Origin of the sequence: uncultured Azohydromonas sp. (genome assembly GCF_937926365.1) — a bacterium.
GTDB lineage: Bacteria > Pseudomonadota > Gammaproteobacteria > Burkholderiales > Burkholderiaceae_C > Azohydromonas.
The window spans coordinates 1-52,241 of sequence record NZ_CALAOH010000215.1; the positions used below are offsets into that span (position 1 = coordinate 1).

The 52,241-nt window shown below is 66.5% G+C and carries 47 protein-coding genes and 4 pseudogenes; 21 read left to right on the plus strand and 30 right to left on the minus strand.

What is annotated here, in order from left to right; genetic code table 11:
• Nucleotides 1-825, minus strand: an 825-nt coding sequence (locus tag Q0741_RS23505; RefSeq protein ID WP_367184169.1) for a transposase, incomplete at its 3' end; no start/stop codon positions are given.
• A gap of 189 nt (nt 826-1,014) precedes the next feature.
• Here Q0741_RS23505 and Q0741_RS23510 point away from each other — a divergent pair.
• The 9 genes and pseudogenes from Q0741_RS23510 to istB (Q0741_RS23550) all read left to right on the plus strand — a co-directional run.
• The gene (locus tag Q0741_RS23510; protein ID WP_298235623.1) at nt 1,015-1,317 is read left to right on the plus strand and encodes a hypothetical protein; all 303 of its coding nucleotides are present in this window, start codon (nt 1,015-1,017) and stop codon (nt 1,315-1,317) included.
• A 35-nt stretch (nt 1,318-1,352) separates the two neighbouring features.
• Nucleotides 1,353-1,790: a transposase gene (locus Q0741_RS23515; protein WP_298235624.1), complete on the plus strand. Its 438-nt coding sequence runs from the start codon at nt 1,353-1,355 to the stop codon at nt 1,788-1,790.
• Nucleotides 1,766-2,116 carry an IS66 family insertion sequence element accessory protein TnpB gene (gene tnpB / locus Q0741_RS23520; protein WP_298235625.1) on the plus strand — a complete coding sequence of 117 codons (351 nt, stop codon included), beginning with the start codon at nt 1,766-1,768 and terminating at the stop codon, nt 2,114-2,116. Before Q0741_RS23515 ends, tnpB begins: the two co-directional genes overlap by 25 nt.
• 112 nt (nt 2,117-2,228) lie before the next feature.
• Nucleotides 2,229-3,836, plus strand: coding sequence for an IS66 family transposase (locus tag Q0741_RS23525; protein ID WP_298235626.1), 1,608 nt, complete (start codon nt 2,229-2,231; stop codon nt 3,834-3,836).
• A gap of 71 nt (nt 3,837-3,907) precedes the next feature.
• Nucleotides 3,908-5,194: pseudogene (gene istA, locus Q0741_RS23530) on the plus strand (IS21 family transposase); the annotation flags it as partial.
• Between the two features lie 23 nt (nt 5,195-5,217).
• Nucleotides 5,218-5,364: pseudogene (locus tag Q0741_RS23535) on the plus strand (ATP-binding protein); the annotation flags it as partial.
• A 222-nt stretch (nt 5,365-5,586) separates the two neighbouring features.
• Nucleotides 5,587-7,068 carry an IS21 family transposase gene (gene istA / locus Q0741_RS23540; RefSeq protein WP_298235667.1) on the plus strand — a complete coding sequence of 494 codons (1,482 nt, stop codon included), beginning with the start codon at nt 5,587-5,589 and terminating at the stop codon, nt 7,066-7,068.
• Entirely contained in the window at nt 7,065-7,901 is an 837-nt protein-coding gene (gene istB / locus Q0741_RS23545; RefSeq protein WP_298235627.1) for an IS21-like element helper ATPase IstB, read from the plus strand. Before istA (Q0741_RS23540) ends, istB (Q0741_RS23545) begins: the two co-directional genes overlap by 4 nt.
• Before the next feature lie 98 nt (nt 7,902-7,999).
• Nucleotides 8,000-8,605: pseudogene (gene istB, locus Q0741_RS23550) on the plus strand (IS21-like element helper ATPase IstB); the annotation flags it as partial.
• 135 nt (nt 8,606-8,740) lie between these two features.
• Here the strand turns inward: istB (Q0741_RS23550) and Q0741_RS23555 are convergent.
• The 4 genes from Q0741_RS23555 to Q0741_RS23570 form a co-directional block, all read right to left on the minus strand.
• Complete coding sequence (locus tag Q0741_RS23555; RefSeq protein ID WP_298235628.1) at nt 8,741-9,073, minus strand: hypothetical protein; 333 nt, start codon at nt 9,071-9,073, stop codon at nt 8,741-8,743.
• 661 nt (nt 9,074-9,734) lie between these two features.
• Nucleotides 9,735-10,277: a hypothetical protein gene (locus Q0741_RS23560; protein WP_298235629.1), complete on the minus strand. Its 543-nt coding sequence runs from the start codon at nt 10,275-10,277 to the stop codon at nt 9,735-9,737.
• 69 nt (nt 10,278-10,346) lie between these two features.
• A complete protein-coding gene (locus tag Q0741_RS23565) occupies nt 10,347-10,724 on the minus strand; it encodes a hypothetical protein (protein ID WP_298235630.1) in 378 nt (125 codons plus the stop codon).
• 71 nt (nt 10,725-10,795) lie between these two features.
• A complete protein-coding gene (locus Q0741_RS23570; RefSeq protein ID WP_298235631.1) occupies nt 10,796-11,512 on the minus strand; it encodes a hypothetical protein in 717 nt (238 codons plus the stop codon).
• A gap of 266 nt (nt 11,513-11,778) precedes the next feature.
• Here Q0741_RS23570 and Q0741_RS23575 point away from each other — a divergent pair, with 266 nt between their 5' ends.
• Complete coding sequence (locus Q0741_RS23575) at nt 11,779-12,051, plus strand: hypothetical protein (protein ID WP_298235632.1); 273 nt, start codon at nt 11,779-11,781, stop codon at nt 12,049-12,051.
• Nucleotides 12,052-12,097: 46 nt separating this feature from the next.
• Here Q0741_RS23575 and Q0741_RS23580 read toward each other — a convergent pair whose 3' ends face one another.
• The 10 genes and pseudogenes from Q0741_RS23580 to Q0741_RS23625 all read right to left on the minus strand — a co-directional run bounded on the left by Q0741_RS23580 (nt 12,098) and on the right by Q0741_RS23625 (nt 27,301).
• Complete coding sequence (locus tag Q0741_RS23580) at nt 12,098-14,467, minus strand: DNA polymerase II (protein ID WP_298235633.1); 2,370 nt, start codon at nt 14,465-14,467, stop codon at nt 12,098-12,100.
• A 94-nt stretch (nt 14,468-14,561) separates the two neighbouring features.
• Nucleotides 14,562-14,786 (minus strand): annotated as a pseudogene (locus Q0741_RS23585) (M20 peptidase family dipeptidase); the annotation flags it as partial.
• A gap of 127 nt (nt 14,787-14,913) precedes the next feature.
• Nucleotides 14,914-15,144, minus strand: a complete 231-nt coding sequence (locus tag Q0741_RS23590) for a hypothetical protein (protein WP_298235634.1) — start codon at nt 15,142-15,144, stop codon at nt 14,914-14,916.
• Nucleotides 15,145-15,343: 199 nt separating this feature from the next.
• Complete coding sequence (locus Q0741_RS23595) at nt 15,344-16,708, minus strand: ISNCY family transposase (protein WP_298235635.1); 1,365 nt, start codon at nt 16,706-16,708, stop codon at nt 15,344-15,346.
• A 461-nt stretch (nt 16,709-17,169) separates the two neighbouring features.
• Nucleotides 17,170-21,192 (minus strand): hypothetical protein, encoded by a 4,023-nt coding sequence (locus Q0741_RS23600; RefSeq protein WP_298235636.1) that lies wholly within the window; start codon nt 21,190-21,192, stop codon nt 17,170-17,172.
• Between the two features lie 552 nt (nt 21,193-21,744).
• Nucleotides 21,745-22,668, minus strand: a complete 924-nt coding sequence (locus Q0741_RS23605) for an HNH endonuclease (RefSeq protein ID WP_298235637.1) — start codon at nt 22,666-22,668, stop codon at nt 21,745-21,747.
• Nucleotides 22,665-24,383 (minus strand): class I SAM-dependent methyltransferase, encoded by a 1,719-nt coding sequence (locus Q0741_RS23610; protein ID WP_298235638.1) that lies wholly within the window; start codon nt 24,381-24,383, stop codon nt 22,665-22,667. Before Q0741_RS23610 ends, Q0741_RS23605 begins: the two co-directional genes overlap by 4 nt.
• Before the next feature lie 397 nt (nt 24,384-24,780).
• Nucleotides 24,781-25,122: a hypothetical protein gene (locus Q0741_RS23615; RefSeq protein WP_298235639.1), complete on the minus strand. Its 342-nt coding sequence runs from the start codon at nt 25,120-25,122 to the stop codon at nt 24,781-24,783.
• A gap of 283 nt (nt 25,123-25,405) precedes the next feature.
• Complete coding sequence (locus Q0741_RS23620; protein ID WP_298235640.1) at nt 25,406-26,581, minus strand: ATP-binding protein; 1,176 nt, start codon at nt 26,579-26,581, stop codon at nt 25,406-25,408.
• 54 nt (nt 26,582-26,635) lie between these two features.
• Entirely contained in the window at nt 26,636-27,301 is a 666-nt protein-coding gene (locus Q0741_RS23625; protein WP_298235641.1) for a hypothetical protein, read from the minus strand.
• Between the two features lie 48 nt (nt 27,302-27,349).
• On the opposite strand from Q0741_RS23625, the gene Q0741_RS23630 reads away from it, so the two are divergent.
• Nucleotides 27,350-27,850, plus strand: a complete 501-nt coding sequence (locus Q0741_RS23630; RefSeq protein ID WP_298235642.1) for a hypothetical protein — start codon at nt 27,350-27,352, stop codon at nt 27,848-27,850.
• Nucleotides 27,851-28,144: 294 nt separating this feature from the next.
• Nucleotides 28,145-29,368 (plus strand): NRAMP family divalent metal transporter, encoded by a 1,224-nt coding sequence (locus Q0741_RS23635; RefSeq protein WP_298235668.1) that lies wholly within the window; start codon nt 28,145-28,147, stop codon nt 29,366-29,368.
• A gap of 207 nt (nt 29,369-29,575) precedes the next feature.
• On the opposite strand, the gene Q0741_RS23640 is transcribed toward Q0741_RS23635, so the two are convergent.
• The 6 genes from Q0741_RS23640 to Q0741_RS23665 all read right to left on the minus strand — a co-directional run bounded on the left by Q0741_RS23640 (nt 29,576) and on the right by Q0741_RS23665 (nt 34,097).
• Nucleotides 29,576-30,043, minus strand: coding sequence for a hypothetical protein (locus tag Q0741_RS23640; RefSeq protein ID WP_298235643.1), 468 nt, complete (start codon nt 30,041-30,043; stop codon nt 29,576-29,578).
• Between the two features lie 30 nt (nt 30,044-30,073).
• The gene (locus Q0741_RS23645; RefSeq protein WP_298235644.1) at nt 30,074-30,952 is read right to left on the minus strand and encodes a ChbG/HpnK family deacetylase; all 879 of its coding nucleotides are present in this window, start codon (nt 30,950-30,952) and stop codon (nt 30,074-30,076) included.
• Nucleotides 30,949-32,427 (minus strand): glycosyltransferase family 39 protein, encoded by a 1,479-nt coding sequence (locus tag Q0741_RS23650; protein WP_298235645.1) that lies wholly within the window; start codon nt 32,425-32,427, stop codon nt 30,949-30,951. Before Q0741_RS23650 ends, Q0741_RS23645 begins: the two co-directional genes overlap by 4 nt.
• The gene (locus Q0741_RS23655) at nt 32,424-33,434 is read right to left on the minus strand and encodes a glycosyltransferase family 2 protein (RefSeq protein WP_298235646.1); all 1,011 of its coding nucleotides are present in this window, start codon (nt 33,432-33,434) and stop codon (nt 32,424-32,426) included. The genes Q0741_RS23650 and Q0741_RS23655 overlap by 4 nt, the downstream gene beginning before the upstream one ends.
• The gene (locus tag Q0741_RS23660; protein WP_298235647.1) at nt 33,431-33,796 is read right to left on the minus strand and encodes a GtrA family protein; all 366 of its coding nucleotides are present in this window, start codon (nt 33,794-33,796) and stop codon (nt 33,431-33,433) included. Before Q0741_RS23660 ends, Q0741_RS23655 begins: the two co-directional genes overlap by 4 nt.
• 85 nt (nt 33,797-33,881) lie before the next feature.
• Nucleotides 33,882-34,097 (minus strand): hypothetical protein, encoded by a 216-nt coding sequence (locus Q0741_RS23665; RefSeq protein ID WP_298235648.1) that lies wholly within the window; start codon nt 34,095-34,097, stop codon nt 33,882-33,884.
• Between the two features lie 137 nt (nt 34,098-34,234).
• On the opposite strand from Q0741_RS23665, the gene Q0741_RS23670 reads away from it, so the two are divergent.
• Together Q0741_RS23670 and Q0741_RS23675 are read left to right on the plus strand one after the other, a co-directional pair.
• On the plus strand, nt 34,235-35,881 hold the full coding sequence (locus tag Q0741_RS23670; protein ID WP_298235649.1) for a phosphoethanolamine transferase: 1,647 nt from the start codon (nt 34,235-34,237) through the stop codon (nt 35,879-35,881).
• 32 nt (nt 35,882-35,913) lie between these two features.
• On the plus strand, nt 35,914-36,582 hold the full coding sequence (locus Q0741_RS23675; RefSeq protein ID WP_298235650.1) for a phosphatase PAP2 family protein: 669 nt from the start codon (nt 35,914-35,916) through the stop codon (nt 36,580-36,582).
• Nucleotides 36,583-36,607: 25 nt separating this feature from the next.
• On the opposite strand, the gene Q0741_RS23680 is transcribed toward Q0741_RS23675, so the two are convergent.
• Entirely contained in the window at nt 36,608-37,051 is a 444-nt protein-coding gene (locus Q0741_RS23680; protein ID WP_298235651.1) for a universal stress protein, read from the minus strand.
• Between the two features lie 151 nt (nt 37,052-37,202).
• On the opposite strand from Q0741_RS23680, the gene Q0741_RS23685 reads away from it, so the two are divergent.
• The gene (locus tag Q0741_RS23685) at nt 37,203-37,367 is read left to right on the plus strand and encodes a hypothetical protein (protein WP_298235652.1); all 165 of its coding nucleotides are present in this window, start codon (nt 37,203-37,205) and stop codon (nt 37,365-37,367) included.
• 40 nt (nt 37,368-37,407) lie between these two features.
• Here Q0741_RS23685 and Q0741_RS23690 read toward each other — a convergent pair whose 3' ends face one another.
• From Q0741_RS23690 to Q0741_RS23710, 5 genes are all read right to left on the minus strand, one after another.
• Nucleotides 37,408-39,933 (minus strand): cation-translocating P-type ATPase, encoded by a 2,526-nt coding sequence (locus Q0741_RS23690; protein ID WP_298235653.1) that lies wholly within the window; start codon nt 39,931-39,933, stop codon nt 37,408-37,410.
• A 93-nt stretch (nt 39,934-40,026) separates the two neighbouring features.
• Nucleotides 40,027-40,191 (minus strand): rubredoxin, encoded by a 165-nt coding sequence (locus Q0741_RS23695; protein ID WP_298235654.1) that lies wholly within the window; start codon nt 40,189-40,191, stop codon nt 40,027-40,029.
• Between the two features lie 35 nt (nt 40,192-40,226).
• Nucleotides 40,227-40,964: a cytochrome b/b6 domain-containing protein gene (locus tag Q0741_RS23700; protein WP_298235655.1), complete on the minus strand. Its 738-nt coding sequence runs from the start codon at nt 40,962-40,964 to the stop codon at nt 40,227-40,229.
• A 20-nt stretch (nt 40,965-40,984) separates the two neighbouring features.
• The gene (locus Q0741_RS23705) at nt 40,985-41,518 is read right to left on the minus strand and encodes a diheme cytochrome c (RefSeq protein ID WP_298235656.1); all 534 of its coding nucleotides are present in this window, start codon (nt 41,516-41,518) and stop codon (nt 40,985-40,987) included.
• 29 nt (nt 41,519-41,547) lie between these two features.
• Nucleotides 41,548-41,928 (minus strand): DUF1924 domain-containing protein, encoded by a 381-nt coding sequence (locus Q0741_RS23710; RefSeq protein WP_298235669.1) that lies wholly within the window; start codon nt 41,926-41,928, stop codon nt 41,548-41,550.
• Nucleotides 41,929-42,177: 249 nt separating this feature from the next.
• Here Q0741_RS23710 and Q0741_RS23715 point away from each other — a divergent pair, with 249 nt between their 5' ends.
• Genes Q0741_RS23715 through Q0741_RS23725 form a run of 3 tightly spaced genes read left to right on the plus strand, consistent with a single transcriptional unit; the run spans nt 42,178 to nt 44,681 of the window.
• Nucleotides 42,178-42,498, plus strand: coding sequence for a PepSY domain-containing protein (locus tag Q0741_RS23715; RefSeq protein ID WP_298235657.1), 321 nt, complete (start codon nt 42,178-42,180; stop codon nt 42,496-42,498).
• A gap of 27 nt (nt 42,499-42,525) precedes the next feature.
• Complete coding sequence (locus Q0741_RS23720; RefSeq protein WP_298235658.1) at nt 42,526-43,188, plus strand: response regulator transcription factor; 663 nt, start codon at nt 42,526-42,528, stop codon at nt 43,186-43,188.
• A gap of 8 nt (nt 43,189-43,196) precedes the next feature.
• On the plus strand, nt 43,197-44,681 hold the full coding sequence (locus Q0741_RS23725; RefSeq protein WP_298235659.1) for a sensor histidine kinase: 1,485 nt from the start codon (nt 43,197-43,199) through the stop codon (nt 44,679-44,681).
• 54 nt (nt 44,682-44,735) lie between these two features.
• On the opposite strand, the gene Q0741_RS23730 is transcribed toward Q0741_RS23725, so the two are convergent.
• From Q0741_RS23730 to Q0741_RS23740, 3 genes are all read right to left on the minus strand, one after another.
• Nucleotides 44,736-45,014, minus strand: coding sequence for a glutaredoxin domain-containing protein (locus tag Q0741_RS23730; protein ID WP_298235660.1), 279 nt, complete (start codon nt 45,012-45,014; stop codon nt 44,736-44,738).
• A 1,287-nt stretch (nt 45,015-46,301) separates the two neighbouring features.
• Nucleotides 46,302-47,189, minus strand: coding sequence for a plasmid replication initiator TrfA (gene trfA / locus Q0741_RS23735; RefSeq protein ID WP_298235661.1), 888 nt, complete (start codon nt 47,187-47,189; stop codon nt 46,302-46,304).
• A gap of 744 nt (nt 47,190-47,933) precedes the next feature.
• Nucleotides 47,934-48,113: a hypothetical protein gene (locus Q0741_RS23740; protein WP_298235662.1), complete on the minus strand. Its 180-nt coding sequence runs from the start codon at nt 48,111-48,113 to the stop codon at nt 47,934-47,936.
• A gap of 319 nt (nt 48,114-48,432) precedes the next feature.
• Between Q0741_RS23740 and Q0741_RS23745 the strand changes: the two genes are divergently transcribed.
• From Q0741_RS23745 to Q0741_RS23755, 3 genes are all read left to right on the plus strand, one after another.
• A complete protein-coding gene (locus Q0741_RS23745) occupies nt 48,433-49,098 on the plus strand; it encodes a glutathione S-transferase family protein (protein WP_298235663.1) in 666 nt (221 codons plus the stop codon).
• Between the two features lie 711 nt (nt 49,099-49,809).
• Entirely contained in the window at nt 49,810-50,871 is a 1,062-nt protein-coding gene (locus Q0741_RS23750; protein ID WP_298235664.1) for a hypothetical protein, read from the plus strand.
• A 425-nt stretch (nt 50,872-51,296) separates the two neighbouring features.
• Nucleotides 51,297-52,091, plus strand: a complete 795-nt coding sequence (locus Q0741_RS23755) for a hypothetical protein (protein ID WP_298235665.1) — start codon at nt 51,297-51,299, stop codon at nt 52,089-52,091.
• The last annotated feature ends 150 nt before the right edge of the window (nt 52,092-52,241 follow it).

Below are 52,241 nucleotides of genomic sequence, written 5' to 3' on the forward strand. Positions count from 1 at the left end.
CCCACGAACCTGGCGGCATTGACTCTTACAGAGGTTGTATGACTGGCAGATATCGCAGTCCGCCCTGTCCCGGTACAGGGCCGCGATGGACTCCAGGGGGTACTCCACGTCCGTAACCAGCACCGTGTACTCCCAGAGCTTGTCGGGCCCCAGCACGGCCGCGTCGGCGAACGCCAGGCGCAGTTGGCCGCGATCGTTGACGCGCTCGCGCACCAGCCCTTGGCGGATGAGCTGGCGCACGATGACCACGCGGCGCTTGCGGCTCCAGCCCACCAGTTGCAACTCGTCCTCCACCATCTGGCAGCCCTGGCTGTCCGCACGGCTCCAGTCGCCGCGTGCGAACTGCCGCGCCACCAGGCGCTGCACGTTCTTGGTCTGGCGCAAGCGCAGCAAATAGGGCTGGTTTCGGCTTTCCAGCTCGGTGAGGATGCCCTCGTTGCCGTAGCCGCAATCGCCTCTCACGAGCACCGGACGCCGCTGCCCCAACTCGTCGAGCAGGCAACCCAGCCGGCCCTTGGCGTGCACGCTGGTGTGCTGCTTGCCCGAGGTCACCAGCACGTCCAGCACCAAGCGCAGGTTGCCCACCCAGTACGTGTGCAGCACGTGGCTCGGGCGCGCGGGCTTGTGCGGGTTGTAGCCCAACTCGGCTCCTTCCTGGCGCCCGTACAGCGGTTTGATGCTGGCGTCGATGTCCAGCACCCAGGGCTTGTCCAATGCCTCCTGCACCGAGTGCAGCAGTGCGCTGCGCATCCACGCCGCGCCGGCGTCCTCGTTGATGCGCTGCAGCCCGCGGCGCAGTGCGTCTTCGCTGACTGCGTATTTCAGAGCATCGTGGACGGCGTTTCAGGCTGATGGTGGACGGGATTTCAGCGTGATCGTGGACGGCGTTTCAAGTTGATCGTGAACGCTGTTTCAGCGTCATCGTGGACGATGGGGACGCGCGGGTGACCTTCTGACCGGCGTCATGCTCGCCGCCTTTTGCGGTCCGAGCTGATGCCCACCAAGAGAGTCCCGATGCGACGAATAAGAGAAGCGCTACGCCTGCACCTGCAGGCCAAGCTGAGTTACACCGAGGTCGCCCGAGCGCTGCAGATCTCCAAGAGCGGGGTTGGCAAGTTCGTGTCGCTGGCCCGCGTGGCTGGCCTGGACTGGGAGGCCGTGCAGGCGCTCACCGACGAGGAGTTGGAGGCGCGGCTGTACCGCCCGCCGCTACCGCGCAGCAGCCACCAGCTCGAACCCGACTTCGGCCTGGTGCACCAGGAGCTCAAGCGTATGCGATCAATCAACGACGCCCTTGAAATCGGCAGCGGCTGTTGAGAAGGTACGTGCCCACGTAGGCAGATGGGCACGTAATGTCAGACAGTCATCTTTCCGAGTTGGCGCAGCGGCTGGTGATCGGCCACAAGCGTGACGGGCGCAGCATCTACGACGAGGGTGCCAAGCACGAGCTGGTCATGGCGTGCCTTGAGCCGGGCGCGTCGCTGGCCAAGATCGCCCGCGCATGCAGCGTCAATGCCAACCAACTCGCCAGCTGGGTACGGCAGCACGAACGCTCAGTGGCACAGAGCACCTCGCCCGGCGGCGAGATCGTGGAAGCTGCCCAGGCATCGGACTTTGTGCCAGTACGCATCGAGCCCGCTGAACCGGCCGCGGCCGAGCCCGTGGTGAACCTGCAGGCGCGGCTGCCCAACGGCGTCGTGCTGGACCTGCGCGGCTGCGACCTGGGCCAGGCGTGCAGCGTGATCGAGGCCTTGGGGAGGGTGCGGTGTTCCGCTTCAACGAAGGGCTGAAGGTCTACCTGCACCGCCCGGCGGTCGACTTCCGCATGGGCATCAACGGCCTGGCGCTGCTGGTGGAACAGTCGCTGGGGCTCAACCCGTTCGCCGAATGCGTGTACGTGTTCCGCAACCAGCGGCGCACCCGGGTAAAAATCTTGGGTTGGGACCGCAACGGGTTCTGGCTCCTTCTCAAGCGGCTTGAGGCCGACAAGTTCATCTGGCCCGACGAGGCGGCGGTGCCGACGCTGACGCTGGAGCAACTGCACTGGCTGCTGGAAGGCATCAACGTGGCCGCCGTGAGGCGGCATCCGCAGCGGTTGTACGAGCACGTCGGCTGACGCACGGCAAGCAACACGGCCGTGGCGCTGAAGCGTCACCGGCCACGGCGATGTTCTCGCACAATAGGGCGTCCCACCGGCACAGCCCAACGCCAAGAGAACAACGCCGCCGATGCAGCAGATGCCCAGCGCCGAAGAGTTCCAAGCCCTGCAGCAGGCGCTGGCCGAGGCTGCGCGCCGCAACGAGGCGCTGGCGGGCGAGCTGCGTGTCGTGCGCACCGAGCGTGACCTGCTGCAGGAGCAGCTCAACCGGTTCAAGCGGCAGCTCTTCGCTGCCAAGAGCGAGGTCCGAGGCACCGAGCAGAAGGACCTGTTCTTCAACGAGGCCGAGGAGCTCGGCGCCGGCGCCGCCCCGGCCGCTGAAGAGGCTACGGCCGAAGACGGCGACAGCGTCGACGTGCCGGCGCACAAGCGCGCCAAGCGCGGTCGCAAGCCGCTGGACCCCGCACTGCCGCGCGAGGTCGTGCGCCACGAGCTGCCCGAGTCCGAACGCGTGTGCCCGCATGACGGCGCCGCGCTGCAGGAGATCGGCGTGGAGGCCAGCGAGCAGCTCGACATCATCCCGCAGCAGGTGCGCGTCATCCGCCACGAGCGGGTGAAGTACGCCTGCCCGTGCTGCGACGGCGGACTGCGCTTGGCGCCCAAGCCCGCGCAGGTCATCCCCAAGGGGCTGTTCACCGACGGGCTGCTGTCCTGGGTCATCACCTCCAAGTACCTCGACGGGCTGCCGCTGTACCGCCAGGCGGCGCTGCTGGGGCGCTTCGGCGGCAGCGACCTGTCGCGCAACACGATGGCCGCCGGCGTCGTGCGTGTCGGCCGGGAGGTGCAGCCTGTCATCAACCTCATGCGCGACCGGCTGCTGGAGGCGCCGCTGATCTACGGCGACGAGACCGTGGTCCAGGTGCTCAAGGAGCCCGGACGCAAGGCACAGACCAAGAGCTACATGTGGGTGCAGATGACCGAGGGCTCGGGAGCCGACGGCACCGGGCCGCCGATCCGGCTCTTCGCCTACTCGCCGTCACGCAGCGCGCAGACGGCGCTGGACCTGTACGCCGGCGTGCAGGCGGGCAGCGTGCTGATGAGCGACGGGTATGACCCATACGACAACGTCGCCGTGGGCAACAAGCTCGTGCACTTGGCATGCTGGGCGCACTGCCGACGACGGTTCCATGAGGCAGTGCAGGCGCTGGCCAAGGACAAGCGCGGCCCCGACCAGGTGGCCGTGCAGTTCATGGACCTCATCGGTCGGCTGTACCACGTCGAGTCGGTGGCCAGGAAGGAAAAGCTCAGTGCCAGCGCACTGAAGGAGCGGCGTCAGCAGCAGAGCGTTCCGATCCTCGACGAGATCGAGCGGCTGCTGCTGGTCAAGCTCCACACAGTGATGCCCAAGTCGCTGCTGGGCAAGGCGCTGCACTATGCCCATGGGCAGTGGTCCAAGCTCAGGCGCTACGTTGACGATGGCAACTACCCCATAGACAACAACGTGTGTGAGAACGCCATCCGTCCGTTCGTGGTCGGAAGAAAAGCATGGCTCTTCAACGACACAGTGGCCGGCGCCAATGCCAGCGCGAACCTGTACTCGCTGCTGCAGACCTGCATCGCCAACGGCATCGACGGCTACTGGTACCTGCGCCGGCTGCTGACCGAGTTGCCCAAGGCCAAGACCGTGGACGACTACGAGGCGCTGCTGCCCTGGAACCTCGGACCGGCGGCGAGCTGACCGCCACTGCCGTCAGGCAGTGAGCACATCCTGCCGCCGTCCGCCAGGACGGGTAGGAAAGACCGCTTACGCTCAAGCGCCCGGGCGTGACGCTGCAGCTACTGTGGGAGGAGTACACCCGGACCATGGCCGATGCCGGGCAGCCGGCGTACAAGTACACGAGCTTCTGTGTCAAGTACCGGGCCTTCGCCCAGAGGCAGAAGCGCTCGATGCGCCAGGTGCACCTCGGCGGCGAGAAGCTGTTCGTGGACTACGCCGGCTCGACCGTCCCGATCGTGGATCCGCTCACCGGCGAGATCAGCGCCGCGCAGATCTTCGTGGCCACGCTGGGCGCGTCGAGCTACACCTTCGCCTGCGCGACGCCGCGGCAGACCACGGCCGACTGGATCGGCGCGCAGGTACGCGCGCTGGAGTATTTCGGCGGCGTGCCCAAGCTGATCGTGCCGGACCAGACCCGGTCGTTGATCAAGCATCCCGACCGCTACGACCCGGTGCCCAACCGGCTCTACGAGGAGTTCGCCCAGCACTACAGCACGGCAATTTTGGCTGCCCGCCCAGCTCACCCGAAGGACAAGCCGAAGGTCGAGGCCGCGGTGCTCCTGGTCCAGCGCTGGATCTTGGCGCGGCTGCGCAACCGGCGTTTCTTCAGTATGGGCGAGCTCAACCAGGCCATTGCCGTGCTGCTGGAGGAGCTGAACCGGCGCCCGTTCAAGAAGCTGCCGGGCTGCCGCCGCAGTGCCTTCGAGCAGCTCGACGCCCCGTTGCTGCAGCCGCTGCCGCCGCGGCGCTTCGTCATCAGCCGCTGGAAGCAGGTCAAGGTCAACATCGACTACCACGTCGAGTTCGAGGGCCACTACTACAGCGTCCCCCACCGCTTTGTCGGCCAGCGGCTGGAGCTGCGCGCCACCGACGCGCTGCTGGAGTGCTTCGCCGCCAACCAGCGCGTGGCCTGCCACACCGTCACCTCGGTGCGCGGCGGCTTCACGACGGTGGCCGAGCACATGCCCGCGTCGCACCGGGCACACCGCGAGTGGACGCCGGCCAAGCTCGTCGCCTGGGGCCGGCGCATCGGCGTGAGCACCGCCGCGGTGGTGTCCTGGCAGCTCAAGCACCGCCCGCACCCCGAGCAGGGCTACCGCGCCTGCCTGGGGTTGCTGGCCCTGGCGCGCCGCTACACGGACGAGCGGCTGGAGGCGGCCTGCGAGCGCGCCATGGCCATCCGCGCCCCGACGCTGCGCAGCGTCACCAACATCCTCAAGAGCGGCCTGGACCGCCAGGGCGCATTGCTCACCGCCACAGCTACCGACCACCCCGTCATCGAGCACGAGAACGTGCGCGGCCCCGACTACTACCACTGACCCAACGAAGGAGAACCCTGCCCATGCTCGCCGAACACACCCTGGATCAACTGCGCACCCTGCGCCTGGACGGCATGCTGCGCGCCATCGAGGAGCAGTCCACCAGCACGGCCGCCGCCGAGCTCTCGTTCGAGGACCGGTTCACGCTGCTCGTGCAGCGTGAGATCGCCTTGCCGCGCGTCAATCTGGATGAGAGCAGCGCGTCAATCTGGATGAGAAGAGTCGCGGGGCCTGGCGGGTGAAGGGCGAGCCCGGAACCCGCCAGGCCCCGCGCGCGCCGGTGTTGGCCTCCCGTAGGCCTTGTCGGTGGTCGCGGTGGGGTCCGGTATGAGGCAGGAATCTCGATTCCCGAGAGCCTGACCTTGACCGGACGACACATCCACGACCACCAGATGAGGCTTTACATGAAGCTCAGACTGACCGAAGGGCTGCCCACGGCAGCCGCGCGCGCTGGCATCAGCGTGGCCACGGCCTACCGCATCGAGCAGGATCCGCGGCTACCGTCCCAGAAGCAGGCACCTCGGCAGAGGCGCCGGCCAGATCCGCTGGCCGAGATCTTCGACAGCGAGGTGGTGCCGCTGCTCAAGGCCGCGCCCGGCGTGCGGCCGATCGCGGTGCTCGAAGAGATGATGCGCCGCCACCCGGAACTCACCCGCAGCGTGCGCCGTACCCTGGAGCGGCGCATCCGTACCTGGCGCGCCCAGCATGGCCAGGAGCACGACGTCGTCTTCCGCCAGGTGCACGAACCCGGGCGCATGGGGCTGTCCGACTTCACCGAGATGCACAGCCTGGGCGTGACGGTCGGCGGCGTGCTGCTGGACCACCGGCTCTACCACTTCCGGCTGGCCTGCTCGGGCTTCGAGCACGCGCACGTCATCCTTGGCGGCGAGAGCTACGTCGCGCTGGCCGAAGGGCTCCAGAACGCGCTGTGGGCCCTGGGCGGCGTGCCACGGGAGCACCGCAGCGACAGCCTCTCGGCGGCATTCCGCAACCTGGACTCCCAGGCACGCGAGGACCTGACCTCGCGCTACGACGCGCTGTGTGCCCATTACGGCATGCAGCCCAGCCGCAACAACCGCGGCGTCGCGCACGAGAACGGCGCCATCGAGAGCTCGCACGGCCACCTCAAGAGCGCCATCCGTGACGCGCTGCTGCTGCGCGGCAGCGCCGACTTCGCCGACCTGGTGGCCTACCGGCGCTTCATCGACGAGATCGTCAGCCGCCACAACGCGCGCAACGGCAAGCGTATCGAGGCCGAGCGAGCCGTGTTGCAGCCTCTGCCGGCCACGCGCACCTGCGACTACGAGGAGACGCTGGTGTACGTGACCTCGGCGTGCGGCTTCACGCTGCGCAAGGTCTTCTACACGGTGCCGTCGCGGCTCATCGGCCACCGGCTGCGCGTACGGCTGTACGACGACAGGCTGGAGGTGTTCCTCGGCGGCACGGCGCTGATGACGCTGGCCCGTGGCCGCACCGGCGGCAACGGCCGCCACGGCCATGTCGTGGACTACCGCCACGTCATCCACGCTCTACGGCGCAAGCCCATGGCGCTGCTCAATTTGGTCTACCGCGAGCAGCTCTTCCCGCGCGAGGCCTACCGGCTGACGTTCGAGCGGCTGTGCGAGCAGCTGCCGCCGCGCGCGGCCTGCAAGACCATGGTTGAGCTGCTGAGCATGGCGCACGAGCGCACCTGCGAGGCGCAGCTGGGCCAGCTGCTGCAGCAATACCTGGCCGAGCGCCGGCTGCCCGACCTCAACGAGCTGCGGGCGCACTTCGCACCCGACCCGGCACAGTTGCCCGAGGTCTGCGTGCAGCTGACCTCGCTGAGCGACTACGAGGCCCTTCTCCACAGCCACACCGAGGTGCAAGCATGAGTGACGCCATCGATTCCACGCGGCTGACGCTGCTGCTCAACGAGTTGCGGCTGCCTGCGCTCAAGCAGATCTGGTCGTCCTTCGCCGAGCGCTCCGACAAGGAAGGCTGGCCCGCGGCGCGGCTGATCATGGCGCTGGCCGAGCACGAGCTCGCCGAGCGCGACAGGCGCCGCATCGAGCGTCATCTGGGCAAGGCCCGGCTGCTGCCGGGCAAGACGCTGGAGAACTTCGACTTCGATGCCGTGCCGATGGTCTCCAAGGCGCAGGTCGCGGCGCTGTGCGCCGGCGATGGCTGGCTGCGCCACGGTGCCAATTTGATCCTCATGGGACCGCCTGGCGGCGGCAAGTCGCACTTGTCGTCGGCCATTGGCCTGGGGCTGCTGGAGAAGGGATGGCGGGTGCTGTTCGCCCGCACCTCGGACCTGGTCCAGCGGCTGCAGGTCGCGCGTCGCGAGCTGGCCCTGGAAGCGGCAATCAGCCGGCTCGACCGCTTCGATTTGGTCATTTTGGACGACTTTGCGTACGTCACGAAGGACCAGGCCGAGACGTCGGTACTGTTCGAGCTCATCAGCGCCCGCTACGAGCGCCGCTCGCTGCTGATCACGGCCAACCAGCCATTTGGCGAGTGGGGGAAGGTCTTCCCCGATCCCGCCATGACGCTCGCAGCGGTTGACCGTTTGGTCCACCACTCAACCATCTTCGAGCTCAACGTCGAGAGCTACCGGCGGCGTACCGCACTGCAGCGCAAGCAGGAAGGCCCGGGACGTCCAGCCAGCTTCGCGACACCGAGGAATGTCAGCCGGACGCGGCGCGACAAACCAGCGGCCGAATAGCTCTTGCCCGCGTCAATCAACTCGCGCATCATCACCGCGCCGCGACAGTTTTTCTCATCTTGATTGTCGCGCGTCTCTCATCCTGATCGTCGCGCCATATCGCCTGGCGCGACAACCGCCGCGTGGCGCGGCTGCTCAAGGCCGCCAAGCTCAAGGTCAGCGCCGCGTGCATTGAGGACATCGACTGGCGCACCAGCCGCGGCCTGGACCGCGCGCTCATCACCTCGCTGGCCAGCGGCGACTGGATCCGCCACGGACGCAATCTGCTGATCACAGGTGCCACGGGTTGCGGGAAGACTTGGCTGGCGTGCGCCCTGGCGCACCAGGCCGTGCGCAGCGGCTTCTCGGCGCTGTACGTGCGCGCCGCACGGCTGTTCGACGAGCTGCAGGTCGCGCACGGCGACGGCAGCTTCTCACGGCGGCTGACCCAGTTGGCCAAGGTTGACGTCTTGGTACTGGACGACTTTGCGCTTTCCCCCATCGGCGCCGCCGAGCGCAACGACTTGCTGGAGTTGCTCGACGACCGCGTCGGCACGCGCTCGACCATCATCACCAGCCAGCTTCCCCTGCGCACCTGGCATTCGTATCTGAACGACCCAACCTTGGCCGACGCCATCCTGGATCGCGTGGCGCACTCCAGCCACAAGATCGAACTCAAGGTCAGCCGCTCCATGCGCGACACCGGCGCCGAGCCCAAGGCGTGAGAGCGGCCAGCCGCTTCGACAGCAGCGCCGCGACCGGGCATTTCAGCCTGATCGTGGACGATTGAGTACCATTCGACCTAGACCTTGCGCGCTCCCCCAGCGCGCCGCGAACGGCGCCTGATTTGCCGTCCACGATCAGCCTGAAATGGGCGTCCACGATCGCTGAAATCCGCAGCTGACCACCTTGCTCATGCCCAGCGCCTGCGCGGCCACCGCGTCGCCACGCAGCGCCGTGATGTGCGCATAGCGCCGATGTCCGGCCAGCACTCCCAGCAGCAGCGTGCCCAGCACGTCGCGCTTGTTGGGCGCGTTACCGCTGCGGTACTCCAGCGGGCACTCCTGCACCCAGCGCTCGAACACACCCGTGGCCGCCAGAAACTCGGCAAAGAACACCAACTGCCCATTGGGCGTGGCCGGCGCCGCCTCGTCCCAGCGCACATGCATGCGCCCGCCCAGCGTGTCCACCACCACCGGGTCCTAGGCACCGCCGCCGCCGTCTCTCAGGGCCAAGGCCCGCTTGCGTCTTGCTTCACCCATCGGGTGAGTCTGCCTGACCGAGCCAAGTGCTTGTCAGCATTGGCCCGCTGGCTGATTCACACGGCGGCAACCGCCGGATTTAGGTTGAGTGCCTTTTCCTGGGTTTTCCACGCCGGGCGCTGCTCAGCCCCTCCCGGTCGCAAGCGGCTGATCTTCATTGATCGCTCAACCGTTTGCACTTCAGCGGACCTTGATGGGGTGTGAGGCATAGCGCGATCAGGGGATCAGGCCAACAGGAGTGGTTCAAGTACAGCAGCCGCTGTGTCTCACGCGGCCGATTTTATGGACCCGTCAGCCATTTGACCGCCCGATGGACCGACCGTTGGGCCGTGCCAGGGCAGGGTGTCTGGTCTGCGGCCAGTTCGGCGCCAACGACGTCTACCGAGGCACACGGCTGCGAAGTCGGTCCGCCTGGAGCCCCCTGCCGCACTGCGGTGGCAGTGCCGCATGGCTGCTGAGTGGTGCAGCATGCCCGTGCCCGAAGCCATCTTCCGCGCCGTTGGAGTACCCGGCACCGCCGCTTGGCGGCCCAGCGCAGGCAAGGCAGTCCCTGGCGGCGTCCGAGCCTGTGCAGCTGTTGAAGCCGGGCATGTCAGCAGGTACGCCGGTTCCCAGCGCGGGGCAGGGCGTCGGGCATGCCAATCCAGCGCGGCGTGCCCGCTTCGTCGAGCTCGATGCGGCCTGTCAACGCCGTGGAGTGCGCCAGACTCCACACCGTGATGGAAAGGACGGTCGTTGCTGGTGCGGCATGCGGGTCGTGACCCGGCCGCAGCCGTCTGGCCAGGTACATCAGCACCAGGGTCGCATCGTGATCTTCACCAACGGCGCTTTGCGCCCTGGACTCCATCTCCACGAGCTCCTTGGCCATGTCGTGCTCTGGCAGCTCGACATCGACGACAGCGCGCTCCAGGCCGGCTGCCAGGTCCGCGGTGCGGAACACCAGCCAGCGGCCGGGAAAGTCGCGCAGGCACACGCCCGGCGCACCATAGCGGCGGGACAGTCGACCGTAGAAAGTCTGGAGCAGCGGTGACGGTTGCTGGTCGGGCATCGATGACATGGCCCGGAACTTTGCCGCGTGGTTGGCGCAGGCCTGCGCCGTTGTTGCAGTGCTGTCACACCGCACCTGCAGGCTCATGGGACAAGTTCCGATTTCCGGCCATGGCGTGATGGTCCACAAGCGCCGCTTCTCGACAGCGAGTCGGGCTCAGGCATGTCCCGGCGGGTACGAGAAGCCGCCGCCATGCTCCTCCTCGAGCCGAGCTTCTTCCATGATGTCTTCCTGCACCGGGTCCGGTGGGCCGCCGCGGCGGATGTGTGCCGCGTACCACGCCGCGATCAGCAGTCCCACGAGTGGCTCCGGGCCTTCCAGGAACTGATCAAGATCCAACGCGCTGGCTTCGCAGATCGCCTCGATGGGCGCGATCTTGAACCGGACCTGTCCCTCGCCCACGTCTCGCGACAGGCACAGGTCCGCGAACTCGATGCCGTCTGGAATGGTCACGCGCAGCTGTCTCATGCTGCCTTCCTCCATGGCCATGCCGAAATGTTCCTCCTTCGTTGCCGGCTTGAACGGCCAGTGCATGGAAGCCCCTGCGCCGGATACCGCAAGGTCGGCAAGGGCCGAGGCAGGGCGCTTCCTTCGCCGTTGCAATGTCAGGACGCGGCGGCCTCGGCGCCCGGGGTGTCGGTGGCCGGCGGCGCCTCGGGAGCTGAGGCGGATGCCCCGTCCGCAGCGCGTGCGGGCTCGTTCGAGCCGTTGGCAGCCCTCGTCCTGCGCGACACCTTCTTGCCCGCAGCTTTCTTGGCGGGCGCTTTCCTGGCTGCGGCCTTCTGGGCTGCACGCTTGGCCGTCACGGTGACGTCGACAGCGTCAGCTGCGGGGGCCTCGTCCGCCGGCGTGGCCTGGGCGCGTGTCTTCTTCGCAGCAGCCTTCTTGGCAGCCGCCTTCTTCGTGGGCGCAGGTGCTGCGGACGCCTGCGACGCGCCAGCGGTCTTCCTGGCCGCCGGCGCGGCGGTCTTGGCACCGCGCGGGGCACGACCCTCTTCCATGCCGAAGCGCTTGGCGGCCTTGGCATCGGTCGTGGCCAGGTGCGCGCCCCTGGCCGTCACGGGCTGCTCCAGCTGCACGGCGCCGCCCTCGTCCATCCTGGAGAGCGTCTGCGCCAGCTTGGCCACCGCGCGGGCGAGCTGCTTGACCGTCTTGGCGCCGACTGCGAGGTTGGCCAGGTCGATCTTCGTGCGGAACGTGGCTGCAGCCACCGGCTGCGGTACCTTCTTCGCTGCCGCCTTCTTGGCAACGGGAGCGGACTTCTTCGCAGCGGCTTTCTTGGCAGGCGCCTTGTTGGTGGCGGCGGTTTTCCTGGTCGGCATGGTCGTGTTGCTCCCTCAACGGGTGCGGTGGTGTTGCGACAGTTGAGGATTATTGCCCTGGCGTCGCGCGTGCCGCTGGCGGCTTGCCTGTGTGAACAAGCGGGCAGGGAGCCGGGACGGAAATGGCCTGAATCACTGAGCAGCAGCGTCGAGCGCGCATTCAACTTCCAGAAGCTGCGGCGCCAGTCCTTACGGCACGCACGGTACATTGGCCGCGTCGAACCTGTTCAGAGGAGGGCGCCCATGAACCGATCCAGCCCCGTGGGATGATGCTGCAGTTCGCGTTCGGCCCGCATTCCCCGAGCGCCAGGCCGGCCAGTGGTCCGCCCGCCCATGCCGGCGATGACAGCGTCCTTGAGGCGTCGCCGCAGATGCTGGCGCTGGCGGCCGCTGCGAAAGCGTGGTGGGAGACCGGCCGGCCCGAGGGCTGGTCGCTGGAGCAGCACCTGGCCGACCCGGCCGCTGGCTGCAACGCTTCGGCGCAGGAGCGGGCGTTGGCTGAAGCCGTTGCGCAATGGGTGATGAAGCAGGGCAGCTGAACAGCGCTGCGTGCCAAGGGCCAAGGTGGCCCTCTGCGGGCCTGGCTCAGAACAGGCTGGGGTTCGGATCGATCAGCTTCGAGAAGTCGTCCTGCACGAACGGCAGGATGGCGTCGGCCACGGGCTGCAGCTGGCGCTCGATGTAGTGGTGGTAGTCGATCGGCGCTCGGCGCATCTCCAGCGGCTGCGGGCCCGAAGTCGTCATCACGTAGCTGATCCGGGTGCGGCTGCTGCCCTGGTACTGCAGCGCACGCCCCAGCCGCTTGTCGTGCTCGTCGGCCATGCGCGCCGCGCGCACGTGCGGCGGCACGTTGCGGTGGTAGTCCTCCAGGTCCCGGCGAAGCCGCTTGCGGTAGACCAGCAGCTCGTCCATGTCGCCGGCCAGGGTGCGGCGCACGAAGTCGCGCACGTAGTCCTGGTACGGCTGCTTCTGGAACACGCGCAGGTAGAGCTGCTGCTGGAACTGCTGGGCCAGGGGCGTCCAGTCGGAGCGGACGGTCTCCAGTCCCTTGAAGACCAGGTGCTCGCTGCCGTCGTCGTGCCTGACCAGGCCGGCGTAGCGCTTCTTGCTGCCTTCCTGGGAGCCGCGGATGGTGGGCATCAGGAAGCGCCGGTAGTGCGTCTCGAACTGCAGCTCCAGCGCGCTTTGCAGGCCGAACTCCCGCTGCAGGTGGTCGCGCCACCACTGGTTAACGTGCTGCACCAGGTGGCGGCCGATGCGCGCCGCGTCGGCCTGCGTGTGCTCGTGCCCCAGCCAGACGAAGGTCGAGTCGGTGTCGCCGTAGATGACGCGCCAGCCCTCGGCTTCGATGAGCTCGCGCGTCCTGCGCATGATCTCGTGGCCGCGCCGCGTGATGGACGAGGTCAGGCGGGGATCGACGAAACGGCAGCCCCGGGTCCCGAGCACGCCGTAGAACGAGTTCATGATGATCTTCAGCGCCTGGGCCAGCGGCTTGTTGCCCTCGCGCTTGGCCGCCTCGCGGCCTTGCCAGACCCGTTCGACCATGGCGGGCAGGCAGTGGCGCGTGCGCGAGAAGCGCGCCCCGTCGAACCCCGGCACCGTTTCGGCTTCGTCAGCGCCGTGCAGGCCTTCGATCAGCCCGACCGGGTCGATAAGGAAGGTGCGGATGATGGCGGGGTATAGCGACTTGTAGTCCAGCACCAGCACCGAGTCGTACAGCCCGGGCTGCGAGTCCATGACGAAGCCGCCGGGGCTGCCACCCGGCCGCTCCTCGCCCAGGCTGGGCGCGACGAAGCCCAGGCGGTGCATGCGCGGCAGGTACAGGTGCGAGAAGGCGGCCACCGAGCCGCCGCTGCGGTCGGCCGGCAGCCCCGTGACGGTGGCGCGCTCCAGCAGGAAGTCCAGCACCTGCGTCCTGGCAAAGATACGGCTCACCAGCTCGCAATCCTTGAGGTTGTAGCGCGCCAGCGCGACCTTGTCCTCGCCGAACATGCGGTCGATCTCGGCCATGCGCTCGTGAGGCGTGTCGATGGCCTTGCCCTCGCCGAGCAACTCGCGCGCGACGTTCTCCAGGGCGAAGGAGGCAAAGCTCCAGGTGGCCGAGCGCAGCGCCTCGATGCCGTCGATGAGCAGCCGCCCGGCGGTGGCGGCGAAGAAGTGGCCGGTCTGCGAGCCGTGCGCGCGCCACTCCATCAATGCGCCGCCGCGGCCCAGCCGCAGGGGCACCTGCAGGCGCTGCGAGTGCTCGTGCAGGATGCGCAGGTCGAACTGCACCAGGTTCCAGCCAATGATGGCGTCCGGGTCGTGCCGTGCGAGCCAGTCGCCCAGCGCCTGCAGCAGCTGCGCCCGGGATTCGACGACGTCGAGCCGGAAGTCGACCCCTTCCTGGTCGCCGCTGAGCGGGCCCAGCACCCAGACCTGGCGCTGGCCGCAGCCCTCGATCGCGATGGAATAGAGCTCGCCGTGCTGACTTGTCTCGACATCGAGTGATGCCAGCCGCAGGCGAGGGCGGTAGTCGGGCGCGGGCTTCATGCGCGCATGGCGCACCACGCCGCGGTCGTCCGGCGTGCCAGAGAACCGGACCGGCGCCGTGATGAAGCGCTCCATCATGTACCGCTCCGGAGGGCGGATGTCGGCCTCGAAGACCGGAACGCCTGCGCGCTTGAGCAGCTTCTCGGCACGCAGCAGCTGGTGGTGCTGCCAGCAGTACAGGCCCATCACCGGGCGGTGCTGAAAGTCCTGCAGGTCGAGCGCACGCATCTCCACGTCGCGCTCGCTGCGCAACAGCGAGGCAACCTGCTCGTGCCGGTCGGCGGGAAAGAACGCGACGGACGTCTGGTGGGGCAGCCGGACCAAGCGAGGGCCTTCATCGGTTGCCAACCAGAACTCCACTTCCGTGCCTTGCGGCGTGTCTCGCCAGTGCCGGGTGAGCACGAACCCCTGTTGCTGATCCAACGATTGCGGCCTCAAGGCGAATGGTCAAGGTGCGTCGGATGCGACGGCCGCGGCATGACGATCTGCGGGCATCAGGCTCGGAGAAGGGCCGCCGCTATGGTGGGATCTCATGACCGTGCCACGCGCCGCTGCGCTGCGCTGCGATGCGTGCGCCGTCGTCGCCCAGGTCCCAGAACAGTCCCGCCATGAGCTGCAGCGCCTCGCGGGCGACGCTGCCGAGCAGGTGCTCGTCGGATGCGTGCTGCGCACAGGCCGGGTGCGAGTGCGGCACCCACAGCGTGGGCAGCTCCAGCACGTTGGCGAAGACGTCGTTGGGCAGCGGCCTGTACTGAATGTCCTCACCAAACTGGTCGCGCGCCCGGGGCGTGACACCACGCCAACGCAAGAGGCATATGCGTCCGAGAACACGACGGATCGAGCGGGGCGTAGCCTTGCAATAATAGTGCTCAGGTCTTCTTGCGGCAGTTCACCGCGCAGACCTTCTGGTTGCGGCCCAAGATTTTCCTGCTGACCAGTTCTGCGGTGCGCTTGTGGTAGCCGCACCTGAAGCACGACATCCTGGTCGAGCAGCCGCCCAGCATTACTGGACCGAAATCCGAACCGGGTATCTTGGCGGTGTACCTCAACCCGTCGTTGGATATCGTCGTCTCAGCGTCGATGTCGCGGTAATGGTCCATGGTCCTCCAGTCGGAACGAACACGGAATCATGGTACTGCGTCGGAAGGAGCGACTGGTGTACCGGCTCGACATGGTCAAGCCGCGCGCCGAGTCACTGACACCGCGTGAGTTCTTCGAGCTTGCGCGGCGATGTCAAGGCAAAGTTGAAATGTCGCATTGCCGGCCAAGTACAGATGTCGCATGGCCGGCAATGGCAGGTCAAGCCGCGGTCGTGCTGAGTTGCTCGATGGCGGAGTGCAAGTCGTCCACCGTGAAGCGCTGGGAGCGTTTGGTGCCGGGAGCGGGCTTGCTCTGGCGCACCGGTGCGCCGGCGTGGGTACGCGAAGGCGTACTGGCGGCACGACGGTCGTCGCGCTGGGCCTGCAGCAGCTGCGCCACCTGCAGGGCGTGGCTCAGGCGCTTGTGCTCGACGACGGCGCCGGCGTCGATGGTTTGCAGCCGGTCGTAGCGCTCGTAGGGGATCACATGGCCCTGAGCACGCAGCTCAATGCGGCCATCGGGGTACTCCCAGACGTCGATGTAGCGCATGGCCAGCGAGCGGGTGTCCGGGGTGTCAGGCAGCAGGTAGATGACGCTGTCGTGCTGCAGCGTGAGCGACTGGGAGACTTTGCGCTGCACACGCCAGGTGAGAATGGCATCGAGGTCCTCGTCGCTGCGCAGCGGCCGGTGCGCGTCGAAGGTGCTGCGAGGGGGCTTGGCAAAGCGCGCGTTGTAGTCGGCCATGAAATGCGGCACGAACGCGTTGGCCGCCTCGCGCGAGCAGATGCCGCGCAGGCGCAGTTCCTTGACCAGGCGGTCCTGCAGCGTGAGGTGGGCGCGCTCGACGCGGCCCTTGGCTTGGCTGGAGTTGGCGCACCAGCCCTCGATGTTGAGCTCGTAGAGCGCGCGGCCGAATTGCGTGACGCCACGGCCCGATTGGGCCGATTCGTTGGTCGGGCGGAAGATGCCCGCCTTGTCGCTGTAGAAGGCCACGGGCTTGCCGTGGCGGCGCAGGTAGCCGTGCAGCGCCTCGAAGTAGGCAAACGTCGACTCGGTGGGCACGAAGTGCAGCTGCATCAGCCGGCTGGTTGCGTCATCGACGAAAACCAGCAGCGTGCACGGCTCGGCCCGGTCCTCGAACCAGGCGTGATCGCTGCCGTCGATCTGCACCAGCTCGCCCAGGCACGCGCGGCGGCTGCGGGGCTGGTGCACCGGCCCCAGGCGCTGCTTGCGCGGCACCCACAGGCCCGCGGCGATCATGAGCTGGCGCACCGTCTCCTTGCTCAGCAGCACGCCATGGCTCTCTTGCAGCTTCTCGGCCGCCAGCGTCGGGCCGAAGTCGGCGTAGTGCTTGCGGATCAGCCCGATGGCGCGCTCGGCCAGCCCGGCGGGCAACTGGTGGTTGCTGGGCCGCCCGCGCTTGAGCGAGAGCAGCCCCGTGGCGCCTTGCGCCCTGTAGCGCAGCAGCAGCCGCTCAACTTGGCGCCGGCTCAGCCCCAGCCGCTGCGCGGCCTGACCCACCCGCAGCCCGCCATCGACCACCGCCTGGATGGTCTTGAGCCGGTCCACCTCTCTCATGCTCATCGTGATCGTCGCTCCATCCCTGGCCATGCCCTCGTTCCCGCCGACTCAAAGGGCGGGGACTGTGCGACATGTCTACTTTGCTGGAATGCGACATTACTAATTGGCGCCTACAGGCGAGGTCGTGCCAATGGAAATTATGTGAAGTTGGGTGCTGTCGCATCTACAGCGGTGGTGACCCATGCCGCCAGGACGGGGGCAACTAAGGCTTGTGCTCGGAAGTCCGCTTTGTGCCCCAAGCAGACCGTTACGCATCAAGAATGGCCGGCCGAAACCAGTTGTCCAACGAGCGCTGCGGCGTCGGGCAGCTTGGCGCGCGGATAACGTCGATGCCATCGCTGAGCTCAATCTTTCGACTTGGACAAGCGCGCACGCTAAACCCTTCAACGAATAGACGGCCGCAAAGTTGGCAAATGGTCTGCGCGTCTCGTTGTGCTGACATTCCGCGTCAGCTGCACTCTGCCTCAGAGTAGCTTGAGAGCGTCACCTGGATTTATGCCCGTGACACTGCAACCCACCACGAGCACCTCCTTTAGGCCAGCGTCGCCTGCACGAACCTGGCGTACCGTCTGCGTGATGGACGGAACGGCAACCGAGGGCATCGAGAACTGCGCGGGCAGCCGGGTCTGCTGGTTGAGCCGCTCTGCGAGGAAACGCGCGACAGGTCTGTCAATACTGTGCGCGAAGAAAAGTGTCATGCCCCATCGCACGGTAGCCGCCATCCGCAGCGACGCGACGACCAGTGTGCGGGCCTGCACGTCGTCGGAATGGCAAACGCGCACAGCTGCTCCAAAGTTTACGACTTGGTCTCGGCCGACAAACTGGATGACCTCGGCTGCGGCGGCGTTCGGCGCCATGGTGAGGCCGGCCTGAAGACGATTCAGGATAGGCAGCACGTCGACCTTGTTCGCATCGCGGGCCTCGGCGATCCAGCACTCAAGAAGTTCGCTCGGCTCGCCCGAGGCCAGAAGGAGGCCAACCGCCAGCATTCCAGGCAGCAGTTCCTCGGCCATGACGGTCGCGGTACCCGGCGCTCCACGCCGCGCATGGAGTTCGCCGGCGACGTTGGCCATGCCCATGACGTAGCGGAAGAAGCTTGGCGACGTACCGCCCACAAGCTCGCGCAGCATGAGCGATTTCGACCCGTTGAGCCGCGTGATGAGGTTATCGCTTCGCAGTAAGACGGAAACTCGGTCAAACATCGCACTTGAGGCGTCGGGCCAGTGAGCCTCAAGGAAAGCGACCTGAGTCACAAGAAGTCCGACTCGTAGGGCTTGACCAGGAGTCAACTCGTCGACGGCGAGGTCGGGCTGGCTCGCGCGGCCAAAGGCAATTTCCAAGGGCTTGCCATCGGGGAGAAGTCGGCCGGGGTTTTCGAAGAGCTGTGCCGTGGCGTTCGCGGCCTGGAGGATGGCTTCCCAGCGCTTGTCGCCTTCGGCCCACGCCTGAGGCGGCAGCAGCAGCACCACCTCGGTCAGAAGCGCGCTGCAGCGCCGAAGTTGTCCCGCTCGCAATGCGCAGTACGACGCATCGATGAGAAGGCCGACGCGGGTCGCCTCAAACCCATCGTTCTGTTGCCTGGCCCCTTGCTCGAAGAGCAGCGAGGCCCTGTCGAACTGCCCCAGCTTTGCGGCCGAGATTGCAGCCCGCCTGTAGGCGAACGGGTCGGTGACGGCCTGCGAGCCGAATCGCGCGATGGTTGCGTCCCATGCCGACAATGCCGGACCATGGTGGTTGGACTGTCCCATCAAATTGATGCGCTGCTCCTCAATAACGGCACTCGGGCCGAAGAGGTCTGTAGCCCGGTCAAGGACAGCGAATCCGCCGGGTAAGTCACCGGCGTACTCGCTCAACACAATCGACTTCGCACGTGCGATCTGTGCTCCGTACAGCGGGAACTTGAGGGATTCGCAGGTGGCAAGTGCTTGGTCGAACGCCTCGAGCCACGGGGACCAGTCGGGGCTGTCTTTGTTGGCTTCCGCGATCCACCCGGTGTGCACGAACGCGCCCAGGTCACGAACGTGAGGCCAGTCAAGCATCTCATCGAACTGGTCGGCGAGCACCTGGTTCACCGGATTGGAGAGGAACGCCAGGAGGTCGTTGAAGTCACGCAGCGTCCGCACCCCACCCGCACGCAGAGACAAGAAGAACTGAAACGTCGTGGCGCTCTGGGGAGGAGCGAACCCCGGCAGGGCCGGCATGGCCTTCATGTTCGCGATGCCGTCGGCTATGAAGGACGCCCCGGGCTCCTGCGTTTGGACTGCACTCGAGACGGCGTCGAGCATCACTTCCATCGGAAGCGCGACATGCTTGCCCAGCAGCGTCATGTCGTACATGACGCGGTTGAGCGTCCAGTGCACATCGGAAACACGCGGCCCAATTTCGTCCCGCCATGCGCGTGCAAACTCCTCTAGGCGTGATGGGTCTTCAACCTCCGCGACGAGGAACTGGAGATGCCGCAACGAAGGCATCGCGGACTTCAGCGCGACATGCACCGGGCCGTTGTCGAAGCCAAGATGCAACACCCAGGAGCAGTGCGAGAAGACCCGTCGCTGGACGTCATCATCTGCTGTCACAATGTTCTGGACGCTGAGCAATAGGCGTGGTGCGTCAAGCGCGATGAACGCATGAAAAACCAGTGCGCCAGCGTCATTCGGTGTGATGGACTTGCAGGCGGAGATGGAGTCAAAAACCTTTGAGTGGACGGCGCGATGCTGCTCCGCGGTCCACGTGACGTTGACTTCGCCGCGAAGAATCTGAGTGACGCGATAACGCCCGTCGCCGAGTTCCTCGAGCCAGCGCCCGTTCAGGGTGGTCAGCACAGCCTGCGCACCGGTGAGCTTGGGCGGCAGTCCCGCGAGATTGAGCAGCATCTCGCGGGTCGGTGCAACCACGAACTCGCCGGCCTCAAGCGCAAACTGACTTGTCTCGGCGTTCACTGACGCGTCCAGCAGCTCGCGCGCCATTTGCTTGGCTGACTGCGTGCCGGGCGAAGGAGTGACAAGCGTCGAGACGTCGAGCGCAGGCCAACCCTGGTCGCGGAGTTCGACCAGCCGGACGTGCACGAGCGCAGGGTGACCACCCGACTGGAGGGCGATGAGCTGGCCCCACGAGTTCGCAAGGTCCTGGCTGCTGCAACCGAAGTCGACGCAGTGCTCCGCAACCTCAGGCTGCGCCATGGCGGGCACAACGACAACCTCCACGCCCCATGAGGTCGCCACCTCCCGCTCGAGCGCTTCGGTGTGCCCTTGCGCCGTGAAGAGCAGCGCGATACCAGCGACGCTCGCGCGGTGCACAAGTTGCCGCAGGCTCGCGGCATAGACGCGTCGGGCGTTCGCCGACGTATCCAGGTCGTCGAGAATCAGCAGGGATGGCCCATCAGGCCGGTCAATCGTAAGTGCGAGCAGCCGCAGCGCTTCCGACGTGGCAGCTGGCGTTCGCCCTGAAAGTTCAGTCCAGCGCGCATCGAGGCCGGCGTCGCGTGCGACAACCTGCGCAATCGTGGTCTTGCCCTTGAACACCGAGCCGACGAGAAGTACTGCGTCACGCCGGATGACGCGCTCAGAAACAGCGTCCACCAGCGCTTGGCGGCGAAGCAGCGCTCGCGGAGGACTGGGGGGCGCCCCCTGCAGAAGCGCCAGATTCGCGAAGTTTGCCTGCAGCGAAGACAGCTGCGCGGCCGCCACGAGCAGCCCGCCCGCGCCTCTTAGCGGCATCTCAAGCGTGACCGTCGTTGCCTTCTCAATTTGCAGCCACAGCGAGGTCTTGTCGAGCTTGCGCGCGTCCGGTGAGGCCTTCAGTACCTGCTTCCAGCAGTAGGCCAAGAGTTCGTTCTTGACCGTCCGTGCGGCGCTCCGGGGCTGTTTGGCCAAGACGAGCGCATCGCCGATTCGCTCGAGAACAGTTTGCTCGACGACCTCCACGTCCGGCTGGCCAGTCAGCCAGGTGAATCGCTGGAACAGTCTCGTCTGCAGGTCGCGCACGGTCGCAGACGCCAGAAACGCTCGAATGGGCTGGTTGTCCTCGAGGCTCGCAAGCAATTGCTGTCTGAGGGCCTCCGCCATCACGGGATCGAACGCGGCCTTCCCCCACGCCTCGATGCCAGGCAAGCCGCCGAACCGGGCATCGCGCTCTTTCGCGATGTTCGACGTCGTCAGGTAGACGAACTTGACCTGACGGGTTGGAGAGCGTTCCGTGGTTGCCCAGAAATTCCGGATGGCGTCGCGTGCGTTCTGCGAGTTCAGAGACACGCCGTCCTCGGTTCGCTTGACCTGCACCGTCGTGGTTTCGGAAGAGCTCACCCGGTCGATGTCCTCAGCACCCTCCAGGAACAGTACCTCGTCGTCCGCCAACATCACCCAGCTTTCGATAGACCGCCAGATTTGGTAGTCATACCCACCCATCGCGCCGAGGGCCTCGCGTTGGGGCGTGCGCGGGAGCGGTTCGAGCGGGGTTTCTGCTTGCAGTTGCGGCGAAGGGGCGGCCATGGCGGCGGTCATTCCTGGCCGTGGCGCGTGTCAGGCCGGGTCGCCCATGAAGTCTCGACCGAACTCAGGGGCGAGCAGGTCGCCATTGGCGCCCCTGCACTCAATCCACGGGCCCGACAGGTGCCCCCCGCCGTCCCATGCCTCCAGCGCCGCGGCTGCCTCAGCGACGTGCTCGATGCAGTACCCCCACTCGTGACCAATCGGGTCGATGTTGACCACAACCGCCCGGGTGAAGTTGTACTGCTTCGTCGCGCAGATCCTGAAGGCCCGCAGAGACAGTAGTTCGAAGGGCTCTGAGAAGCCAGGCTTGCGATGAATTCCGGCAGGAGTTCGTTGAGGTCAGAGGTCATGATGGCTGCACGTTCTTCGGCCGTAGGGAGAGCTTGCCACGGAATTGGCAAGGGCCGTGTACATACAGAGCGTGTCTGCTATGCAGCAGCAGGCGGTTGGGCGGAGCCGCGAGGCCAGTGGCGACGGTGCTTCGTGTTACCGGAGAGCCGCCACTGGCGACCAGTTTCTCCTGGCCGAACGCGGTCACTGACGCAACCATTTTCATGCAGCGGCCTTGAATTCCCGGAACCGCCTGGCCAGCCGGTCCTGATCCGGTCGGTCATGGCTGCGCTGCGGCAAATGCAGCCGACTGCCGTGCAGCCGCTTGAGCGCTTCCAGCATCGGGCCATCGTTCTGGGCACGCAGCCGCTCGGCGACGTGCACGATGTAGTCTGGGTCGATACCGATGAGATGGGCGTCGAACGCGGCGTGGTGGATCTTGGACAGCGGAATGCCGTTGGGCACGACAGGCTGCCCCCAGTCCTCATGGCGGTCGGCAATGATGTGGGCCGCATCCAGCAGCATGGGCTCCGGCAGCCCGGAAAGCGCGCAGCGTCCCTGGTAGGCCGAGATCACGGCGTCCCTGAACGACGCCTGGTGCAGGCGCTGCTTGACCATGCGCAGTGCATAGCGGCGCTCGGCCGCCTCGCCGCCAAGGCGCTGCTCGCCCGGCAGACCGAAGGCCACGCGCGCCTTCAGGCCCTGCCGGTCCCAGCCCGCGATGAAGGCCGGCACGATGGCGTGGTAGCGGCCCGGCGAGATGCCCAGGAAGTACAGCAGCGGGATCTGCTGCTCCCAGGCCTCGCGCAGCCAGCGGTTGTCCGCTGCATCGGCATCCGTGCCCATGAAGGCGTAGTCGACGCTCTCCTCGCCCTCGTAGAGCTGCTGGTGGACCTGGCGCTGGTCGTCGTACCAGATGCGGTTGCCGGCGCGCGGGTAGACCGTGCGGATGGAGAGCAGGTGGCGCATGCTGCGCGGCTTGAAGATGCCGCGCTGCGGGTTGACGAGCGGGACGCGCTGGCCCTGCCAGATGAAGCCCGCCTTCAAGTGCTCCGAGGTCAAGGCGTCGTGACGCTCCTGCAGGGCGCGCACGTGGCCGAAGGCAGCCCGGCGCAGCACGGCGTCCTCGGTGTCCTCCAGGCTCATGCTGCAGTTCCTTCCCTGGGGCCGCGTGCCGAGGGTACCCATCGCTCCACCCCGCGCTGCAGGGCGGTGAGCTCCACGGCTTCGCGCAGACGGATGAACAGGTCTTCTTCCCATGCGACCGATCCGCCAATGCGGCGTCCGAGCAGGTGTGCCGCCTGGCGGTCGAAGGCCTGCGGCGCTTCGTCGCGCAGCAGCTGCCAGCCGTGGACGACGCGCGAGCGGCAGTCCTGCAGCAGTTGCGCCGCGGGCAGCCGATCGGACTTCTGGGTGTTGACGCGGGCGTCCACCGGCAGCAGGTTCCACAGGTCGTTGCTGCCCCAGAGCGAGAACGGGATGACATGGTCCACCGCGAAGTCGGCAGTGAGCTTGCGACCCGACCAGGTACAGCGCTCGACGCCATGACGCAGGAAGACCTGGCGAGCCAAGCCCGTGGCGCGCTGCGGCTCGGCGCGCGCCAGCAGCAGGGGCAGCACCTCGCCACTTCGAATGCCTTGCCGATGGCCAAAGCGCTCGGTGAGCTGTGCCCAGCGCAGCACCACGGCGTCGTTGATCCAGTGGCCCAGGAGGCTCAGCTCGCGCCAGAGGCTGGCATCCATCAGCACCTGATCCTGCGTCCGGTCGAACTCGAAAACGGCCCCTGTCTCGAGCGCGCCGCCGGCGAACTGCACCGGGCCGTCCCGGATGGTCTGCCCGATGACGCGCAGCGTGGTCTCCATGGCACGCTGGCGCTCAGGCGGCAGCCGGCCGCGGGCGAGGTCGAGTTGCCACGCGGCGAGCCCGCCATGCTCGCCAGCCTGTGCGTACGGGGCCATGAGTGCGGTCAGGGCCCGGCGGAACTTGACCGGTTTGCCGCCCGCACCCTCTGCCTGCGATTGCGGGATGGGGCGCTGCGACGCAAAGATGGGCCAGTAGTAGCCGAGCCACTTTTCGGCCAGGCGCCTGAGCGGCACCCCTACCCGCCCATCAGCGTTCCAGGTCGCGCAGCGCGGCTCCTGGAGCGCCAGCTCCGCCAGGGCGCGGAAGAGCGCGAGCTTGTAGGTCGCGACCTTCTTGTCGCGGTTGAGGATGCCTTCGATCTGGTCCACCGCGCGCAAGGCGGCTCCCGAGCGCAGCTCCAGCAGCAGCGTCGCCCAGCGCGTGCCGGCACGGCCCAGCACATCCTCGCTGTCCCAGCGGCCGATCTGCTGGAAGCCCAGCCGCTCGAAGAGCAGCTGCACGTACGCCGGCGCATAGGCCTTGAAGAGCCGTCCCTGCGCGTCTCGCTCCCCTGCCCCGATGTCGGTACGCGACAGGGGCAGCGACAGCAGCAGCCGGCCGTGGGGCCGCAGCAGGCTCTTCAGCGCCCAGGCGGCATCAAAGAGCTCCGCCTCGCCCACATGCATCAGCACCGCGCTGCACAGCAGGCCATCGAAGTTGCCGCCGAACGGCTCGCCCAGCGCCGGCAGCGCAGCGGCGTCCAGGCGGCCTTCCAGCTCCGGATGCCGCGCCAGCGCCTGCGCGCGCAGCTCCGCGCACGGCTCGACACCGAAGGCCTGGAACCCGCTCGCCAACAGGCCTGCCAGATCCCGGCCGCTGCCGGCGCCAACGTCCAGCACCCGGCTGCCCGCGGGAAAGGCCGAAGCAAAGTAACGGGCTACAGGGCTGGCCACCGCCTCGTAGCGTTCGGCAATCTCGCGCGCACGGCTGGCGTAGACGTCAAGGGTGAGCTGATCCATGCCGGGGAACACCAGGCGTTCATCGTGGAAGTCAAAGCCTCGGCCGCACCAGGAGCACGCATGCAGCACCGCAGGAAAGCTTCCCGGCCGGCCTGGTCAGTCCGGGCAGGCATACCCCTGCCGCCTGCCATGATATTCGACGGCGCCCACGGGTCAGGATGCAGGCGCACCCGGCAGCGACAGCCACAGCGACCCGCCAGCGCGCGTGTTGCTTCCTCCGCGACACCGCGCCGGACGCGAGCCCTGCGGGGTCGTGTGGCCGCAGGGCATCACGGCCTTGGCCAGCCACCGTGCAGTCCCGTGCGCCGTTGCGCGGCCTGGGCCATCAGGGGCACGGGGACAGACGGTGCAGCGGGCGGCGGCAGCGCCATGACCAAGGCCGTGACCGCCACGACCGTCAGCCGCGCCAGGCTGACATCAGTGCGGCCAAGGCGTCCCTGTAAAGCCGGACGCGCCAGTTCCGGCGCATGTAGCGCGGCGCCTTGCCGTGAAACGCGGGCACCTGCTGCACGCCCAGCAAGTAGCCGCGCACCTCCTCGTTGACGGTGACGGAGGCCAGGATGTGTCCGTGCTTGTCCACAGCGTGAATGATGGTTCCGCGCCAGTCGTCCTCAGCAAACCAGTGCGGTGGCAGCGCGACAGGGAGCCTGGAAGTCGTCATGCGAAGCCGCGGCCGGCGCACCGGGCCGGCTTGGTCGGCGAGCTGCGCCTGTGCAAAGCGCTCGATGCCAAAGCGCATGGTGCTGCGACGGTCGATGTGCCCGTAGCGGGGTCGCTCCCATGCGGTGCATCCAACCGTCGTGGATGCGCACGCCGCTGCGGCACAGCCGGTCCACGACCGCCTTTCATCTGGCTGGTGTCCACGGGCCTGCACGAGGTGGCGTGAACGTCACGGTCAAGCGGCTGGTTGTCACGGCACGGGAGATGGCGAGGGACTGGCAGCGCGTCGAGGATTCATCGCGCAAGCTGGCGCAGCAGGTCCGTTCAACGGACCGCCCAGCCTGCACACGCGCCGGGCCGCGTCAACCGGCGCTGGGCAATGCCTGCGCCACATCCCACACCGGCAGCACGTCCACCTTCTCGGACAGCGGGTAGCGCCGGGGCACCGGTGCCAGGACAAAGGCACGTTCGAGCTGCAGGTCATCGATGGCCTGCCAGAAGCCCCGGCTGGGCTTGGGCGCCGACGAGAACTTGATCTCCACGCCGGTGCGCCGCCCCCGGTGCTCGATCACCAGGTCGAGCTCGGCGCCTGCAGCCGTGCGGTAGAAGCCCAGTTGCGCATCCGCGGGCAACTGCGTGGCCACCTGTTCGACCACGAACCCTTCCCACGAGGCGCCGGCCACGGGGTGCCCCTGCAGGTCGCGCACCGTCGCCAGGCCCAGCAAGGCGTGCAGGATGCCGCTGTCGCGCAGGTAGACCTTGGGGGACTTCACCAGGCGCTTGCCGACGTTGGCCAGGAAGGGCTCCAGGCGCCGCACCATCAGCGTGTCCACCAGCAGGTCGAGGTAGCGCGCCACGGTGGTGTGCGCGGCGCCGCCCAGCGCCACGCCGAGCTGCGACGCATTGAAGAGCTGGCCCTGGACGTGCGCGAGCATCGTCCAGAACCGCCGCAGGGTTTCCGCGGGCACGCGCACGCCCATCCCGGGCAGGTCGCGCTGCAGGAAGGTGCGGATGAAGTCCTGGCGCCACACGTAAGCGGCCTCGTCGTCTGCGGCGAGGTGGCTCAGCGGGAAGCCGCCTCGCAGCCACAGCGACTGCAGTGCGCCCAGGTCCGGCGCAGCGGCGTCCAGCACCTCGGCCACGGCCAGCGGCGCCAGCTCCAGGTACGCGATCCGGCCCGCCAGCGATTCGCTCGTCTGCCGCAGCAACTCTCCCGACGCCGAGCCCAGCAGCAGAAACCGCCCGGGCCGCCGGTCGGCGTCGATCTCGGGACGCAGCGCCGAGAACAACTCCGGCACGAACTGCACCTCGTCGATGACCACGAACCGGTCACGGTGCGCGGCCAGGAACAGCTGCGGCTGCGCCAGCGCCGCGCGGTCCGAGGCGAGCTCCATGTCCAGCACCAGTGCACCGGGCCGGTTGGCGGCCAGCTCGCGCGCCAAGGTGGTCTTGCCCACCTGGCGGGGTCCCAGCAATGCCACGGCCGGCGACTGCTCCAGGCGCCGCTGGGCCAGTGCCTGCAATTTGCGTTTTATCATCCTTGCATTTTGAGCGACTGTCGCTCAATTTCCAAGGATGTAAGCGGCCACGATTCAGTGTGCCGGCGCACTGTCGATGATCTCGGCGAGGTCCCAGGCCTGGATCGCTTTGGGCGGAGGATGGTTGGTCACCGCAATGCCGATGCGGCTCACGCGCGTCATCACGCGCAGCTCGCCGATCCCCATGTTCAGCAGGACGTCGGCGACCAGGGCGCCGGGGAGGCCTTGGTCCATCTCGGTCACGGCCGAGCTCGGCACGAAGCACGCCACATCGAAGGTGCCGGGCACGTTGGTGCTGGGCTCGGCCATGAATCGCACCTGCTGGACCGGGATCTCCTGGCCGAGGATTTCCAGCGAGGCCAGCTCGCTCGCCATTTCCTTCGGCGCCGGCGGCGCGAACGCGCAGACCTGGATGCGAGGCGGCATTGCCGGCGCCACGGCCACGAGCGCCTGCACCGCCTCGATGCCGTCGGGATCGTGGTTGCAGCTGATGGCGATGCGCAGCACGGCGCTGTCACAGGCGGGCACCTGGTCCACCTCGACGGTCAGCAGTGGGTCGATGTCGGCGGCGGCGTCGCGCAGCGTCTGCACGACCCGGCCGATGCGCTGGAGGCCGTCCTGGAGCCCGTGCTCGGCGGGCGATGCATCCAGCAGCTCACACAGCGTTGCCGCGCCGTCCACCACGATTTGCCAAAAGTCGTGTGCCTTGTCTTGGTCCATAGCCTGTTGTCGTCAGGGATCGAGTCTGAGCAGCCGGGGAGCACGCCCATGGACGAAATGATGCCTGCCGCGGCGTGGCACTCTTGGGGCATGCCAGACGCTTTCGATCCCCGGCCGCCGCAGGAGTTGCTTGCCTTCTACGACCGTTTCTCGGCGCGGTTCCGCTCGCCCGGTGTTCGCCTGCGCGGTTACAGGCTGAGGTGGCTTGCCTTTCGCAACGAGGATCTGGACCGGGGCATCGAGCGCGCGGTGCTGGACTTGGCTTGGGGTGATGAGTCGGTCACCGCGCAAGCCGAGTTCGTCGCGCGCGCCCGCGAGGAAGTCCAGGAGGGCTGCGCGCTGACCTTTGTGGAGGTCGGGCTCAGGAGGTCTCTGCTGTGCGGAAATGGTGAGCCGCTGGCGCCGGCGACGGTGGTGCTGGCGATCTCGATGTGGCGCTCTGGCCACCCCTGTGGCCTTATCGGGCGCATTGGACTGGATGCCGAGGGCCGGCCCATGGGTTCGGCGCAGGCGCCGTTGCCGCTGGTGCGCTTGGGTGGCTGGGCCTGAAGTTCTGTGCCACTTCTGGTGGTGCCATGCCGGGTCGTCGACCAGGAGATCGAACAAGCCGCACCCGGGCTCTGCGCGCGGCGGGGGTAGCAGATTCGTCAGCCAGCAACTTCCGCTGAGTCTGCTGTACTGTCGACCTGCCTCCAGGCCGCTTGCGCGGCGAGCCCGATGTACTGATTGGATTTAGCGGCGCTCGTGAAGCGGCGCCTTGCCCCGTGTATGCGCGGGCGACGGGGGAATTCCATGAACACCAACGCCCACAACGGCTTTGCCTAGCGGCTCGGGCCTGGTCATATCACCGGCGCGGCGGACGACGACCCCAGCGGCATCGCCACGTACTCCCAGGCCGGTTCGCAGTTCGGATTCGGCTTGGTGTGGACGCTGCTGCTGACCACGCCGCTGATGATCGGCATCCAGATGCTCTCGGCGCGCATCGGCTGGGTCACTGGTCAGGGGCTGGCCGCCAACATCGCCCGCGTGTGCCCACGCTGGCTCACGCTGGCGCTCGTGAGCTTGCTGGTGGTGGCCAACACGATCAACATCGCCGCCGACATCGGCGCCATGGCCGAGGCGGTGCGGCTGCTGGTGGGCGGTCCTCACCTGGTCTACATCGTGGCCGCCGGCGCGCTGTGCATCCTGGGCCAGGTGTACTTTTCCTACGAGCGCACGGTGCGCGTGCTCAAGTGGCTGACGCTGGCGCTGTTCGCCTACGTGGCGGTCGTCATGTCGGTGCAGGTGCCCTGGCGCGAGGCGATCCAGGCGTCGCTGCGGCCCTGGGCGGTCGTGCCGGCGGGCACGACCGCCGCTGACTACGCGGGCATGGTGGTGGCCGTGCTGGGCACGACCATCAGCCCGTACCTGTTCTTCTGGCAGGCCGCGCAGGAGGTGGAGGACAACCACCGCCGTCCCGAGGCGACAAGGTTGCGGGATCACCCGGCCTACGCGGCCGAGCACTTGGCGCGTATCAAGCAGGACACCTATGTCGGCATGCTGCTGTCCAACGCGGTGGCGCTTTGCATCGTGGTGGCCACTGCGGTGACGCTGCACCAGCACGGCATCACGCGCATCCAGACCTCGGCGCAGGCGGCCGAGGCGCTGCGCCCAGTGGCCGGCGAGTTCGCCTTTGCCGTCTTCGCGCTCGGCATCATCGGCACCGGCCTGCTGGCGGTGCCCGTGCTCGCGGGCTCGGCGGCCTACGCCGTCAGCGAGCTCTTCGGGTGGAAGGCGGGCCTGTCCCGCGGCTTCCGCGAGGCGCGGGGCTTCTACGCCATCATCGTGGCGGCCACGGGCATTGGCACCGTCATGAGCGTGTTCGAGGTCGATCCGATCCGCGCGCTGGTGTGGAGCGCCATCGTCAACGGCGTCATCTCGGTCCCGATCATGGTCACGATGATGTGGATCGGGCAGTCCCGCCGTCTCATGGGCGAGCTCACGATGAGCCGGCGGCATCGCGTTTTCGGCTGGGCCGCCACGGGCGTGATGGCTGCCGCCGTGGCGGTCATGGTGCTCACGAGTTGATGCCCTGCACTGCCCTTGGATGCCACCGGTACCGGTGCGCCAAGACGCACATCGTCCAGCACAGCCAGGCCGACTACAGCGTGTGGCTGGGGAAATGCGCGCCCCGTACCAGCTGGGTCCAGCTCGTGAGGAGCCCGACGCCGAGCACAGCGCACAGCAGCCGGCGCGCACGCCGCGGCCGGTGTCCGCGCCAGAGGAAATACTGGCTCAGGAAAGCAAAGTCCGAAGCCGCGTGCGCGGAAGGGACGCAGTGGCCCGGCCCGGCGTCGCGCCCGCCCCAGGCCCAGTGCGGCACGTAGGCCACCGTACCGTGCCGCCGAACTCGGCCAGGTCCCAGGGACAACTGGCATGGCTCAGCCGTCTGAGGCCCAGCACCAGCAGCATGGCCGCCAGGCTCACGCCCAGCCAATACAGGCGCTCGCCTCGGGAAGGGCCTTCTTTCCTGGAACGCACAGCGCCGGTGGCCAGCAGTGCGAAGGCTGGCCATGCCAGGTTGCGTCCGCCCTCGTGCAGCACGATGCTGGTCGTCCAGGCATCCCGCAGCGCGAAGCCGGCGCTGCTTCCATAGTGGCGCGCCACGGGAAGGTCCCAGCCGCCGGTGTCCCAGGCCACCAGCAGCCCCAGGGCCATCAGCGCCACCGCGGCGTCCTGCCGGAAGAAGCTCGAGCGATCCATGTCGTCCTGGCGAACCTGTAACCGAATCCGTCAGGTCGTTGCCGGCCGGGCCGGCATGCGGCTGCCGTCCAGTACGTGCGACAGGCGCTCCACGCGCAACCCGTGCTGCAGCAGCAGTGCGCCAAAGCGTTCGCCGCCCAGCACGCCGTACTCCTGGTGCCGGGCCGCGCCGATCGGGTCTGTTGCCGGCGCGGCGACGGCCGGGTGGCACATCAGCAAATCCCCATGGCGCGCCTGCGCGCACCAGGCCGCCAAGCGCTGGGCATAGGCCTCGGCCGTGCCGCTGAAGCCGTAGACGCCCAGCAGGTGGACGTTCATCGGCAGTCCCACCGAGCGTGCGAGCCCGCGCAGCCGCCGCGCGCCCAGCGTGGCGATCAGTCGCTGCTTGCGATGGTCGGCCGCCGCAGGGCCCGCCAGCGCCAGCCCGGATGACGGCTGGGTGTCCCGCAGCCAGGGCTGCTGACGCGGATAGCGCCGCACCAGTTCCGCGAGTAGGGCTTCGCGAACGCCGGGCAACTGGTGCACGTGCTGGTGGCCATCCACGTGGTCGGGCGCGGCACCGACGCCATCCTCGAAGGCATCGAGCTGGGCCTGGATCTCGTCACGCAGCACTCGGGCGTCCAGGCGCCGCAGGTAGGCCGCAGCGATGAAGAGCGCCAGGCCGCGGTGCAGCGCACCGCCGCCGGCCTGCGTGAAATCCAGATGCAGCCCAAGGTCCGCCTGCGCCGACACGCTTGCCAGCGCGGACGCTGCTGCGCGCCAGCCCGGCGCGCGCGTCATGCAGCTGATGGCCGACACTCGCTCCTGCGCCGCCAGACGCAGCGCGGCCAGGTCGATTGCGGCGTCGAGCCCGAAGTCATCGACGCATACCCCGATGGGCACCGCGCCCGCCAGCGTGTCGTCGCTCATGGCGCCACGCCGGGTTGGGGCGCCGGCCCGGCGCTCAGCTGTACCAGCACCACGTCGCCGAAGCGGCCCTCGATGCGGCTGACGTCGAAGCCCACGGCGCGCAGCGTGTCCAGCGCATCGGCGCGCACCGCCACGAAGGCTCCCGCGCTGGCAAGGGCCGGCGGGATGTCGGCAGCCCGCTCGACGTGGCGGGCCTGATTGCGGCTGTAGAAGGCCGCGGAGAAAGCGCGTCCGCCGACGAAGATGAGCGGCTGCCCTGACGGATGCAGCGCCTCGTAGGCCCGCACCACCGGGCGCGCGGAGGCGGCCTCGATGGCGCCGCTGGCCCGGCCCGCGATGCCGCCGGCCAGCGCCAGGCCCAGCGAGATCACGAGCCCGGCGGCGGCCCAGCGCTCGGCCCGCAGCGGCTGGCGCACCCACCAGCCCGCGATCAGCAGCGCCACGGCCGGCAGCGCGGGCAGCGGGTATGTCCAGATGATGTTGCGCGCGGGCGTGAAGAACAGCAGCGGCACCAGCGCCCACAGCAGCAGGTACGCGTCCCACTCGCGCGCGTCCGCGGCGCGCGACTGCACCGGCTGCCCGCGCCCGCGCCAGGCCGCCAGCGGCAGCAGCAGCGTCCAAGGCAGCAGCGCCGCGGCGGCGAACAGCCAGATGGTGCCCGGCGCGTAGCGGTGCGCGGTGCCGTACAGGTCGCCCTGCCAGCCGGGCGTGACGAAGCGGTGCCAGTGCTCGCCCATGATGAAGTAGGCCAGGAAGCCCGGCGTGCGCCGCTCGGCCAGCCCGTACCATGGCAGCGCCAGCACCAGCGTCAGCACGGCGCCGCGCAGCCACGGCAGGGACTGCCACACCCGGCGCCAGCGCCGCATCAGCGCCGTCCACAGCAGCAGCGGCGCGCCGGCCAGCACCAGCGCCAGCGGCCCCTTGGCCAACAGCCCCAACGCCAGGCCGACGAAGAACAGCCAGCCCGCACGCGTGCGTATCGCATCCTCGGGCGCATGCAGCGCCAGCCAGAACGCGTGCAGGCACAGCGTGGTGCCCAGCACCAGCGCGCCGTCGGTCATCACCGCCCCGGCAGAGACCCAGAACAGCACCGAGCCCACCAGCACCGCCAGGGCCAGCCACGCCGTGCGGGCGTCACGGCGCCGGCCCAGGTCCCACGCCAGCGCGGCGATCAGCGCCGCGCACAGGAAGTGCGGCAGCCGCGCCGCCAGCTCGTTGACCCCCAGCAGCCTGAAGCTGCCCGCAGTCAGCCAGAACGACAGTGGCGGCTTGCCCCAGAACGGCACGCCCTCGGCATGCCAGGGCGTGATCCAGTCGCCCAGCTCGGCCATCTTGCGGCCGATCTCGCCGTAGCGGGCCTCGGTCGTGTCCATCAGCGGCAGCAGCACCATGGCGGCCAGCCGCGCCAGCGCCAGTGCCGCCAGCAGCAGTGCCAGGCCCGGCGCAGACGACAAACCGCCGCGCGGCAGCTTCATTGCCGCCCTCCGTGCGCCGCCAGCATTGGCCGCTGCGTGAACGCGGTCGCGGGCTCGTAGTCCTGCACCAGGAACAGCGGACGGCGCTTGCTCTCCAGCCACAGCCGGCCCAGGTACTCGCCCAGCACACCGATGGCCAGCAGCTGCAGGCCGCCCAGCATCAGCATGACCACGATCAGGGTCGGAAAGCCCGGTACCGGATCGCCATAGGCCAGCGTGCGCACGAAGAAATACAGGCCCAGGCCAAAAGCCGCCAGCGCGCTGAGCAGTCCCACCTTGGCCGCCACCTTCAGCGGCGCGATGGAGAAGGCCGTGATGCCCTCCAGCGCCAGATGCCAGAGCTGGCGCGCGCGCCACTTGCTATGCCCCCCGGCGCGCTCGGCCACGTCGAACTCGAGGGTTTCCTGCTGGAAGCCGATCCAGGCGAACAGGCCCTTCATGAAGCGGTTGTGCTCGGGCAGCAGGTTGAGCGCGTCCACCGCGCGCCGGCTCAGCAGCCGGAAGTCGCCCACGTCCTCTGGAATGGGGGTGTCGCTGAGCCGGTTGAGCGTGCGGTAGAACAGCCGCGCCGCCAGTCGCTTGGGCAGCGACTCATCCCCGCGGCTGCGTCGGCGCATGTTCACCACGTCGGCACCCAAACGCCAGGCTTGGACCATGGCTGGGATCATCTCCGGTGGGTGCTGCAGGTCGGCGTCCATGACGACCACGGCGTTGCCGCGCGCGTACTGCAGCCCCGCTGCCATGGCCTGCTCCTTGCCGAAGTTGCGGCTGAAGCGCAGCATCGTGACCATCGGATGGCTCAGGTGCAACTGGTGCAGCACGGCTGCCGAGCGGTCACTGCTGCCGTCATCGACGTAGACGATCTCGACACCGCCGGCGATGCCCTCCACGGCGGCCAGCAGCCGCCGGTGCAGCGCCGGCAACACCGCCTCCTCGTTGAACACGGGCACCACGACGCTGAGCGCGCAGGTGCCGTGGGCCTTGGGACGGGGCCAGGATGCGCTCATGAGACAAAGCTCCAGCGTTTGTTGAGGCCGTAGCCCAGGACGAGGCCGGCAGCGGTGGACTGGGCCTGGGCGAGCAGGTAGTGCTCGCCCAGCGCGGTGCCCAAGGCGACCAGTAGCGAGTTCAGCGCCGCGCTGAGCGCGGCCACGGTGAGAAAGCGCGGTAGGGTGCGGCGATGGCAGACTTCCACGTCGCGGAAGGTGAAGCGCCGATTGCCGGCATAGGCTAGCACCGCCCCGGCCAGCGCTCCGAGCGCTGCCGCCGCTGCGGGCGGCACGCGCACGGCCTCGACCAGCAGGGCCAGCAAGGCGTAGTGCACGGCGGTGGCCAGCCCGCCGACGGCCGTGTAGCGCGTGAAGCTCAAGCCACTCCCCCAAGCTCCTGTGCCAGCGACCTTAGCCCGTCCCCCTTAAAAGAGCGTGAATGGCGCGGACACGCCGGCTCCGACGTCAAGACAGCCCCGTGCATTGCACGCGCCACAGCCCGAACTTGCCGCTGGCAGCCATCAACTGCCAATCCACGAGCAGTGCGTCGTAGGGCTCGCCGTGCAGCGCGTCGGCTTCGCTCAGGCGGCCGCACCAGTCCACCACGTGGCCTTCCGCGCGCAGGAAGTCGCGCAGGCCCCCGCCCAGGATGTCGTCGTCTTCGAGCAGCAGCAGTCGCATCGCGCAGTGGTTTCCTCTGGAGGCCAGGGCCATCGGGCCCGTTCGCTTCAGGCTCTCTTCAGACCGGGCTGGCGCAATGGCGCGCCATGTCGCCATTGTCAATTGAGACCGCCACCGTCCCACCGAGCCGCCTGCCTTTGCCCGAGCGGCGTTTCGAGATACCGGCCACCGTGGAGCAGGTGGCCCTGGTGGCCAGCCTGTTCTGGACGCTTGCGGCCAACCGGCTGTTCTTCGCCGCGGCGCTGCACGGGCGCTCGCTGGCCGAGCCCGCCACCTGGGGCTTCGTGCTGGCGCTGGGCGTGATGCTGCTGGCGCTGCATGCCGCGCTGTTGCTGACGCTGCTGGTCCATCGCCGCCTGCTCAAGCCGCTTCTGGCCGTGCTGATCGTCGCTACCGCCTTCGCCACGCATTTCATGGAGCGTTTCGGTGTCTACCTGGACCCGTCGATGCTGCGCAACGTGCTGCGCACCGACGTGGCCGAGGCCCGCGAGCTCTTGTCATGGACCCTGGCGCTGCACCTGCTGTTGTACGCCGCCTTGCCGCTGGCTCTGCTGAGCCGCGTGCGCATCGTGCGCCGGCCGCCGCTGCGTGCGTTGCTCGTGCGTGGCCTGGCCCTGGCCGGCGCGGTCACGCTGCTGGTGGGGGCGCTGCTGTCGGTGTTCCAGCCTTTCTCGTCGCTCATGCGCAACCACAAGGAGATGCGCTACCTGATCACGCCGGCAAACTGGATGTGGTCGCTGGCCAGCGTGAGCGTGCACGATGCGCGTGGGGCGGCGCAGCCGCGCCAGGCCATCGGCCTCGACGCCGCACCCGGATTGTCCTGGGCCGCTCAGGCGCGGCCGCGGCTGCTGGTGCTGGTTGTGGGCGAGACGGCGCGTCGGGCCAACTGGGGGCTCGGCGGCTACGCTCGGCAGACCACCCCGCAGCTGGCGCAACTGCCCGTGATCAACTTCGCCGACGTCACGGCCTGCGGCACCAACACCGAGGTGTCGGTGCCCTGCATGTTCGCACCGGTGGGCCGCCGAGACTATGACGAGCAGCGCATCCGTGGCAGCGAGTCGCTGCTGCACGTGCTGGCGCGCGCCGGAGTCGCGGTGCACTGGCGTGACAACCAGTCCGGCTGCAAGGGCGTCTGTGACCACCTCAGCGCCGACGACACCGCGTCGATGAAGCCGAGCGGCTTGTGCGACAAGGGCCACTGCCTGGACGAAGCGTTGCTGCGTGGCCTGGACCAGCGCCTGGAAGACGCGCGCGGTACGCAGTTGCTGGTGCTGCACATGCTGGGCAGCCACGGCCCCGCGTACCACCGGCGCTATCCGCCGACGTTCAAGCGTTTCAAGCCGGCCTGCGAAAGCGATGACCTGCAGCAGTGTTCCGCCGCGGAGATCGTCAACGCCTACGACAACGCGCTGCTCTACACCGACCATGTCCTCGCTTCACTGATCCGGCTGCTGCAAGCCCACGCCGGGCGCGTGGACGCGGCCATGCTCTACGTCTCCGACCATGGAGAGTCCTTGGGAGAGCGCGGCCTGTTCCTGCATGGCATGCCCTATCCGGTCGCCCCGGCCGAGCAGAAGCAGGTGCCCATGGTGATGTGGTCCTCCCCCGACTTCGCTCGGGCCATCGGCCTGGATACCGCCTGTCTGCAGCGCCGCGCCATGGAACCGGTCAGCCACGACCACCTGTTCCATTCCTTGCTGGGCCTGCTGGACGTGCGCACGAGCCTGCACGAGCCTGCCTGGGACCTGAGCGCCGGCTGCCGCACGTCTGGGTATGCGAAGTGATGACACGGCACAGGACCTTCTCCAGGCACGACATGCGGGTTGCGCTGCTTGCCCTTGCGCTCCTGGCTGCATGGGAGGCCACTGGCTGGGACCGGACGGTCGCGCGCTGGCTCGGCGATGCCGCGGGCTTTCCCATGCGCGACGCATGGCTGACCAGCACGTTGCTGCACAACGGCGGCCGCCGGCTCGCCTGGGCGGCGCTGGCCCTGTCCGCATGGGACGCGATACGCCCCTGGCAGGCCGGCCCCTCCAGGAAGGAGCGGCTGTACTGGCTCGGTGTCACCGTGGCAGGCTCGATGCTTGTGCCCGGCATCAAGCGCCTAAGCGACACGAGCTGTCCCTGGGACCTGGCCGAATTCGGCGGGCATACGGCCTACGTGCCGCACTGGGCGTACTGGGGGCGGGACGGCGGACCCGGTCACTGCTTTCCGTCCGGCCATGCGGTGGCGGCATTTGCATTCCTCAGCCTGTACTTCCTCTGGCGTCCATACCGCCCGGTCCTTGCGCGCTGGCTGCTCTTTGGTGTCGTCGGGCTGGGCTTGATGTTCGGCTGGGTGCAGCTGGCCAGAGGTGCGCACTTCCCCAGCCATACCTTCTGGTCCGCGTGGTTGTGCTGGGCGTTGTGCACTGCAGCGGCTGCGCGTCAGCAGCACCTTCACCGGTGTTCGCCGCGGAGCCCGATTCCGGTTGCGCACGGCTGAAGCGACCGGCCGTCGTGCCCGCATCTCAGCGAACGATCAGCACCGGCGTCTTCGTCGAGGCCAGCACCTTCTGCGCCACCGAGCCCAGCACGGCGGCACCCAAGGCCCCGCGCCCGTGGCTGCCCATGACGACCAGGTGGAAGCGGCCCGAGTTGGCCAGGCGGGCGATCTCGCGCTCCGGCGTGCAAACCTTGTGCAGGAAGATCGGCTGAATGCCGTGCCGCCTGAGGAAATTGCGCACCGGCCGCAGCACGCGCTCGGCGTCACTCGCGTAGTAGCCCTCGACGCTGGGCGGATCGGCCAGGGCCGCCGCACGGTGCGGCAGCGGCGGCACGCCGTGGAAGACGGTCCACTCGTGTCCGCCGTCGCACCAGCCCTCGTGCGACACCAGATGGGCCAGCATGCGCTTACTGCAGTCACTGTCGTCCACCGCCACCAGCATCTTCACGTCGATCATCTCCCCAGTCATGGACCGCCAGGTTCCTGCGCCACGCACTTGCGGCTCGCCACTCGCACCGCAGCCCGGAGATCGTTCATCACCGGTTCAGCTGCCGCCGGGCACCATGCAATTACCGATGCATCGAGGCGCTGTTGCCAACATGCCGCCAGGAGACTTGCACATGAACCCGGATCTCAGGAACTTCGTCAGCTCGCTCACGCGCGTGCTGTTGCCCATCGCCTTTGCCGTCGCGACCACCGCTTTCGTATCAATTCCCATGACGCTCGGGCACATCCCCGGTGATGCAGTGGTTGCGCGCGTACCGGTTGACGGACACATGACCTGACGCAAGCCGTCGCGACACATTCCCCGCACGCGCGTTGGCGTCACGCACGCTGGGACCGTGCCACGCTACCACGACCGTCGGGGCCCAGCCAGCGCCTGGCCAGCTCGAACGGCACAGCCATCAGCAACCCGGCCACGACGCAGCCGAACCAGAGCCCCGGCGGCAGCGCGGCGAAGCCGAAAAGCTGGGCCACGGCGGGCACGCCGGTGGCGACGAACAGGGCCGCGATCGTGGCGGTGACGACGAGGCGGCTCACGGCCGTCAGGCCCGTGAACAGCCGCGACCAGCGGCGGCGGCCGGCGCGGCTGGGCAGGATCAGCGCGGCGTTGGCCGCCACCAGCGCCGTGAAGGCCGCTGCCGGTGCCAGCGACGACAGCGTGGCGCTGGAGTGCATCTGCGCGTACAGGCCCATGACGAGGGTGGTGGCCATCGCGCCCTGGAGCAACGATTGCAGGACCGAGCCCAGTGGCAGCAGCGACTCGGCACGCCGGCGGGGCGGCTGGCCCATGAGGTCGGCGTCGTCGTCCTCGGCCTCGAACACCAGCGAGCACGCCGGGTCGATCACCAGCTCCAGGAAGGCGATGTGCATGGGCGCCAGCACCACCGGCAGTCCCAGCATTACCGGCAGCAGCGCCAGGCCGACGATGGGCACGTGCACCGCGACGGTATAGGTCAGCGCCTGGCGCAGGTTGGCGTAGGTCCGGCGGCCGTGGTGGATGGCCGTGACGATGGAGCCGAAATCGTCCTGCAGCAGCACCAGCGACGCCGCCTCGCGGGCCACGTCGGTGCCGCGCTGGCCCATGGCGACGCCGATGTGGGCCGCCTTGAGCGCCGGGGCATCGTTGACGCCGTCCCCCGTCATCGCCACTACCTCGCCGCGCAGCTCGAGCGCCTCGACCAGGGCCAGCTTCTGTTGCGGGCGCATGCGTGCGAACACGCTTACCTCGCCCGCCAGGCGCACCAGCTCGTTGGCCGGCAAGGCCTGCAGTTCCTCGCCGGTGAGCACCCGGCTGGCGTCGAGGCCCGCCTGCAGGGCAATGGCCTGCGCGGTGCGGGGATGGTCACCCGTGATCATCAGCACCCGGATACCGGCGCGACGGCAGGTCGCCACCGCCTGCGGGACCTCGGGGCGCAGCGGATCGGCCAAGGCCACCAATCCCAGCCATTCGAAGTCGAAGTCATGTTGCACGGTCGGCCAGTCCTGCTGGACCGGGTGACGCGCCTTGGCGACCGCCAGCACTCGCAGGCCCCGTCCGGCCAGCGCGGCCGCCTCGGTGCGGACCCTCTCCAGCGCGCCGGCGTCGAGGTGGCACAGGTCGGCAATCGCCTCCGGCGCGCCCTTGGCCGCGACCATGTCGTCGACCCGGCCCCGCTCGCGCCACAGGTGGCTCATGGCCAGCAGCTCCGGCGCCAGCTCGTACTCGCGCGCCAGTGCCCAGGACGGGTGCAGGTGCTCCGTGCCCGCGAGCTGCGCGGCCGCCAGGCGGTGGAAGGCCTGCTCCATCGGGTCGTGCGGCTCGATCTCGCTGGCCAGCACCGCGTACTCCAGCAGCTCGTGGAAGGCTTCGGGCAGCGCCGCGTCGCGGAGCTCGCGCACGTCGAGCGCCTGCCCGCCCACCGACAGCACGGCCACGGCCATGCGGTTGAGCGTGAGCGTGCCGGTCTTGTCCACGGCCAGCACGGTGGTCTGGCCCAGGGTCTCGATGGCGCCCAGCCGTCGGGTGAGCACCTGCTGCGCGGCCAGGCGTCGTGCGGCGAGTGCCAGGAACACGATCATGATGACCGGGAACTCCTGCGGCAGCACGCCCATGGCCAGCGTGATCCCGGCCAGCAGGGCCTGCAGCCAGCCGCCGCGCAGCAGCCAGAACAAGGCCACCAGCAGCGCGCACAGCGCCAGGCCCACGATCAGCAGCCGCCGCGTCAGCCGGGCCACGTCGTCACGCAGCGGCGAGGCTTGCAGTCCGATGACCTGCAGCGAGGCGCCGATGCGCCCGAGCTCCGTGTGCCGGCCCGTGGCCTCGACCCGCATGGCGCCCTGGCCGCTGACCACCAGCGTGCCGGCGAATACCCGCTCGTTGCCGGCGGGCTTGGGCACGGGCTCGGATTCGCCGGTGAGCATGGACTCGTCGGTGGCCAGCTCGTGCGCCTGCAGCAGCACGCCGTCGGCCGCGATGCGGTCGCCCTCGGCCAGCAGCAGCACGTCGCCGCGCACCACCTCGCGCCCGGGGATGCGCAGCGCCGCGCCGCCGCGCACGGCCAGCGCCCGTGGGCTGGAGAGGTCGCGCAGCGCGTCCAGCGCCCGGTCAGTGCGGCGCTCCTGCAGCACCGTCACGGCCATGATGATGACGACGAAGCCCAGCAGCACCAGCGCCTCGCGCGTGTCGCCCATGACGGCGTAGATGCCACCCGCGCCCAGCAGCAGCACGAACATCGGCTCGCGCACGACCTCGCCCGCGATGTCCAGCAGGGTACGGCGCCGGCTGGTGCCCAGTTCGTTTGGGCCCTCCCGGCGCAGCCGCTCGGCGGCTTCGTCGGGAGCCAGGCCCGGGGGCAGGTCGCGTGCCATGCCCTCGCGGCCTCACGAAAGGTGCAGACGGCTCATCCGGCGCAGGATAAGCGCAGCCCCGGGCCCGGTCCACGCGGCCAAGGACGCATGCGCTCACGACTCCATCGGCACGAAGTCGGCCTTGCCGATGTTGCACTCCGGGCAGCGCCAGCTCTCGGGCACGTCGGCCCAGGGCGTGCCGGCAGGGATGCCGTGCTCGGGCAGCCCGGCGGCTTCGTCATACACCAGCCCGCAAGCTGGACACACGTAGGTCTTCATGGTGACTCCCTTCAATGACGGCCGGGGTGGAAGAGTCAGTCGTCGCCGTCATGCGACCGCTCGGAATGGCTCGCCGGACCGGGCAGCAGCCCGTTGGGTGAGAGGTGCCACTGCCAGGCGCCGAAACCCAGCACCGCCAGCAGCAGCAGCGCGGCCAGCCAGCGCTGGTCCTTGCGCACCAGGTCGGGCCCCGGGCCGGAAACGCGGCCGGTGAGCATGGGCAGCGCCTGGTTCTGGCGCCGCAGGACGCTCGACAGGGCCATCAGCGCCAGGTGCGCGGCCACGACGGCGAGCAAGGTGTTGGCGAACAGCTCGTGCACCTCCTCCAGCCACTCGCCGCCCCAGTCGCTGTAGGTGGCATAGCCGCTGAGGGTCAGTGGCACGACGCCCAGCAGCAGCACGGCGATGGCGCCGGCCATCAGCAGGTTCTGGCCCTGCCGCCAGTTGATGCGGGTGGCCGCACCGCCGCTGGCCAGCGTGCGCAGCCAGGCCGGCGCGCTGGCGAGCTTGCGCCACAGCAGCGACAGCCGCGCGTGGCGCGGGCCGATGAGCCCGTACACGAGGCGAAAGCCCAGCAGTCCGGCCATCGTGTAGCCCAGGGTCACGTGCAGCGCACGCCAGTGCTCGGAGTCTCCTGTCAGCCAGCCGCCGGCAAAGCTCAGCGCGAAGAGCCAATGGAACATCCGGGTCGGCGCATCCGTGACGCGCCGGCCGCGCTCGGCCTGGGCAGGCACGGGACGGCCGGCGGCCGCCATCGTCTCGGCTTGAATCATGGTGTCTCCTTGGGGGGAATTCAGTCCTGCCAGGCGTGGCGGTGGCGCTCGTCGAGACCAGCGGGAAAGCGCAGGCCGCGCTCGTCGAAGTTGCCGCGGTCGGCCCCGCTGTGGCAGGCGGCGCAGTTGGCGGCGCTCTTGACGCTGGCGTGCTTCCATACCGCGGCGTCGATGCCGCGGTGCTCGCGCCTGAACCAGTTCGACTGCGTGATGCGGTCCTGGGGCGGCTCCTCGGCGACGCGCTTGTAGGTGCCGGCATGGGCCTGCAGCCAGGCGGCCAGCTGCTGGACCGTCTTCTCGTCCAGCGACGCGTCCGTGCCGTAGTGCTTGTCCAGGCCCGACATCACGCGCTGCCACGAGAGCGCCGGCAGCATGCCGGGCGGGTAGGCGGTGTGGCAGGAGCCGCACTCCTGTGTGTAGGCCTTGGGCGTGTTCGCGGGCAGCAGCTGGCGCTCGTCGGCCTGGGCCGGGAGCGCCGCCGCCAGGGCCAGCAGCAGCCAGGCGGCCCAGGGCAGCGACGGATGTGACGGCAGGCGGTGGAATTGCGCGTTCATCGACGTTCTCCTCGGTGAAGGGTCGAGCCTCAGCGCATGAGGCCGAGCAGGTAGGCCAGCACGTCGGCCTTTTCGGTGGGCGTGCATTCGCGCTGCGCGACGTCCTTGCAGTTGCGACGGAACCACTTGTCGACCTTCGCGGTGTCCGTGAAGGACTGTGGATTGAAGGCCGGTGCCAGTGCCGCGATGGGCTTGCCGGTGCTGGCATGCTTGCCGGCACTCGTGGGCGGGTTGCCATGGCACGACGCGCAGGACCACTCGCCGCCATGGCGGCTGGTGAAGAAGATCCGGCCGCGCTCGGCCTGGCCCGGGGTAGCGGCCTGGGCGCTGAAGCGCTCCAGTTGCTGGGCCGCCGTGGTATCGCCAGCCCGGACCGTGCCGGCTGCCGCGGCAAGGCAGGCCGCCAGCATGACCGCAGGCAGCCAGTGAGGGCAGCGATCTTTGATCCAGGTCAGCTTGGCGTTCATTGCGGGTTCCTCGCGGCGGTGTCGTTGCGGGTGTTGGAGGCATTCTTCGCAACGAGGCCTGAACGTTTCCTGAACCGGCTGTTCATCTGCGGTTCAGCCAAGACGCCGAAGACTGGCCGCATGACATACCCGCCTCGCTCCCTCCCGGCCACCGGCCCCGGTGCGGTTCGGCCGGCGCGCATCAGCCGGCAAATGCCCTGGCTGCTGGCGGCTTGTGTGCTGTGGATGGCCTTGCTGGCGCACGCCGACGAGAGTGACCACGAGCGCGCCCGGGACGCAGTGCAGTCAGGCCAGGCGCTGGCGCTGCCCGTGCTGCTGGAGCGGCTGCAACGCTCCCACCCGGGCCAGGTGCTGGAGATCGAGCTCGAGCGCGACGACGGGCGCTGGGTTTACGAGGTGAAGCTCCTGCAGCCCGGCGGCCAGGTGCTGAAGCTGGCGGTCGATGCCCGAGCGGCCGAGGTGTTGAAGCAGCGCCCCAAGGGCCCGCCGCCGGCGCAGGGGCCGGCCCGGTAAGGGACTGAGGAACACGAGGGAGGCACGATGAGATTGCTGCTGGTTGAGGACGAACCCACCTTGCGGACGCAGCTGCGCACTGCCTTGCAGCAAGCCGGCTATGCCGTGGACGAGGCCGACAACGGCCGCGACGCCGAGCACCTGGGCGACACCGAGCCGTTCGACGCGGTCGTGCTCGACCTCGGGTTGCCGATCGTCGACGGGCTGACGGTGCTGCAGCACTGGCGCAGCGCCGGGCGGACCATGCCGGTGCTCATCCTCACCGCCCGCGACAGCTGGCACGAGAAGGTGGCGGGCATCGACGCCGGTGCCGACGACTACCTGGCCAAGCCGTTCCACATGGAGGAGCTGCTCGCTCGCGTGCGGGCCCTTATCCGGCGTGCCCAGGGGCTGGCTTCGCCGCTGCTGCAGTGCGGTGCCTTGAGTCTGGACACCCGCAGTGGCCGCGTGACCGTCGGCGGCCGTCCGGTGCCCTTGACCTCGCACGAGTACCGGCTGCTGTCCTACCTGATGCACCGGCCCGGCCAGGTGGTGTCACGCACCGAGCTCACCGAGCACCTGTACGCCCAGGACTTCGACCGGGACTCCAACACGGTCGAGGTCTTCATCGCCCGGCTGCGCCGCAAGCTGCCTGCCGACGCCATCGAGACGGTGCGCGGCCTGGGCTACCGGCTCGCGCACGTCGCGTGAGGATGGGCATGGCGTTGCCGTTGCGGTTGCCGCGGTCGCTTCGCTGGCGGCTGCTGGCGGCCACGCTTGTGGCCACGGCCGTGGCCGTCCTGCTCGCGGGCTGGCTGCTGTCCGGACTGTTCCGCGAACACGTCACCCGCCAGCTCGTGGCAACGCTGACCACCGAGCTCGACCAGGTGACGGCGCGGTTTGAGGTGGATGCCAACGGGCAGCCCTTGCTCGATCCGGCACGGCTGAGCGATCCGAGGTGGACCCGGCCATATTCGGGCCTGTACTGGCAGATTGACGAGATGGCGGGCGCAGCGCCCCGACGCGGCGTGCTGCGCTCCCGCTCGCTGTGGGACGCCGAGTTGCAAGCGCCTGCGGATGCGCCGGCAGACGGCGAAGTCCACGTGCACGAGGCCGCCGGGCCTGGGGGCGCCGAGCTGCTGCTGGTGGAGCGCACGGTGTGCATGGCTGCCGGCGGTGCCCCGGCTTGGCGCCTGCTGGTCGCGGCCGATCGCGGTGACATGGCCGCGGCGGTCGCCCAATTCAATCGGCTCCTGGCGGCTTCGCTGGCGGTGCTGCTGGGCTTGCTCATGGCGGCAGCCACGGCGCAGGTGGCCATGGGCCTGGCACCGCTCAAGGCGCTGCGGCGCGGGCTCAACGCCGTGCGCGAGGGCCGGCAGCAGTTCCTGGAAGGGGAGTTTCCGCACGAGGTCCAGCCGCTGGTCGACGACTTCAACGGCGTGCTGCAGCGAAACACCGAGATCGTGGTTCGCGCCCGGACACAGGCCGGAAACCTGGCCCACGCCATCAAGACGCCGTTGGCCGTGATGGCACAGGGAGCGACTTCGGCACAGCAGCATCCCGCGGCGCTGGCGGCGTTGCCTGCATTCGTGGTCGACCAGGTGGAGATGGTGCGTCGCCACGTCAACTGGCATCTGGCCCGCTCGCGTGCCGCGGCGGCGCAGGGCATGCCGGGCGTGCGCGCCGAGGTGGCGCCGATCGTGCAAGCGCTCGTGCGCGTGATGTCGCACGTGCATGCTGAGCGCGGACTGGCGTTCGACATCGACGTCGTGGAGCCCGGACTGGCCTTTGCCGGGGAGGAGCAGGACCTGCAGGAGATGCTGGGCAACCTGATCGACAACGCCTGCAAGTGGGCGCGCAGCTCGGTGCATATCGCGGCGTCCCGGGTACCCGAGGCAGGGACACCGCAACTGCGCCTGGTCGTCGAGGACGACGGGCCGGGCATTGCGGCCGAGGAGCGCAAGCATGCCTTGTCGCGCGGCGTGCGCCTGGACGAGGCCGCACCCGGCAGCGGCCTGGGGCTGGCGATCGTGCAGGAGCTCGCCGAGCTCTACGGCGGCAAGCTGACGCTGTGCAGCGGACGGCTCGGCGGGTTGAAGGTCGAGTTGCTGCTGCCCCGCACTCGCTCGGCGATGCCTTCCACAACAGTGCCCAATCGGCTGGCTGATGACGTTGCAGTTACCGACGGCCACACCGGGCACTGAACCAGCCTGCACTTCGTGTCGCAACCGCTGTCACATGGTCGGTGGTGAGTGCAGTCAAAGTCCGATGCGTTTCAAAGCCGACTGCAGACCCACGACGCCGCCGACGTGCTGCTCGTTGATGAAGACCTGGGGCAGTTGCTGCACGCGCAGGTCAAAGCGTTTGAGGAACGCCGTGCGCTGGCCCTGGTCGTGGATCTGGATGAGCTCGAACGGCAAGCCCTTGCTGTGCAGCAGCTTCTTTGCGGTGTCGCATTGAGGGCAGGCGGGCTGGCTGTAGACGACGATCCTGAAGTTCATGAATGGCATGGTGGCGCGAAGGCCGCCAGTATCCATGCATCTGAAACGACCGCACTGCACAACATACCTGAAATCTCTCAACTACTCCCAGACCAAGTCCCATCCTCCCCTGATCGCCCTTTCTCCCCCTCCCCCTACCTCTCACGGCCGAAAAGACGCGGACCAAAGACCGAGCTGGGCAGGGAGGCGGGCTTCCCCTTCTCCCCCCTTCAACAGCGCGACCGGATCAGGCACATCAGAACCACGAGGAGCCCCTACCCCACCCAACACCCCCTCCTGACCCGCCCTTTTCCCCCTATCCCCACCTCGAAGCCCAGGGCCGCGAAAAAAGTCCAGGCTGAACAGGCAGGCTGTCTTGCCCTGACTCCCCCTCAAAGCCACGGCGCGTGCAGGAGAGAGACGGCTGGGCCTCGACCGGCCTCAAAGGATTCAGGGCCGAGCGAAGAGGCATCTGTTGGGCAGGAAGGTAACCGGTATGTTGTAGGGTACGTGCGGCATGCGTTGCGCGCCGCCGCTGCTGGAACTGCAGGATCGGTTCGCTGACTCCTGACGGAGATTGCGACAACGATGCCGGCCCCAAATGTCAAGGCCGGCCGCGCAAGGTCTTACCCTGAAGCATGACACGCGTGCTGGTGGCGTTGCCTGTACGATCACAGGTGAGCGAACAACAGTCAGCGGACTTGCTTGATTATCAGTGGTCGCTGGGTCGATTATTAATGCCTCACAAACATACGAACTAAACACCATTATTCAAAATCAACCTATGTGAATTTTTCGTTTTTTTCTGGAAAATGGTGCACTGAAACCTATTTCTCTAAGCTTGGATCACTGAGGCTCTTTGGTACAGATGCTATCGTAGAAAATCTAATTTTTATGATCTTACAAAATTGATGCATTGCTGAATGCTTTCGCTTGCTCGACGAAGAAGCGCACCAATTTCCTTTATACCCACGACCGTCCCAATTCAGTCGGAGGCCCAACCTCTGGCGTCATGTACGTATAACGCTGTTCTGCTTCAGTGTCTCGATTATCTCACGGACTATAACACTTGGTGAGACGGGAAGTACTTGAGTTAACACTTGACGAGAACTTATCCGCACATCAAGCCATTCGCCGTCCATAGAAAACCGCCAGTCTTGTTCTCCTAGCTTTGTAGCGTATTTCAATATTGGTTCACTTAACACGTAGCATAATTTAAGCGACACTTGCTGCGAGTCTGTGAGAGGTCCTTTGCAAACAAAAACTTGGTCCAAGTTTCCGCCCCATTAATTTTTTAATTCATCAAGATTTTGCCTCAGTTTTCGAACTGAAGCTACCAAACAGTCAGGCGACCGCCGTGGCACCGCGTGTTCGTGTCACGTTGAGCACACCAGCTTTTTCAATGCGCGACTTCGTAATTTCCCATGAGTCCAAGAATCGCTGGCGTTTAAGTTCATCCAATGCTTCAATCAAGCACAGGCGGAAAGACGCAACGCGCTTGTTCTTCGAACCACACATCCCGTGCAGCTTGGAGACGGAATAAGGGAACGGGTCCCTGTGCGTGCTGTAAAACGCATGAAGCCACTTTGCCAACGGTGAAAGCGCTAGGCGCTGCTCCCACTCGACCAACGAATAATTGGTAGGCAGATAGAGGGTCACCAGCGCCTTGCTCAGTTGCAGACCCCATACCGCACGATCGTCCTTGCCTTCGGCATCCCAGCGCAGCTCGGTAATCAAGTTGGTCACCAGCTGACGACCCGGGGCAATCCGCTCGTCCTTTATGCGGACTTCAGCGCCCTTGAGCCGCAGGACACAGTCTCGCAGTCGCTGGTAGTCCTTCTTGCTTCGGCCCCATCCCAGCGCAACAAGCATGGTGTGGGGAACCACCGTGAACTCTTGGCCCACATCGGTCATGCGTCCGAAATGGACGACCTGCAGCCACACGTCCAGATCGTCCTGACGCAACTCCTCGCCAGAAAAAACCAGCTCGAACCCTTCCGCGGTGAACAGTGCGGTCGGCCCCGTGCGCTCACGCGGCTGTTTCCAATGAGACGCCGTGAACAGGGCGGCACGGGCGAAGTGGTTGCACAGGCCACGCAGCGGCTCGTGCCAAGGTTGGAACAGCTCGCCCTGCTCGCCCGTCTTGAGCGGCAAGGGCACACCGACAGCGCCCACACGCTCTACAGCAGCAGCGCGCAGACGGCTTTCAGCTTCGTCAGTGAGCTTCTTCATCCGCGCTCGGGCGGCAGCAGTAATCGCGGTCATGGTAAGCGGCGCGGACGTTGATCCTGCAAAGTTAGCACGGCCCCTTTCGTGTTTTGACGGACAGCTTTCGTGTTCTGACGGACGTTTGATCCAGTCCGCCTCTGCCATCAGCCCAACATCGTGTTTTGACGGACAACGGCACTCGTGTTCTGACGGATGCGTCGGTTCGTGTTCTGACGGACAGGTTTCGTCGTTCGACCGCAGATCCTTCGTGCTTTGATGGACACACTGCTTCGTGTTTTGACGGACACGTTTCGGGTTTTGACGGCAACACCATCGTGTTCTGACGGACAGTCTTCGTGTTTTGACGGCACGGCAACCTAAACTTTCTGAGCGCCGACAACAGCTTACGGTGGCTATCCACAGGCGTAATCTGTATTTAACTTCTTCTAATCAGCCCCGCGGCGACCGGCATGCTGGTTCTGGACGTCGCACGAGATGTCCGTCAAAACACGAATGGCAGCACAACGGCATGCCCAATGGCAAGAAACCGCTGACCAGAAAAAGGCACGGACCTACGGACGTCATCGGCTCTACAGGTGGCGTGCACCATCCTGGGCAGAGCAACCTTTGGCGAATCCTGGGCATTGCAGTAACGCCGCGCGCTGGCCACATCGATCTGCCGGCACTTACCGAGGAGCCCAACGTGTGCTGGACGTAGTCATCCGCCCTCTCTAGGGACGTTTCGTGGTCTCGAACCGTCGGCGCCAACTAAGCCAGCCGGTGCCACAGCCCGGAGCCACCATAGGCCTCGGCGAAGGCGCGGGCCACGTGCTGCGTGAGCAGTTGGGGCGGCCAGCCCGCAGTCCTTTGACGCCAGTGCACAGCCGCCTGTCCATGCCCCGGTGAATCCGCGGTGAGCTTGATGGCCACGCTGACGCTGGCCGCCATGCCAACGAAGCGCTCCTTGTCGATACGCTACAGGATGTCGCAGCCGGCCAAGCCGCACAGGAAAGCCAGCACGCCCCTTTACGCAGCGTGCCGTGTACGCCCTGTTCGGATTTTGAGGTGGCTGCTGAGCCAGCTCCAGGCCTGCCCATGGGTGGTATCGAAGGGCTGGACCAGCAGCACGGTGCAGGGAGCCGCTTCGCTTAAAGCCAGGCTGCGGAGTTGCCACTTTCCGCCGTGATGGCCCCCAACCAGCGTTGTCCGGAACATTCCTTGCCGACACGCATGGCGCCGGGCATGAGGCTCGGCCAAGGAGCCCACCATGATCACGCTCCATGGCTTCGCTCACCGCCTACCCGAGCTGGCAATGGGCCACACCCGCGATCTGCGCGTGCAATGGGCGCTGGAGGAAGTTGGTTTGCCCTACCGGGTGCGCGGCTTGGACCTGCTCGCCGGCGAGCTCAAGCGTGAGGAATTCGCCCGCCTCAGCCCGTTCCAGCAAGTGCCGGTGATCGAGGATGACGATATGGTGCTGAGCGAGTCCGGCGCCATCGTGCTGTACTTGGCGGAAAAGGCCGGCAAGCTGATTCCGCCCGACATGCGCGGCCGGGCCGAGGTGACGCGCTGGTGCTTCGCGGCGCTGACCAGCGTGGAGCCAACACTCATGCAGATTGCCTTCCTCGACGAAGGCATCGAGCCCGGGCCCGACGCGCCGCGGCGGCGCGCTTTCTACATCGAGCTGGCCGGGCGCTGGCTCGGCGGCATGCAGCGGCGCCTGTCGGAAGTGCTGTACCTTGCGGGCACGGAATTCACGGTGGCCGACATCCTGTTCACCACCGTGCTGCAGATCGTGGACGCGGGTGTGGTGACGCCCTACCCGGCGCTGGTGGACTACCGCCGCCGCTGCGAGGCACGGCCGGCTTGGCAGCGCACGCTCGACGACTACAAACGGCGCCTGAATTTGGCGCCGGGGGCGGCGCGGCGTTGAGGATGCCTGACAGTTCCTGGACCAGCACGCGGGACGTGAATAGCGCTACCTGCTGGCGTTGCCGACATGGGCACGCATCAAACTTTGGGGGCGCTTGCTGGCTGGACTGGGCGTCGCCGCCGCAGTAGCGGTGCGGGGTGGGGCAACTGCGCGTGCGTGCGGCCGCGCCTGCAGGTCAAACGGCGAATTCAGACCCACCGGACCGCACTTGGCCAGCCACTGCGGCACGCAGAAACGGATGCATTTGCGGCCGACTGCAGCGCCAACGTCACCGAGCCCGGTCACAGCCTTTCCTGCCCCGGCAACGCGGCATCATCACCTCCCATGTACCAAACTGAAGACAACATACCCAAGGGCTGAATCAAGTCCGTTGCCAAGCTCACCCGTGAATCCCTGAGCGCTCGCGTCGCTGGGCTGAACGCCGAGCTGGCTGAGGCTGAGGCGCAGCTTCGCGAGCTGATTCAAACCAGCAGCATGGGCCAATCTTCTGTGTACTGCTTACAAGTCCCACTTATTTGCATGCAAGTACCAACATTCCTGAACTTTTGCCACTGCCCTAAACTTGCACTGAAGCAGCAATCGCCCATTCAAGTAGAACGATGCCTCTTGTGCAATCAATAGGTTCCGCGTAAGACAAGCATGGCATCATTGACGTTGGCACTAGAGGTCCTAAGACCAGGATCTAACAGAAAATAGATAGGGCTGACGCTGATGAGCGCATTAATTTTGGACGCAATTGAAAGAAGAGATATGTTTTCCGTGTTTCGCTCAGCGTTTCATGCAACAGATCTTGAAGTCTCCCAAGGATGGGAAAAGACCAAGATTGCGTTACTTTCAAATCTTGCCAACGACGCGCGCAGAGACGAAGTCGAAGAATGCCTGCAGGCCTGCTACCAGGACAATATCAGGTTTGCACAGAAAGCAATTTCACTTTGGGCCCTTCCTGATGAAGCAACAGCAGGAGCTCTTGCTAGTGCCTTAGATGAGTTCATAGACAGCGATAGCCCTTATAGGGTCGCCTATCCGCTCCCATTGCCTCATGACGTCCTGGCATCTTGCCGCGTACTCGGGGTACCTACTGCTGTAGAGCGAGACGGCACACGATCTACCATCATTTTTGCCGGTAAACGTTGGGTCAACGAAGAGTGTGAACTATCACCTGAAAATCTCACCCTAGAGGCACAAGAGGAATATTCTGGACTGTTCGAAATAAGGGCAAAGAGAAGGATTTCCTATCCGGTATTTGATTGCTTCACGATTCATCCAGAAAGAAGGCTTGTAGAGCTGCGCATAGATAAAGCAAAATATGAAAATGAGGCGGAAATAATTAAAATAAGGACAGCCCTGCAAGAAAAATTTAATCGTCTAGCACGTGCCCATTGCGGCATTGAGCGTGCCTTAGGAGACCCGCTTAACCTTTATTCGGCACTTCTTCCTCTATACAAAGGAGAGGGATGGAAGGTTCAATGCATTGAACATGCAAATGATGGTGGATATCTAAACAAAAACAAGGGTAGACACCGTAGTTCTGATGTGCGGGAAGACGACTATCACGTTGCCGGAGAAGAAGCCGTACCTCAGATCCATTTGCACAGCTTGACGGCGTGCTGGGACCTAGGTTTTGGAAGTCCTAAACTTATTCTTCACGGACATTCAAAAATTCTCAGCACACACGCACCAAATATTGATTACGCTAAAGTCTTAGATTGCTGGGACGAGGGCTCATACATGACTGTGCTAAATAGTCTCATAGATTCTCTGTCGGCATCATGATCAACTCAAGCTTAATAAAACAAGAGTTTGCAAAGAGGTTTGGGCCGGAAACTCCGGAGACGGATTGCTGCGCTCGTCTCTTTGATTTTTTTACAAAAACCAAAAGTAGCTCATTAAGGCATCTTACTTACGTAAGACTACGAGATATATCCAATTACCCGGACACGGTGCTTATAAGCGCACTACTCTTTCTAAGTAGCGCTAAGATAAATATACTGGACCAGAGATATGAATTCTTGGACACAGAAGACGATGAATACATTGAGATTGAACCAGACGTAGTATCAAGCGCAATAAAAAACAACGAATTCTATCACCCAGAAAGCGGCAAAAAGGTCGAAAATTTCAAAAGAAATCTTTTTATTTATTATAAGATCTCTGATGAATTCAAGTCTCACGTTGATAGTGGCAGGGTTGAATAAGTGATGGAAACCACTCCCGTTGGAAGCCTGCTCCACTACGAAACTGTATGTCTTCTGGATCCACTATTAGCAAGGCGTCTCAAGAGGTCTACGGTCAGCACATACCAAGATTTTATTTCCATGCTGATGGAGGATATGGATAGGGTTTGCGAAAAAGTCCAGGAGCGACGCGATCAATACTATGACAAAAAAGAAGATTTAATTACTTCAGTAATTGTGATTGCCTTGGACGCAATGGATTACAATGCCACTCACGATACTAAGATTGGTGGCCACGTTGATATTGTGGTCAGAGGCAAAAATCCATCATTCCTATGGATTGGTGAGGCCAAGAGGGATAGCTCCATATCGTGGGTCTCCCAAGGGTTTGTTCAGCTTTGCGACAAGTACGCTACAGGCAATAAGAACCAAGATCATGGTGGACTGTTAATATATTGCCAAAACAAGGATGCAGTTGGCCGCCTCACTGAATGGGAGGAAAACCTAAGAGCACAAAACCTTCCTGAGTATGAGAAAGAGGCGTGTCCTCTTTTGCCTGAAACTGCCTTTATATCAAAACATCGGCTCTCTACTAGCGGTACAAAGTTCAAGGTTAGGCACATTTCGCTTAATCTTAACTTCTACACAGGGAAAATTCCCCCGCAAAAAGAAGAGCCTGCTGCAGAAGTAGAGGTACCCTCAGAAGGAGGCGTAGATTCATCTTTGCCGACTACTAAAAAAGAAGAGCCTCCTATCAGAACCAGAGCTGCAAAGAAAACAGCAAGAAGAGCCACACGGGGAAAGGAGCAAGGTCGGTAGATATTTATTGTTTCATATACAGAAACGCCAGTTTGGGATTATGGTGCATTTAAGAACTGTAATTCCGGTGTTAAGGATCAAGGTTGTTCTGGGGGCAGGGTCGTTCACTTCTACCTGGGATAATGGCCAGATGGTGAGGAAGTGACGGCA

Coding starts and splice junctions, on each gene's coding strand:
- Q0741_RS23510 (WP_298235623.1), top strand. CDS start 1,015: ATGCGACGAATAAGAGAAGCGCTACGCCTGCACCTGCAGGCCAAGCTG.
- Q0741_RS23515 (WP_298235624.1), top strand. CDS start 1,353: ATGTCAGACAGTCATCTTTCCGAGTTGGCGCAGCGGCTGGTGATCGGC.
- Q0741_RS23525 (WP_298235626.1), top strand. CDS start 2,229: ATGCAGCAGATGCCCAGCGCCGAAGAGTTCCAAGCCCTGCAGCAGGCG.
- istA (WP_298235667.1), top strand. CDS start 5,587: ATGAGGCTTTACATGAAGCTCAGACTGACCGAAGGGCTGCCCACGGCA.
- istB (WP_298235627.1), top strand. CDS start 7,065: ATGAGTGACGCCATCGATTCCACGCGGCTGACGCTGCTGCTCAACGAG.
- Q0741_RS23560 (WP_298235629.1), bottom strand. CDS start 10,277: ATGAGCCTGCAGGTGCGGTGTGACAGCACTGCAACAACGGCGCAGGCC.
- Q0741_RS23565 (WP_298235630.1), bottom strand. CDS start 10,724: ATGCACTGGCCGTTCAAGCCGGCAACGAAGGAGGAACATTTCGGCATG.
- Q0741_RS23570 (WP_298235631.1), bottom strand. CDS start 11,512: ATGCCGACCAGGAAAACCGCCGCCACCAACAAGGCGCCTGCCAAGAAA.
- Q0741_RS23575 (WP_298235632.1), top strand. CDS start 11,779: ATGATGCTGCAGTTCGCGTTCGGCCCGCATTCCCCGAGCGCCAGGCCG.
- Q0741_RS23590 (WP_298235634.1), bottom strand. CDS start 15,144: ATGGACCATTACCGCGACATCGACGCTGAGACGACGATATCCAACGAC.
- Q0741_RS23595 (WP_298235635.1), bottom strand. CDS start 16,708: ATGAGCATGAGAGAGGTGGACCGGCTCAAGACCATCCAGGCGGTGGTC.
- Q0741_RS23600 (WP_298235636.1), bottom strand. CDS start 21,192: ATGGCCGCCCCTTCGCCGCAACTGCAAGCAGAAACCCCGCTCGAACCG.
- Q0741_RS23605 (WP_298235637.1), bottom strand. CDS start 22,668: ATGAGCCTGGAGGACACCGAGGACGCCGTGCTGCGCCGGGCTGCCTTC.
- Q0741_RS23610 (WP_298235638.1), bottom strand. CDS start 24,383: ATGGATCAGCTCACCCTTGACGTCTACGCCAGCCGTGCGCGCGAGATT.
- Q0741_RS23615 (WP_298235639.1), bottom strand. CDS start 25,122: ATGCGCTTTGGCATCGAGCGCTTTGCACAGGCGCAGCTCGCCGACCAA.
- Q0741_RS23620 (WP_298235640.1), bottom strand. CDS start 26,581: ATGATAAAACGCAAATTGCAGGCACTGGCCCAGCGGCGCCTGGAGCAG.
- Q0741_RS23625 (WP_298235641.1), bottom strand. CDS start 27,301: ATGGACCAAGACAAGGCACACGACTTTTGGCAAATCGTGGTGGACGGC.
- Q0741_RS23630 (WP_298235642.1), top strand. CDS start 27,350: ATGGACGAAATGATGCCTGCCGCGGCGTGGCACTCTTGGGGCATGCCA.
- Q0741_RS23640 (WP_298235643.1), bottom strand. CDS start 30,043: ATGGATCGCTCGAGCTTCTTCCGGCAGGACGCCGCGGTGGCGCTGATG.
- Q0741_RS23645 (WP_298235644.1), bottom strand. CDS start 30,952: ATGAGCGACGACACGCTGGCGGGCGCGGTGCCCATCGGGGTATGCGTC.
- Q0741_RS23650 (WP_298235645.1), bottom strand. CDS start 32,427: ATGAAGCTGCCGCGCGGCGGTTTGTCGTCTGCGCCGGGCCTGGCACTG.
- Q0741_RS23655 (WP_298235646.1), bottom strand. CDS start 33,434: ATGAGCGCATCCTGGCCCCGTCCCAAGGCCCACGGCACCTGCGCGCTC.
- Q0741_RS23665 (WP_298235648.1), bottom strand. CDS start 34,097: ATGCGACTGCTGCTGCTCGAAGACGACGACATCCTGGGCGGGGGCCTG.
- Q0741_RS23675 (WP_298235650.1), top strand. CDS start 35,914: ATGCGGGTTGCGCTGCTTGCCCTTGCGCTCCTGGCTGCATGGGAGGCC.
- Q0741_RS23680 (WP_298235651.1), bottom strand. CDS start 37,051: ATGACTGGGGAGATGATCGACGTGAAGATGCTGGTGGCGGTGGACGAC.
- Q0741_RS23685 (WP_298235652.1), top strand. CDS start 37,203: ATGAACCCGGATCTCAGGAACTTCGTCAGCTCGCTCACGCGCGTGCTG.
- Q0741_RS23690 (WP_298235653.1), bottom strand. CDS start 39,933: ATGGCACGCGACCTGCCCCCGGGCCTGGCTCCCGACGAAGCCGCCGAG.
- Q0741_RS23695 (WP_298235654.1), bottom strand. CDS start 40,191: ATGAAGACCTACGTGTGTCCAGCTTGCGGGCTGGTGTATGACGAAGCC.
- Q0741_RS23700 (WP_298235655.1), bottom strand. CDS start 40,964: ATGATTCAAGCCGAGACGATGGCGGCCGCCGGCCGTCCCGTGCCTGCC.
- Q0741_RS23705 (WP_298235656.1), bottom strand. CDS start 41,518: ATGAACGCGCAATTCCACCGCCTGCCGTCACATCCGTCGCTGCCCTGG.
- Q0741_RS23710 (WP_298235669.1), bottom strand. CDS start 41,928: ATGCTGGCGGCCTGCCTTGCCGCGGCAGCCGGCACGGTCCGGGCTGGC.
- Q0741_RS23715 (WP_298235657.1), top strand. CDS start 42,178: ATGCCCTGGCTGCTGGCGGCTTGTGTGCTGTGGATGGCCTTGCTGGCG.
- Q0741_RS23720 (WP_298235658.1), top strand. CDS start 42,526: ATGAGATTGCTGCTGGTTGAGGACGAACCCACCTTGCGGACGCAGCTG.
- Q0741_RS23725 (WP_298235659.1), top strand. CDS start 43,197: ATGGCGTTGCCGTTGCGGTTGCCGCGGTCGCTTCGCTGGCGGCTGCTG.
- Q0741_RS23730 (WP_298235660.1), bottom strand. CDS start 45,014: ATGGATACTGGCGGCCTTCGCGCCACCATGCCATTCATGAACTTCAGG.
- trfA (WP_298235661.1), bottom strand. CDS start 47,189: ATGAAGAAGCTCACTGACGAAGCTGAAAGCCGTCTGCGCGCTGCTGCT.
- Q0741_RS23740 (WP_298235662.1), bottom strand. CDS start 48,113: ATGGCGGCCAGCGTCAGCGTGGCCATCAAGCTCACCGCGGATTCACCG.
- Q0741_RS23745 (WP_298235663.1), top strand. CDS start 48,433: ATGATCACGCTCCATGGCTTCGCTCACCGCCTACCCGAGCTGGCAATG.
- Q0741_RS23750 (WP_298235664.1), top strand. CDS start 49,810: ATGAGCGCATTAATTTTGGACGCAATTGAAAGAAGAGATATGTTTTCC.
- Q0741_RS23755 (WP_298235665.1), top strand. CDS start 51,297: ATGGAAACCACTCCCGTTGGAAGCCTGCTCCACTACGAAACTGTATGT.